Here is a 57671-nt window from a genome sequence, read left to right as displayed (position 1 = left end):
CCGCCTGCGCAACCAGATCGCGCCGGGCACCGAGGGCGGCTACACCCGCGACTTCACCCAGGACGGCGGCCCGGTGTCGTTCATCTACGACGCCTCCCGCAACTACATCGACCAGGGCATCCCGCTCGTCGTCCTGGCCGGCAAGGAGTACGGCTCCGGCTCGTCCCGCGACTGGGCCGCCAAGGGCACCGCGCTCCTCGGCGTCAAGGCCGTCGTCGCCGAGTCGTACGAGCGCATCCACCGCTCGAACCTCATCGGCATGGGCGTCCTGCCGCTCCAGTTCCCCGAGGGCCAGTCGGCCGAGTCCCTGGGCCTGACCGGCGAGGAGACCTTCTCCATCTCCGGCGTCACCGAGCTCAACGAGGGCACCACGCCCCGCACGGTCAAGGTGACCACCGACACGGGAGTCGAGTTCGACGCGGTCGTCCGCATCGACACCCCCGGTGAGGCGGACTACTACCGCAACGGCGGCATCATGCAGTACGTGCTGCGCAACCTGATCCGCAACTGAGGATCAGGCGCCCGGCGCAAGGGCCGCACCCCCGACGGGGGTGCGGCCCTTCCCGTGTCCGTCACGCCCACGGGGCCATCGGGTACCAGATGACCTCCCGCCGGGCCAGGATCCGCACGTCCCAGTACAGGATCATGAACACCCCCGCGGCGATGAACGCCGCCGCCATCACGGCGGACGCCCGGCGCGGGTCGGCCGCGAACCAGCGGCCCAGCCGGTCACCGGCCAGCAGGGCCATCAGGACGAACAGGACCGCCATGATCAGGACGTTCCCGACCGCCTGCAGGCTGAACGCCACCGCCCCGTAAAGGACGTTGTGGCTCTCCGCCGCGTCCCGGAACAACTGCCGGAACAGGGCGAATGGACGCCCGATGAGGAACGCCCCGATGAGCGCCCCCATCACGAACATCGGCGCGCTCGGGTACCGCGCCGACACCCGCGCCAGCGGATCGGGCACCAGGCCCATGGAAGCCAGCCCGAGACACACCATCACCAGGCCGATGATCCCGTACACCACCATCGCCTGGACCAGCCGCGGCGAAACGCCGGACGACGCCCCGCCCGCGCTCTCCTGGAACTGCGGCATCCCCGTCCCGACCAGCGCGACGATCACCCCGTAGAGCGCCGACACCAGCACCGCCCCCGCGGCCAGTGGTCCCAGCGGCTTGAGCACCTGCGCCAGCCGCCCGCGCCGGGTGCGGACGCTGCCCGCCAGCGGGGCGATCGCACTGAACGCCGCCACGTTGCACGCGGTGAACGTCCCCGCCACACCCGTGGCGAGCGCGAAGGCCACACCGGCCAGGGCGCCTTCGATCGGGGCGTCCCGCACTTCGTGCCCGAGCAGTCCACTGGCGACGTTGTCGCCGATCGTCCGGTCGACGAACTCCGCCGACCAGACCACCGTCAGCGCGAAACCGAACAGGGCGCTGACGAGAATGATCAGTGCCCGCCGCCTGGGGAAGTGGCCGTTGACGAAAAGCGACGTACCCACTGGTGCTGGGGAAGCGGACCGAGACCTCTCCGGAGCGTGCGTCATCAGGCTGCCCTTCACTAGGCATGTCCCCGCCAATTCCGCAACCTAGTGCCGCGTCCCCGCCACCGACATCCAGCGCGAAGAGCGAACGCCCGGACATGGATGGCGACCCGGCGCACGCCTGTCCGCACGCGCGCCGGGTCGGACATCCGCCTGCTCAGCGCAGCAACTCCACCTCCGCCAGCACCGACACCGCGCTCGGCACCAGGCGGTACCTCTCGTACGCACCGGGCCGCGCCACCGTGAACACCCGGGTCTGCCGGTCCCAGGCGAACGACTCACCCGACCGCCGGTCGAGGTCCGTCCACTCCGTACCGTCCCGCGAGCCCTGCAGCACCCAGCCCGCCGGGGCGGTGGCCCGCGCCGACGACGTCAGCGTGTACTGGACCGCCCGCGTGCCGCCCGCCGGAACCGGCAGCTCCACGGCCTCCACCGAGGCGGCCGTCGCCGACGTGTCGTCGAACAACTCGCCCGCGCCCGCCAGCACGTCCCGGGGCGGCGAGGGCACCCGGTCGTCCCGGGTGATGGAGACGGGCGCCGCGCCCGGCCCCGTACCCCATGCCGACGGCTCCGGCCCCATCTCGAACTCCAGCACACCGCCCCGCGCGACGAGCGCGTGCGGCACCGCCGTCGACGTCCAGCGCTTGCCGTTGACCTTCAGGCCCTGGACATAGATGTTCGTCGCGCTGTTCTCCGGGGCCTTGACCACCAGCGTCCGCCCGTTGTCCATCCGTACGGTCGCCCTGGTGAACAGCGGCGAGCCGATCGCGTACTCCCCACTGCCCATCACCAGCGGATAGAAGCCCAGCGCCGAGAACAGCCACCAGGCGGACTGCTCGCCGTTGTCCTCGTCACCGTGGTAGCCCTGCCCGATCTCGCTGCCCGTGTACAGCCGCGACAGCACCTCGCGCACCTTCTCCTGCGTCTTCCACGGCTGCGAGGCGGCGTTGTACATGTACGTGACGTGGTGGGCGACCTGGTTGGAGTGCCCGTACATGCCCATCCGTACGTCCCGCGCCTCCGTCATCTCGTGGATGACGCTGCCGTACGAGCCGACGAACTCCGGCGAGGCGGTCTCGGGCGTCGCGAAGTACGTGTCGAGCTTCTCCGCCAGACCGGAACGCCCGCCGTACAGATTGGCCAGGCCCCGGCTGTCCTGCGGCGCGGTGAAGGCATAACCCCAGCCGTTGGTCTCCGTGTAGTCGTAGCCCCAGACACGCGGGTCGTACGAGGCCGACGGCACCCGCCACTCGCCCTTCAGGTCCCGGCCCTGGAAGAAGCCGGCGTCCTTGTCGAAGAGCGTGACGTAGTTGCGGGCCCGGCCCAGGAAGTACGCCGCCTCCTCCTTGTAGCGGGCCTCGCCGGTCTTCCTGTGGAGCGCGTCGGCCATCCTCGACAGGCCGTAGTCGTTGAGGTAGCCCTCCAGGGACCACGACAGGCCCTCGTGCGTCGCGGTGGAGGCGTAGCCGAGGAACGGGGACGTCCCCATGCCCTTGCGGCCCACGCCAGACGAGGGCGGCACCACCGTCGCGTTCTTCAGCGCCGCCTCGTACGCCGCCTCCGCGTCGAAGTCGACGCCCTTGACGTACGCGTCGGCGAACGCGACGTCCGACGACGTACCGGTCATCAGGTCCGCGTAGCCGGGGGACGACCAGCGGGAGATCCAGCCGCCGTCCTTGTACTGCTGGACGAAGCCGTCCACCAGCTCGCCCGCCTTGCGGGGGGTGAGGAAGGAGTACGCGGGCCAGGTCGTCCGGTACGTGTCCCAGAATCCGTTGTTGACGTACACCCTGCCGTCGACGATCTTCGCGCCGGTGTGCGTCGGGGTGTCCGGCCCGGTCTGCGGCGAGAAGGGGCTGGCGTACCGGTCCCTGCCGTCGACCTTCTCGAAGCCCGAGTTGGGGTACAGGTACAGCCGGTAGAGGTTGGAGTAGAGGGTGACGAGCTGGTCGCGGGTCGCGCCCTCGACGGTCACCCGGCCGAGGATCCGGTCCCACGCCGCTTGTGCCCGTGCCCGTACCCGTTCGAAGCCCGTCCCCGGCGGGATCTCCGAGGCCAGGTTCCGCTTCGCCTGCTCCACGCCGATCAGCGACGTCGCCATGCGCAGCGTCACCGTCCGGTCCGCGCCGGCGTCGAAGCGCAGGTGCCCCTTGACGCCCGCCGACGCGGAGCCGGTGACCGGCGCGTCGAAGACGCCGTACACGAACATCCGGGTCGCGCCGGTCGACAGGCCGCTCTTGACGTCCGAGAAGCCGGTGAAGGACCGGGTCGCCGGGTCGAGCGTCAGCCCGCCCTCGTCGGTGACGTTGTCGAAGACCACCGAGGCGTCCGCGCCCGGGTAGGTGAACCGCATCATCGCCGCGTGGTCGGTCGGGGCAATCTCGGCCTTGATGCCGTTCTCGAAGGTCACGCCGTAGTAGTGCGGCCTGGCCGTCTCCTTCTCGTGGCGGAAGGGCAGGGCGCGGCGGACACGGTCGGTCTCCGGTCTCCCGGCGGCCGCCGACGGCAGCAGCTGGAAGGTCTGCCGGTCGCCCATCCATGGGCTCGGCTCATGGCTGGCGCTGAACGCCTGCACCGTGGGCAGGTTGTCGGCGTTGTTGCCGCGCGCGTACTCGTACAGCCAGCTCTTCGACGCGGCATTGGTCACCGGCGTCCAGAAGTTGAACCCATGGGGTACGGCGGTGGCGGGGAAGGTGTTGCCGCGTGAGAAGGAGCCGCTGGAGTTGGTGCCGCGTACGGTCGAGGCGTAGTCGGAGGGACGGGACCGGTGCTCGGCCGGCGCGGCGCGCTCGATGCCGATGTCGTCGATCCAGCCCTGGAACGTCGCGGGGCCCTTGGGGGAGTCGTACGCCACCAGGATCCGGTCGACGGTCTTGCCGGCCGCGACGGTCCCGACCCCGGCCGTCACCTGGTTCCACTGGTTGACGTAGAGCCGTTTGGCGGCGCCCTGGCCCTGCGGGGTGAGCGCCCCGCCGTGGCTGTCGACGGCGCCCAGCTGGCTCAGGTACGTGCCGTCGGTGAAGGCCAGGTCGACGGCGACGTTGGTGGCCGGGTAGGTCAGGTCCGTCTCCGGCAGGGAGGGGAAGATCCGGTACGACAGCTCGGTGTCGCGCCGCACGGCCGTGTCGACGTCGAAGACCTTGTTGTAGGAGTACGCCCGGCCGCCCGGCCGGTGCGTGCCCGCGTACCGCAGCGCCCGCACCCCGGTGAACCCGGCGTTCGCCTTGGCGGTGGGGGAGCCGCCGGGGCCGCGGTCGACGCGGCTGCGCATGTCGGGCGGGACGGGCGTGGAGGCGTCACCGTTCGAGAACTGGACGTCGGCGAGCTGGGTGATGCCGGTGGCGCCGTTGTTCTCGGTGATCTCCAGCCGGTAATGCGCGTACTCCGTTGAATTGTTGAAGTCGTACGTCCTGGTCTCGAAGCGCTTGGCGAACGTCTGTCCCTCTCGGGTGTCCAGAACCTTCCACTCCGTGCCGTCGGCCGAACCCTTGAGCGTCCAGTTCTTCGGGTCGCGCGGAGCGTGGTCGTTCGCGGAAGTCAGCGCGTATGTCACCACCTTGACGGGTTCGTCCAGATCGAATTCGACCCAGGCGGTGGGGGAGAAGGTGAGCCATTTGGTGCTCGGCTGGAGGTCGACCAGGTTCTCCTTGGTCTCGCCTGCGCCGCTGTTCTCGCCGCTGGCGCGCAGGGCGGTGACCTTGTCGGTGACGTTGCCCGGTATGCCAGCCGAGAAGGCGCCGTCGACGCCGGAGGCCCGCTTGCGGCCGTCGGCGCCCACGTCGACGGTGTCGCGCCAGTCCGGTGGGCGTTCGTCCGCCTCGAAGGACGTGTGGAACTCCTGGCCGGCCACGGCGGGTTGGCCGGGCAGGGTGAGGGCGGCGGCCGGCGGGGTGGCCGCCGCGATCAGTGAAGCGGCCGCCACGAGGGCGGCCGTACGGGGGTGTCGGTGACGGATTCTCGGTGCGGACGTGCTGGGCTGTCTGGGCTGCATCCCGCGTCCTGCCTCCTGCCGAAGCGCGTTGGACAACGTTGTCAGACGATCTGCGCACGAACAGTAGGGAGGTAAGTGATATGCGGTGTCAAGGGTGTTGGCGTGACGGGAAGATCGAATTCAGCCGTTCTGCCGAACCTTCGCGACACGAATGCGCACCCGGCGGTTCCGGGTTTCCCTGAGGTCTCAACTCGGGAAAGACTGCTGCCCAAAGTTGCTTTCGATCTTGCTCAGTTGACGAGAAGTGGACTATACCTGTCGGCGTCCAGCACTGCACGACCACCCAGCACCTGCACGACCCAGCAATTGACCGCGGTGGCGGGGCCCTTTCGCCTCTGGCGAGCAGGACGGGCGACCGGTACACCGCCTGAGTCCTGGAGAAGGCGAGGACTTGCGCATGGGATCCACCTCCGCCCGCAACGACGGTGACGGCCTCGGCCGTCGCGATCTGATCAAGCGGTCCGCCGCGCTCGGCCTGATCACCGTACCCACCATGGGCGTCCTGTCCGCCTGCGCCACCGGTGGTGGTGGCGGCAACGACAAGGAGACCAAGGCCCCCCGCGGCCCCAAGTCCGAGAAGAACCCGCTCGGCGTGGCCAAGGGCGCCCCGCTGGAGGCGTTCATCTTCAAGGGCGGACTCGGCGACCAGTACGCCAAGGACGCCGAGGCCGACTACAAGGCCACCTACGGCGCCGAGGTCAAGCACACCGGCACCCAGCAGGTCGGCCCCAAGCTCACCCCGCGCTTCGCGGGCGGCAACCCGCCGGACGTCATCGACAACTCCGGCGCCGACCACCTCGACATGAACAAGCTGTCCACCCAGGGCCAGCTCCAGGACCTCGCCCCGCTGCTCGACGCGCCGTCGCTCGACGACCCGGCGAAGAAGGTCCGCGACACGATCCACCCGAGCACCGTCGAGAAGGGCAAGCACGGCGACACCTTCGACGTGCTCTACTACGCCTTCACCATCTACGGCACCTGGTACTCGCAGAAGCTGCTCGCCGACAAGGGCTGGACGTACCCCAAGACCCTCTCCGAGATGGTCACCCTCTGCGGCGAGATCAAGAAGGCCGGCATCGCCCCCTGGACGTACGCGGGCAAATTCCCCTACTACGTACACTTCAACCTCTTCGCCCAGATCGCCAAGATCGGCGGCATGGAGAAGTGGATCGCGATCGACAACCTGGAGCCGGGCGCCTGGACCTCCAACGACGCGGTCAAGGAGGTCGTCGAGCACTACGAGGAGCTCGCGGCCAAGAGGTACTTCCTCGAAGGCAGCCAGGGCCTGACCCACATCCAGTCCCAGACCGCCTGGAACAAGGGCAAGGCCGTCTTCATCCCCAACGGCTCCTGGGTCGAGAACGAGGCCGCCCCCACCACGCCCGCCGACTTCGGCATGGCCGTCGGCGCCCTCTTCGACGGCACCGGCGACAAGATGCCGCACGGCACCCTGCGCGCCGAGCCGAGCGAGCCGTACATCGTCGCGGCCAAGGGCAAGAACCCGGCCGGCGGCATGGAACTGCTGCGCATCATGCTCTCCAAGAAGCACGCCCAGAACTTCGCGACGAAGGTGAAGTCCCTGACCTGTGTCATGGACGCCACCCAGGGCATGACTCTCTCGCCCGGCCTCGCCTCCGCCAGCAAGGTCTTCAAGGAGGCGGGGGACAACCTGATCAGTCTTCAGCTCCAGGAGTGGTACCCGGCGCTCACCGACGAGAAGATCGGCGGCCTGACCGGCCAGCTGCTCGCCGGCGAGCTGAAGGCCGCCGACTGGATCAAGAAGACGCAGGCCGAGTGCGACAAGGTGGCCAAGGACGACTCCGTCACCAAGTTCAAGCGCACCGTGTGACATGTCGGACCGCCTGACCTGACAGTTCGACAGACGAGGGGAAGGGCCGGGGAGCACCATGCAACACGGCAAATACCGATTCATCGTGGGCTTCCTGGCCCTGCCTCTGCTCATTTACGGCGTTTTCGTCATCTCGCCGTTCGTCCAGGCATTCCAGATCTCCATGACCGACTGGTCCGGTCTGGTGGGCACCGCGGAGTTCGTGGGCCTGGACAACTTCAGCAAGCTGTGGGAGAGCGACGAGTTCTGGAACGCGCTGCGCCACAACGTCTACATGCTGGCGCTCGTCCCCGTCGTCACGCTCGCGCTGGGCCTCTTCTTCGCCTTCATGCTGAATGTGGGCGGCCGGCGGCGGAAGAACGAAGTCGTCACCGGTGTCGCCGGCTCGAAGTTCTACAAGTTCGTCTTCTTCTTCCCGCAGGTCATCTCCATCACGATCATCGCGGTCATCTGGTTCAACATCTACAACCCCGACCCGGACGACGGCATGCTCAACTCCCTGCTGGGTGCGGTCGGCCTGGAGGGCCTGCAGAACTCCTGGCTGGGGGAGAAGAGCCTCGCGCTGTGGTGCATCAGCGCGGTCATGGTCTGGGGTCACGTCGGTTTCTACGTGGTGCTGTTCTCCGCCGCGATGGCCTCCATCCCCCGGGACATGTACGAGGCGGCCCTGCTCGACGGCGCCAACCGCTTCCACACCTTCTTCCGGATCACCCTCCCGCTGCTGTGGGACACGGTCCAGACCGGCTGGGTGTACATGGGCATCATCGCCCTGGACGCCTTCGCGCTGGTCCAGATCATGTCGGTGAACATGGGCGGCCCGGACGGCGCCACGGACGTCATGCCGCTGCGGCTGTACCTGACGGCCTTCCGGGACAGCCAGTTCGGCTACGCCTCCGCCATGGGCGTCGCGATGCTCATCGTCACCATGACGTTCGCAGTGCTCACGATGCGTTTCGCGCGCCGTGAGCGGATCGAGTACTAGGGGTACGGCGGATGACGACCGAAGAGATCGAAGAGGTCGAAGCGGTGACCAAGCAGGAGTCCCCGACGCCTGCCAAGGTCACCCGGCGGCTCGGCCCGACGACCGGCCGCACCTCCGAGGGCGGGGTGCTCAACGTCTTCTCCCACGGCATCCTCGTCGTGTGGGCGCTGATGGTGGGCGTGCCGCTGCTGTGGGTGGCATGGAGCGCCTTCAAGGACAGCAACGGCATCCTGACCGACCCGTGGGGCCTGCCGACGGTCCTGCGCTGGGAGAACTGGTCCAACGCGTGGAACGACGCGAACATGGGCCAGTACTTCACCAACACGGCGATCGTGGTCGGCGGGTCCGTGATCGGCACGATGGTGCTGGGGTCGATGGCCGCGTACGTCCTGGCCCGCTTCACCTTCCCCGGCAACAGGTTCATCTACTACCTGTTCGTCGCCGGCATGTCCTTCCCGGTCTTCATGCTGGTCATTCCGCTCTTCTTCGTCATGCGGGACTTCCCGGGCAGTTCGCTGCTGGCGACCTACCACGGGCTGATCCTGGTCTACATCGCGTACTCGCTGCCCTTCACCGTCTTCTTCATGACGGCGTTCTTCCGTACGCTGCCGACCTCGGTGGCCGAGGCGGCGATGATCGACGGTGCCTCGCACACGCGGACGTTCTTCCAGGTGATGCTGCCGATGGCCAAGCCCGGCCTGATCAGCATCGGGATCTTCAACTTCCTGGGGCAGTGGAACCAGTACCTGCTGCCGATGGTGCTCAATCAGCAGGAGGACAAATACGTCCTCACCCAGGGGCTGGCGATGATCGCCCTGCAGCAGGGTTATGAGAACGACTGGGGCGCCCTGATGGCCGGAATGATGATTGCCATGCTGCCGGTGCTGATCGTCTACTCGGTCTTCCAGCGTCAGGTGCAGTCCGGTCTCACGGCCGGTGCGCTGAAGTAGTTCACGTCACGAACCGAAACGGCTCGTCGGTGGAGTGATTGCTCCCGACGGGCCGTTTCCGTACGTCATGCAGGTAAATATCCGTTTCCTCCGCATCTCATTCGCTCATCAGAGGCCGACAACGCTCAAGGTCTTGACGGGGACCAACCCAAAAGGCTCAGCTTAGAGTTCACATGTTGGAGAAAACGGCAGGAGTGAGTGAGTCGATGGAGACTCCGGGGTCGCAGACATCTCTGCATCGGGCCAATCTCGAGCGGGTCGTGCGCGCGGTGCGTATGGCCGGTTCGCTCACCCAGGCGGAGATCGCCAGGAGCACCGGCCTCTCCGCCGCCACGGTCTCCAACATCGTCCGGGAACTCAAGGACGGCGGCACCGTCGAGGTGACCCCCACCTCCGCGGGCGGCCGCCGGGCCCGCAGCGTCTCGCTCAGCGGCGACGCCGGCATCGTCATCGGCGTCGACTTCGGCCACACCCACCTGCGGGTCGCCGTCGGCAACCTGGCCCACCAGGTGCTCGCCGAGGAGTCCGAGCCGCTCGATGTCGACGCCTCGTCCGAGGAGGGCTTCGGCCGGGCGGAAGCGCTGGTCAAGCGGCTGATCGCGGCCACCGGGATCGGCCAGGACAAGGTGGTCGGCGTCGGCCTCGGCGTACCCGGCCCCATCGACGTCTCCTCCGGGACCCTCGGTTCCACCTCGATCCTGCCGGGCTGGACCGGCATCAACCCCAGCGAGGAGCTCTCCGGCCGCCTCGGCGTGCCGGTGTACGTCGACAACGACGCCAACCTCGGCGCGCTCGGCGAGCTGGTCTGGGGCGGCGGGCGCGGCGTCAAGGACCTGGCGTACATCAAGGTCGCCAGCGGTGTCGGCGCCGGTCTGGTGATCGACGGGCAGATCTACCGGGGCCCCGGCGGCACCGCCGGGGAGATCGGCCACATCACGCTCGACGAGTCGGGTCCCGTCTGCCGCTGCGGCAACCGCGGCTGCCTGGAGACGTTCACCGCCGCCCGCTACGTCCTGCCGCTGCTCCAGCCCAGCCACGGGGCGGACCTGACCATGGAGCGGGTCGTGCAGCTGGCGCGCGAGGGCGACCCCGGCTGCCGCCGGGTGATCGGGGACGTCGGCCGCCACATCGGCAGCGGCGTGGCCAACCTGTGCAATCTCCTCAACCCCAGCCGCGTCGTCCTGGGCGGCGACCTCGCCGAGGCCGGGGAACTGGTCCTCGGGCCCATCCGGGAGTCGGTCTCCCGGTACGCCATCCCCAGCGCCGCCCGGCACCTGTCGGTCGCTCCGGGGGCCCTCGGCGGCCGCGCCGAGGTGCTCGGCGCGCTCGCCCTCGTACTGAGTGAAATGGGCGATTCGACCCTTCTTGAGAGCGCCCTGTCGCCGGTCGCTCCTGCGTTCACTTAGATAACGGATGGCACCGTTGTCATCTCGTTGTCAATTTACTCCTTGACGACGACGTTACGGCCGAGTTGACTTCCAGCCACCTCGGCCGCAACGTCGCGGCCTCGTCAGGGAGGCAACCCCACATGAACGCAATGACGCGACGCATCGTCATAGGCACGGCAGCGGTTTCCATGGCCGCTTCCCTCGCCGCTTGTGGCAAGGCGGGCGACGGCGGCGACACCGCCGGCGGCAGTGGAGGCGACAGCAAGACCATCGGTCTGCTGCTGCCGGAGAACAAGACGACCCGCTACGAGACCTTCGACCGCCCGATCATCGAGGCGAAGATCAAGGAACTGTGCGACGACTGCGAGGTCAAGTACAACAACGCCGCGCAGGACACCGAGACCCAGAAGAAGCAGTTCGACGCGCTCGTCACGCAGGGCGTCAAGGTGATCATCCTCGACTCGGTCGACTACAAGGCCACCAAGTCCTGGGTCCAGGGCGCGGAGAAGCAGGGCGTCAAGGTCGTCGCGTACGACCGTCTCGCCGAGGGCCCGATCTCCGCGTACGTGTCGTACGACAACGAGAAGATCGGCCGCCTGCAGGGCGAGGGCCTGGTCAAGGCGCTCGGCGCCAAGGCCAAGGACAGCAACGTCGTCATGATCAACGGCTCGCCGACCGACCCGAACGCCCCGCTGTTCAAGAAGGGCGCGCACAGCGTCCTGGACACCGGCGTCAAGAAGGTCGTCTACGAGCAGGACATCCCGGACTGGTCCCCGGACGAGGCCAACAAGAAGATGGGCGCCGCCATCGACTCCCTGGGCAAGGACGGCTTCCAGGGCGTCTACTCGGCCAACGACGGCATGGCCGGCGGCATCATCACGGCCCTGAAGAAGCAGGGCATCAAGGTCCCGGTCGGCGGCCAGGACGCCGAGCTCGCCGGTCTCCAGCGCATCCTGACGGGTGACCAGGCCTTCACGATCTACAAGCAGATCAAGCCGGAGGCCGAGACCACGGCGGAGATCGCGGTCCGCCTGCTCAAGGGCGAGAAGATCGACGACCTGACCCCGACGAAGGTCACCAGCCTCACCGGCGAGTTCAAGGACATCCCGGCCAAGCTGTACGACGCGCAGATCGTGACCAAGGAGAACATCGCCTCCACGATCATCGCGGACAAGGTCTACAAGGCCGCGGACATCTGCACGGCCGAGTACAAGGCGGCCTGCGCCGCGGCCGGCATCAAGTAGCCCGCCCCGCCCCGCCCCCTCCCGGACCGGTCCGGCGCCCGCGCTCCACGCCCCGCAAGCACGGCCGGGCGCCGGACTCCCCCGGGGCCCCCGGGGCCTCCCGCCCTGGCGGCCCCCGGTCACCGGCTACGGCCGGAGCCAGTGTCCCCGACAGTCGGCCAACCGGCCGCGGGCAGCGGCCTCAGCCTCGGCCACCCGGCCACGGCCACCCGGTCACGGCCACGGCCACCCGGCCACCGGCCCCGGCCTCCGGCCGGGCCGCGGCAGGTGTCGGTTCAGCCTTCCGTCCACCCCCCAAGCTCCACGTACCACCATCCCCGCCGGACAGGCGGCGAAGGAGATGATTCACGTGTCCGCTACGCCCGTGCTGGCGTTGCGCGGAGTCTCCAAGCGGTTCGGCGCCGTCCAGGCGCTGACCGACGTAGACCTGGAGATCCACGCCGGTGAGGTCGTCGCCCTGGTCGGCGACAACGGCGCCGGCAAGTCGACGCTCGTCAAGACCATCTCGGGGGTCCACCCCATCGATGAAGGCGCCATCGAATGGGAGGGCAACGCGGTCAGGATCAACCGGCCGAACGACGCCCAGGACCTCGGGGTCGCCACCGTCTACCAGGACCTGGCCCTCTGCGACAACCTCGACGTCGTCGCCAACCTCTTCCTCGGCAGCGAGCTGAAGAGCCTCTCCGTCCTCGACGAGATCGCGATGGAGAAGCGCGCCAAGGAGCTGCTGGACACCCTGTCCATCCGCATCCCCAGCGTCCGCATCCCCGTCGCCTCGCTCTCCGGCGGTCAGCGCCAGGTCGTGGCCATCGCCCGCGCCCTGATCGGCGACCCCAAGATCGTCATCCTGGACGAGCCGACCGCCGCCCTGGGCGTCGAGCAGACCGCCCAGGTCCTCGACCTGGTCGAGCGGCTGCGCGACCGCGGTCACGGCGTCATCCTCATCAGCCACAACATGGCCGATGTGCGCGCTGTCGCCGACAAGGTCGCCGTCCTCCGCCTGGGCCGCAACAACGGTGTCTTCGACGTCAAGGACACCACCCACGAAACGATCATCGCCGCGATCACCGGCGCCACGGACAACGCCGTGACCCGCCGGCAGGCGCGTACGGCCACGAAGGAGGACGCGAAGTGAGCGACCTCACCAAGACCCCCGAGAACGAGACCCAGGGCTCCGCCGCCCCGATCCCGGCCGTCGACCCCCGCCTTCTCGTACGCGAGGAGGGCCTCAAGGGCTACTGGACCGAGTTCACCCGCAAGGTGCGCGGCGGTGAGCTGGGCTCCCTCCCGGTCTTCATCGGCCTGATCGTCATCGCGATCGTCTTCCAGTCCCAGAACAGCAACTTCCTGTCCGCCAGCTCCGTCGCCAACATCGCCGTCTACACCTCCGGCCTCGGCATCATGGCGGTCGGCATCGTCTTCGTCCTGATCCTCGGTGAGATCGACCTGTCGGTCGGTTCCGTCGCGGGCGTCGGCGCCGCCGTCTGGGCCGTGCTCAATGTGAGCAACGGCATGAACGACTGGCTCGCCGTCGCGATCGCCGTCCTCTCCGGCCTCGCGCTCGGCCTGCTCCACGGCTTCTTCTTCGCCAAGATCGGCGTACCGGCGTTCGTCGTGACGCTCGCCGGCTTCCTCGGCTGGAGCGGCCTGCAGATCTGGCTCATGGGCCAGGAAGGCTCCATCAACGCCCCCACCGGCAGCGTCGTCGAGCACCTGACCGGCTACTACTTCGAGGACAAGGCCGCCGCCTACGGCCTCGCCCTGGTCGCCGTCCTCGCCTACGCCGCGTCGCTACTGCTGGACAGCAAGCGCCGCAAGGCGGCCGCCCTGCCGGCCCGCCCGGTCAGCGAGATCGGCTTGCGCGCCGGGGTCGTCGCGGTGCTCTGCTTCGTCGTCGCGTACGTCCTGAACGAGCCCGCCGGCGCCCGCGGCCTGCCGCTCGCCCTGGTGCTCTTCCTCGCCGTCCTGGTCGTCGCCGACTTCGTCGCCCGCCGCACCACCTTCGGCCGGCAGGTCTTCGCGGTCGGCGGCAACGCCGAGGCGGCCCGCCGCGCCGGTATCAACGTCGACCGCGTCCGGATCCTGGTCTTCGGCCTCTCCGGCCTGCTCGCCGCCTTCGGCGGCCTCTTCGTGGCCAGCCTCTCCGGCGGTGCCACCAAGAGCCTGGGTGGCGGCAACACCCTGATGCTCGTCATCGCGGCGGCCGTCATCGGCGGCACCAGCCTCTTCGGCGGCCGCGGCAAGGTCTGGTCCGCGCTGCTGGGCATGATCGTGATTCAGTCGATCCAGCAGGGCCTGAACATGCTGGGTATGGCCTCGGAGATCCAGTACATGATCACCGGCGCGGTGCTCCTCGCCGCCGTCGTGATCGACTCGGTCTCCCGCCGTACGCAGAAGACCGCTGGTCGCGCATAGTGTGACCCTCGCAATGCCCGGCGCCCTCAACCGGCGCCGGGCATTGCTGCGTCTGAGCCAATGGCTGACGCATTACGCACCGCCCGATGACCATCGTCCGGGGCGGAACATTAGACTCGACAAAATCGGCAGCTCGACCAGCTCAACACGCAAGGAGGCACGGGTGGCTCTGCTGACCCGTATCACGGGCCCGCGCGATCTCGACCGGCTCTCCCCGGAGCAGCTGGACCAGCTGGCCGCGGAGATCCGGTCCTTCCTGGTGGACGCCGTCTCCAAGACCGGCGGGCACCTCGGGCCGAACCTCGGCGTGGTCGAGCTGACCATCGCCCTGCACCGCGTCTTCGAGTCCCCGAAGGACAAGATCCTCTGGGACACCGGCCACCAGTCCTACGTCCACAAGCTGCTCACCGGCCGCCAGGACTTCTCCAAGCTGAAGATGAAGGGCGGCCTGTCCGGCTACCCTGCGCGCGCCGAGTCCGAGCACGACGTCATCGAGAACAGCCACGCCTCCACCGTCCTCGGCTGGGCCGACGGCCTCGCCAAGGCCAACGAGGTCCTGGAGAAGGACGACCACGTCGTCGCCGTCATCGGCGACGGAGCCCTCACCGGCGGTATGGCCTGGGAGGCGCTCAACAACATCGCCGAGGCCAAGGACCGCCCGCTCGTCATCGTCGTCAACGACAACGAGCGCTCCTACGCCCCGACGATCGGCGGCCTCGCCAACCACCTCGCCACCCTCCGTACCACCGACGGCTACGAGCGCTTCCTCGCCCGTACGAAGGAGATCCTCGACCGCACGCCGGTTGTCGGAAAGCCGCTGTACGAGACGCTGCACGGCGCCAAGAAGGGCCTGAAGGACTTCATCGCCCCGCAGGGCATGTTCGAGGACCTCGGCCTGAAGTACGTCGGCCCCATCGACGGCCACGACATCGAGGCCCTGGAGTCCGCCCTGACCCGCGCCAAGCGGTTCGGCGGCCCGGTCATCGTGCACTGCCTCACCGAGAAGGGCCGCGGCTACCAGCCCGCCCTCGCCGACGAGGCCGACCGCTTCCACGCCGTCGGCAAGATCCACCCGGACACCGGCCTGCCGATCTCCTCCTCCGGCGCCGACTGGACCGGCGTCTTCGCCGACGAGATGGTCAAGCTCGGCCACGAGCGCGAGGACATCGTCGCCATCACCGCCGCCATGCTGCAGCCGGTGGGCCTCGACAAGTTCGCCAAGGCCTTCCCCGACCGGGTGTACGACGTCGGCATCGCCGAGCAGCACGGCGCCGTCTCCGCGGCCGGCCTCGCCACCGGCGGGCTCCACCCGGTCTTCGCGGTGTACGCGACGTTCCTCAACCGCGCCTTCGACCAGGTCCTGATGGACGTCGCCCTGCACAACTGCGGAGTGACGTTCGTCCTCGACCGGGCCGGCATCACCGGCACCGACGGCGCCTCCCACAACGGCATGTGGGACATGTCGATCCTCCAGGTCGTCCCCGGCATCCGGATCGCCGCCCCGCGCGACGCCGACCAGGTCCGCGCCCAGCTGCGCGAGGCCGTCGAGGTCGACGACGCGCCGACCGTCGTGCGCTACTCCAAGGGCGCGGTCGGCCCGGCCGTCGAGGCCATGGGCCGTATCGGCGGCATGGACGTGCTGCGCGAGGCCGGCACGGACCGGCCCGACGTCCTGCTGGTCTCCGTCGGCGCGCTCGCGCCCATGTGCCTGGAGATCGCCGACCTGCTCGACAAGCAGGGCATCTCCACCACCGTCGTCGACCCGCGCTGGGTCAAGCCGGTCGACGAGGCCATGGCGCCGCTCGCCGACCGCCACCGCGTCGTCGTCACCGTCGAGGACAACGGCCGCGTCGGCGGCGTCGGCTGCGCGGTCGCCCAGGCGCTGCGCGACGCGGGCGTCGACGTACCGCTGCGCGACTTCGGTATCCCGCCGCGCTTCCTCGACCACGCCTCCCGCAAGGAGGTCATGGCCGAGATCGGGCTGACCGCCCCCGACATCGCCCGCCAGGTCACCGGCCTGGTCTCCAAGCTGGACGGCCGGTACGAGGACGAGGACGCGGAGATCGAAGCCGCCCGCGACTGACGTCCCCGCATCCCGCCATTGGACCGGTCGGAGTACCCCGAGGGGTTTCCGGCCGGTCCTTTCGTGTGAAAGGGCCCCTCAGGACGGGCGCAGTCCCGCACCCCTCTCGATCATGGGCGACAGAGGCCGATGGCTACGGAGGTACGCCGGTGAGTATGGGCCAGCAATCACGCGACACCGGGATGTTCCGGACAAAGAGCATCGAGCAGTCGATCCAGGACACCGAGGAGCCCGAGCACGCACTCAAGAAGTCGCTGTCCGCCTGGGACCTGACGGTCTTCGGCGTCGGCGTCATCATCGGCACGGGCATCTTCGTCCTCACCGGAAAGGTGGCCAAGGAGACCGCCGGCCCGGCCACGGCCCTCGCCTTCGTCACGGCGGGCATCGTCTGCGCGCTGGCCGCCCTCTGTTACGCGGAGTTCGCCTCGACCGTCCCGGTGGCCGGGTCGGCGTACACCTTCGCGTACGCCTCCCTCGGCGAGCTGCCGGCCTGGATCATCGGCTGGGACCTCGTCCTGGAGTTCGCCCTCGGCACCGCGGTGGTCGCCGTCGGCTGGTCCGGCTACGTACGCTCACTGATGGACAACGTGGACTGGCACCTGCCCGCCGGGCTGCAGGGGCCGGACGTGGCGGGCGGCACCTTCGACCTCCTGGCCTTCCTGCTGGTGCTGGTCCTGACGGTGATCCTGGTGCTCGGCATGAAGCTGTCCGCCAACATCACGGCCCTCGTCGTGGCCATCAAGGTCACCGTGGTCATGATCGTGATCATCGCCGGCCTGTTCTTCATCGTCGGCGACAACTACTCGCCGTTCATCCCCGACCCCGTCACCCCGCCGGCCTCCTCCGGCTGGGACGCGCCGCTGGTCCAGACGATCTTCGGTTACGAGCCGACGAACTTCGGCGTCATGGGCATTTTCACCGCCGCGTCCGTCGTCTTCTTCGCCTTCATCGGCTTCGACGTGGTGGCCACCGCCGCCGAGGAGACCAAGCTGCCGCAGCGGGACATGCCGCGCGGCATCCTCGGCTCGCTCTTCATCTGCACCATCCTCTACGTCGCCGTCTCGCTCGTCGTCACCGGTATGCAGCACTACAGCCAGCTGTCGGTGAGCGCCCCGCTGGCCGACGCCTTCAAGGCGACCGGGCACCCCTTCTACGCCGGTGTGATCAGCTTCGGCGCCGCCGTCGGCCTGACCACGGTGTGCCTGATCCTGCTCCTCGGCCAGACCCGGGTGTTCTTCGCGATGAGCCGCGACGGGCTGCTGCCGCGGTTCTTCTCCGTCACACACCCGAAGTTCCGCACCCCGTACCGCCCCACCATCCTCCTCGGCGTGCTGATCGCCATCATCGCCGGCTTCACCAGCATCAACGAGCTGGCGACCCTGGTGAACATCGGCACGCTCTTCGCGTTCGTCGTCGTCGCCCTCGGCGTGATCATCCTGCGCCGCACCCGCCCCGACCTGCACCGCGCGTTCCGCACCCCGTGGGTGCCGTTCATCCCGATCCTCTCGGTCGCCGCGTCGGTGTGGCTGATGCTCAACCTGCCGGGCGAGACGTGGTTCCGCTTCGCGGTCTGGATGGCCGCCGGTGTCGTCGTGTACTTCGTGTACGGACGCCCCCGGAGCCGCCTGGGCGGTCGCGTGCGCGCGGCGAGCACGAAGGCCCCGTAGCGCGGGCCGCAGCCCTACCAGACAGTCGGCCGCCCCGTTCGCCGTTTGGGCCGTTCGGGGCGGCCGCTCGTAGAATCGCCGGATGACTTCCCCCGGCGACGACCACGTGGACCACGAGACCGACCACGCCCTGCGGGTGCTGGGCAAGGTCTTCGGCTACGACTCCTTTCGCGGCGAGCAGCGGGAGATCATCGAGCACGTGGTGGGCGGCGGTGACGCCCTGGTCCTCATGCCGACCGGCGGCGGCAAGTCGCTGTGCTACCAGATCCCCGCGCTGGTCCGCCCGGGCGTCGGGGTCGTCGTCTCGCCGCTGATCGCCCTCATGCAGGACCAGGTCGACGCGCTGCGGGCGGCCGGGGTACGGGCCGGGTTCCTCAACTCCACGCAGGACCTGGACGAGCGGCGGCTGGTCGAGGCCGAGTTCGCCGCCGGTGAGCTGGACCTGCTGTACCTGGCGCCGGAGCGACTGCGGGTCGAGTCGACGCTCCAGCTGCTCCGGCGCGGCACGATCTCGCTGTTCGCCATCGACGAGGCGCACTGTGTCGCCCAGTGGGGCCACGACTTCCGCCCCGACTACCTCCAGCTGTCCACCCTCCACGAGCGGTGGCCGGACGTGCCGCGCATCGCCCTGACGGCGACCGCCACCCGGGCCACCCACGCCGAGATCGCCACCCGGCTGAACCTCACCGGCGCCCGGCACTTCGTGGCGAGCTTCGACCGCCCCAACATCCAGTACCGCATCGCCCCGAAGAACGAGCCCAAGCGGCAGCTGCTGGAGCTGATCCGCGGCGAGCACGCGGGCGACGCGGGCATCGTGTACTGCCTGTCCCGGGCGTCCGTCGAGAAGACGGCGGCGTTCCTGGTGGAGAACGGCATCGCCGCCGTCCCCTACCACGCGGGCCTCGACGCCCGCACCCGCGCCGAGAACCAGTCGCGGTTCCTCCGCGAGGACGGACTCGTCGTCGTCGCGACGATCGCCTTCGGCATGGGCATCGACAAGCCCGACGTACGCTTCGTCGCCCACCTCGACCTGCCGAAGTCGGTGGAGGGCTACTACCAGGAGACCGGCCGCGCCGGCCGGGACGGCCTGCCCTCCACGGCCTGGCTGGCGTACGGGCTCCAGGACGTCGTCCAGCAGCGCAAGATGATCGACGGCTCCGAGGGCGACGCCGAGCACCGCCGTCGGCTCGCCGCGCACCTCGACGCCATGCTCGCCCTGTGCGAGACGGTCGAGTGCCGCCGGGTGCGGCTGCTGGCGTACTTCGGCCAGGAGTCCACCGCCTGCGGCAACTGCGACACCTGCCTGTCGCCCCCGAAGTCCTGGGACGGCACGATCGCCGCGCAGAAGCTGCTGTCGACGGTCGTACGCCTCAAGCGGGAGCGGAACCAGAAGTTCGGCGCGGGCCAGATCATCGACATCCTGCTCGGCCGCAAGACGGCGAAGGTCATCCAGTTCGACCACGACGCCCTGAGCGTCTTCGGCATCGGCACCGAGCTGAACGAGTCCCAGTGGCGCGGCGTCGTACGCCAGCTCCTCGCCCAGGGTCTCCTCGCCGTCGAGGGCGACTACGGCACGCTCGTCCTGACCGACACCTCCGCCGACGTCCTCGGCGGCCGCCGCGAGGTCCTGCTGCGCAGCGAACCGGACCGCCCGGCCCGCGCGGCCAAGGCGCCCAAGCGGGCCCCGGTCGCCGACCTCCCCGAGGAGGCGCTGCCGGTCTTCGAACGGCTCCGCGCCTGGCGCGCGGCGACGGCGAAGGAGCAGGGAGTCCCCGCGTACGTCATCTTCCACGACGCCACCCTCCGCCAGATCGCCGCCGCCCCGCCCTCGACCCTCGCGGAGCTGGGCGGCGTCAGCGGCGTGGGCGAGAACAAACTCGCCAAATACGGCGAGCACCTCCTCGCCGCCCTCGCGGAACCCGAGTCCTGACCGGCCCGGCCCGGCCCCGCGGGTTCACCCGCATCCACTGTCCCTCGCCCCGGCGCCGGCCGCCCACCGGGCACGGCTCCCAGCCCCGTTGTGGCCAGTCGCCCCTCCGGGCGGTGCCTCCCGCTCCCCGTTGTGGGCAATCGTCCCGCAGGGCGGGACGGGTGGGCACAACGGGACCGGGGCGGTGCCCTTGTGGCGGTTCCTCTCGGGGCGGTGCCCGTTCCCGGTTCGCTCCGGTGCCGTGCGGGTCGGCGGCCTGCCGGGGGGTGGGGGGCGTGGCCCCTCCGGGCTCACCTCCTCGAGGCCGGCGGCCTTGGGTACGAGGCTTGGGAGCCGTTTCGAGGCCGCCAACCTCTGCGGGGGCGACCCTGCACGGCCCCACCCCGGCCGGTGGCCATCTGCGGGCGGTGGGAACGGAGGCACGGCTCCATCCCGGCCGGTGGCCGTCTGCGGACCGTGGAGTGGGGGGCGCGGCCCCATCCCGGCCGGTGGCCGTCTGCGGGTCGGTGGGGGGGCGGAAACGGCGGACGGGCCGCAGGGGACATCCCCCGCGGCCCGTCGCCGTGTGCGGTTACGCCGGGACGCTCGCCACGCCCTGCGGCAGGAAACGCTTGCCGTTCACGCGCTCCGAGACGCCCTCGCGGTCCAGGTACGGCGTGATGCCGCCCAGGTGGAAGGGCCAGCCGGCGCCCGTGATCAGGCAGAGGTCGATGTCCTGGGCCTCGGCGACGACGCCCTCGTCCAGCATCAGGCCGATCTCCTGCGCCACCGCGTCCAGGACGCGGTCCCGCACCTGCTGCTCGGTCAGGACGACATCGCCCTGCTTCAGCAGCGCCGCGACCTCGGGGTCGAGCTCGGGCTTGCCCGAGTCGTAGACGTAGAAGCCGCGCTTGCCGGCCTCGACGACGGCCTTGAGGTTCGGGGAGACCTTGAAGCGGTCCGGGAAGGCGCGGTTCAGGGTCTCCGAGACGTGAAGACCGATCGCCGGGCCGACCAGCTCCAGGAGCACCAGCGGCGACATCGGCAGACCGAGCGGCTCGATGGCCTTCTCCGCGGTCTCGACGGGGGTGCCCTCGTCGATGACGTTCTGGATCTCGCCCATGAAGCGGGTGAGGATGCGGTTCACGACGAACGCCGGGGCGTCCTTGGTGAGGACCGCGGTCTTCTTGAGCTTCTTCGCCACGCCGAAGGCGGTGGCGAGCGAGGCGTCGTCGGTCTTCTCGCCGCGGACGATCTCCAGGAGCGGGAGGATCGCGACCGGGTTGAAGAAGTGGAAGCCGACCACACGCTCCGGGTGCTGGAGCTTGGAGGCCATCTCCGACACCGACAGCGACGAGGTGTTGGTGGCGAGGATCGCGTGTGCCGGGGCGACCGCCTCGACCTCCGCGAACACCTTCTGCTTGACCGACATCTCCTCGAACACGGCCTCGATGATGAAGTCCGCGTCCGCGAAGCCCTCGGCCTTGTCGAGGACACCGCTCACCAGGCCCTTGAGGCGGTTGGCCTTGTCCTGGTTGACGCGGCCCTTGCCGAGCAGCTTGTCGATCTCGGCGTGGACGTACCCCACACCCTTGTCGACACGCTCCTGGTCGATGTCGGTCAGGACGACCGGCACCTCCAGGCGGCGCAGGAACAGCAGCGCCAGCTGCGAGGCCATCAGGCCCGCGCCGACGACGCCGACCTTGGTGACCGGGCGGGCCAGGCTCTTGTCCGGGGCACCGGCCGGGCGCTTGGCGCGCTTCTGGACCAGGTTGAAGGCGTAGATGCCGGCGCGCAGTTCGCCGCCCATGATGAGGTCGGCGAGCGCGGTGTCCTCGGCGTCGAAGCCCTTCTGCAGGTCGCCGTCCTTGGCCGCCTCGATGATGTCCAGGGCGCGGTACGCGGCCGGGGCCGCACCGTGCACCTTGGAGTCCGCGATGAACCGGCCACGCGCGACCGCCGCGTCCCAGCCCTCGCCGCGGTCGACGTCGGCACGCTCGACCACGATCTCGCCCTTGAGGACGGACGCGGTCCACAGCAGCGACTGCTCCAGGAAGTCCGCGCCCTCGAAGATCGCGTCGGCAATGCCGAGCTCGTAGACCTGCGCGCCCTTGAGCTGCTTGTTCTGGTTGAGCGAGTTCTCGATGATCACCGAGACCGCGCGGTCGGCACCGATCAGGTTCGGCAGGATCGTGCAACCGCCCCAGCCGGGCACCAGGCCGAGGAAGACCTCGGGCAGCGAGAACGCCGGCAGCGCGGCGGACACGGTGCGGTAGGTGCAGTGCAGACCGACCTCGACACCGCCGCCCATCGCCGCGCCGTTGTAGTACGCGAAGGTCGGCACGGCCAGCGCCGACAGGCGCTTGAAGACGTCGTGGCCGCCCTTGCCGATGGCCAGCGCGTCCTCGTGGCGCTTCAGCAGCTCGACGCCCTTGAGGTCGGCGCCGACGGCGAAGATGAAGGGCTTGCCGGTGATGCCGACACCGACGATGGTGCCCTCGGCCGCCTCCTTCTCGACCTGGTCGATGGCGGTGTTGAGGTTTGCCAGCGACTGCGGGCCGAAGGTGGTCGGCTTGGTGTGGTCGAAGCCGTTGTCCAGCGTGATCAGCGCGAACCGGCCCGCCCCGAACGGCAGGTCGAAGTGGCGTACGTGGGCGCTGGTGACGACCTCGTCCGGGAACAGCTCGGCCGCACCCTTCAACAGCTCAGCGGTGGTGCTCACTTGCCCTCCCAGTGGGGGTTTTCCCAGATGACCGTGGCGCCCATGCCGAAGCCGACGCACATCGTGGTGAGGCCGTAACGGACCTCCGGCTGCTCCTCGAACTGCCGCGCCAGCTGCGTCATCAGACGTACGCCGGAGGAGGCGAGCGGGTGGCCGAAGGCGATGGCGCCGCCGTACTGGTTGACGCGCGCGTCGTCGTCGGCGATGCCGTAGTGGTCGAGGAAGGCCAGGACCTGGACGGCGAAGGCCTCGTTGATCTCGAAGAGGTTGATGTCCTCGATCGACAGGCCGGCCTTGGCCAGGGCCTTCTCGGTCGCCGGGATCGGGCCGTAGCCCATGACCTCCGGCTCGACGCCGGCGAAGGCGTACGAGACGAGGCGCATCTTGACCGGCAGGCTGTTCTCGCGGGCGAAGTCCTCGGACGCGATGATCGAGGCGGTGGCGCCGTCGTTGAGACCGGCGGCGTTACCGGCGGTGACGCGGCCGTGCGTACGGAACGGCGTCTTCAGGCCGGCCAGGCTCTCCAGGGTGGTGCCCGGGCGCATCGGCTCGTCGGCGGTGACCAGGCCCCAGCCGGTCTCGCCGGCCTCCGCGTTGGTGCGGCGCACCGAGATCGGCACCAGGTCCTGCTGGATCTTGCCGTTGGCGTACGCCTTGGCGGCCTTCTCCTGGCTGCGCACCGCGTACTCGTCGGCGCGCTGCTTGGTGATGTGCGGGTAGCGGTCGTGCAGGTTCTCGGCGGTCATGCCCATGAACAGGGCGGACTCGTCGACCAGCTTCTCGCTGACGAACCGCGGGTTGGGGTCGACGCCCTCGCCCATCGGGTGGCGGCCCATGTGCTCGACACCACCGGCGATGACGGCGTCGTACGCGCCGAAGGCGATCGAGCCGGCGACCGACGTCACGGCGGTCAGGGCGCCCGCGCACATGCGGTCGATGGAGTAGCCGGGCACGGACTGCGGCAGACCCGCGAGGATGCCCGCCGTGCGGCCCAGGGTCAGGCCCTGGTCGCCGATCTGCGTGGTCGCGGCGATGGCGACCTCGTCGATCTTCGCCGGGTCCAGACCGGGGTTGCGGCGCAGCAGCTCCCGGATGGCCTTCACGACGAGATCGTCGGCGCGGGTCTCGTGGTAGATGCCCTTCGGGCCCGCCTTGCCGAACGGGGTGCGGACGCCGTCGACGAAGACGACGTCCCTGACGGTACGAGGCACGATGGCTCTCCTCCAGGTGCGGGATGGCACTGCACTGCTGCGGCACGCGGCTAAGCGCGCGCTTGATACGCCCCATGCTACTTACGGGTAACCATGCTGCACAGTCCCCCCGCCCGGAGCGGTGAACGTCACACCGCGTGGCTGCGAGAGAAGGGTGCCCCCTCCGCCGGAGGGGGCACCCTTCTTTGTCTCCGTCTACGCCTTCGCGCCGTCCAGGGCCGCCGCGAGCACCGGCGTGACCTGCTCGATCTGCCAGGGCCGCGCACCGTACCCGGCGAGCGCGCCCGCGACCGACTCGGCCGTGACCTCGGCAGGCGGCTCCCAGCACACCCGGCGCACCGTGTCGGGCGTGATCAGGTTCTCGGGCGGCAGGTTCAGCGACTCGGCGAGCGCCGACACGGCCGTACGGGCGGCCGAGAGGCGCGCCGCGGCCTCCGGGTCCTTGTCCGCCCAGGCGCGCGGCGGGGGCGGGCCCTGCACCGTCTGGCCGGGCTGCGGCAGTTCGGCGTCCGGCAGCGCCTTCGCCCGGTCCACCGCCGCCTGCCACTGCTCCAGCTGGCGGCGCCCCATGCGGTGCCCGAAGCCGGGCAGCGCGGTGAGCGCCTGCACATGGGCCGGCAGGGCGAGGGCGGCCTCGACGATCGCGGCGTCGCTGAGCACCTTGCCGGGCGACACGTCACGCCGCTGCGCGATCCGGTCGCGGGCCGTCCACAGCTCCCGTACGACCGCCATCTGGCGGCGCCGACGGACCTTGTGCATGCCGGACGTCCGGCGCCAGGGGTCCTTGCGGGGCGGGGGCGGCGGGGCGGAGGCGATCGCGTCGAACTCCTGGTACGCCCACTCCAGCTTGCCCTGCCGGTCCAGCTCCTTCTCCAGTGCGTCACGCAGGTCGACGAGCAGCTCGACGTCCAGCGCGGCGTACCGGAGCCAGGGCTCGGGCAGCGGGCGGGTGGACCAGTCCACCGCCGAGTGGCCCTTCTCCAGGGCGTAGCCCAGCACCGACTCGACCATCGCGCCGAGACCGACGCGCGGGAAGCCGGCGAGCCGGCCGGCCAGCTCGGTGTCGAACAGCCGGCTGGGAACCATGCCTATTTCGCGCAGGCACGGCAGGTCCTGGGTCGCGGCGTGCAGGATCCACTCGGCGCCGTCCAGAGCCTCGCCGAGCGCGGACAGGTCGGGGCAGCCGACCGGGTCGATCAGCGCGCTGCCCGCGCCCTCGCGGCGCAGCTGTACGAGGTAGGCCCGCTGGCCGTAGCGGTAGCCTGACGCGCGCTCGGCGTCGACGGCGACGGGGCCGGTGCCGCGCGCGAACGCGGCGATCACCTGGGCGAGGGCATGCTCGTCGGCCACCACGGGCGGGATGCCCTCGCGGGGCTCGAGCAAGGGGATCGGCGTCTCTTCGACTACGCCGTCTGCGACGCCGTCGTCCGGAGGGCCGCCCCCGGTGGTGCGCAGTGCTGTCTCTGCTGCGGTCTCTTGGGCGTCGGTCACCTGTCAAGGGTATCTGTGAACGGCAAGCGCCCGTCGACGGAACGTTCCGTCGACGGGCGCGGGGGTGAGGTGAACCGGTCAGTGGATGATTCCCGTACGAAGTGCCACGGCGACCATTCCGGCCCGGTCGCCGGTGCCGAGCTTGCGGGCGATACGGGCCAGGTGGCTCTTGACGGTCAGCGCGGACAGGCCCATCGATACGCCGATCGCCTTGTTCGACTGGCCCTCGGCGACCAGCCGCAGCACCTCGACCTCGCGGCCGGAGAGCTCCCGGTAACCGCCCGGGTGGCTCGGGGCACCCGGGGGGCGGCGGTGCAGCCGGGCGGCCGCGGCGCCGATGGGGGCGGCGCCGGGACGGGTCGGGTGGCCGATGTTCGTCCGCGTACCGGTGACGACGTAGCCCTTGACGCCGCCGGCGAGCGCGTTGCGTACGGCGCCGATGTCGTCGGCCGCCGAAAGGGCGAGCCCGTTGGGCCAGCCGGCGGCACGGGTCTCGGACAGCAGGGTGAGCCCGGAGCCATCGGGCAGATGGACGTCGGCAACGCAGATGTCGCGCGGGCTGCCGACGCGGGGACGAGCCTCCGCGATGGACGACGCCTCGATCACGTCACGCACTCCGAGGGCCCACAGGTGGCGGGTGACGGTGGAGCGGACGCGCGGGTCGGCCACGACGACCATGGCCGTCGGCTTGTTCGGGCGGTAGGCGACCAGGCTTGCGGGCTGCTCGAGGAGAACGGACACCAGGCCTCCTGGGAAGGTGCGGGACACAGCCGGCTCGGGGAAGAAGCCGGGGCGAACCGTGTTTGAAGGGTCACAGACCTCTTCGGCAGCCCGACCGTCCGCCTTTAGGGGAAGATCACGATTTAGTGAGTAACAATTGGGGCAATTCGGACGGGCGATCGATCATCCTACGAGCGCCCCATCCCACGCGGGGCGCCCGCCGCCACCGGCGGGCCGCGCCCCGGGCGCCGGTACGGCCCCACGGCAGGTCGCGCAGCCTACGCGCCCGGCGCCCCCGCCAGGGCACGCCCAGCCCGTACCGGCCACGCACCGGCCCGCAGTCGGACGGCGGCCGGGGTGGGGCCGTGCAGGGTCGTCCCCGCAGAGGTTGGCGGCGCAGGTTGGGCTCCCTTTCGCGTGCCCAAGGCCGCCGGCCTCGAGGAGACGAGCCCGGAGGGGCCACGCCCCCCACGCACCGGCAGGCACCGAGCCGCATGGCGCCACCGGCGGGGGCACCGCCCCGGGGGCAACCAGGAACGGGCACCGCCCCGGGTGGAGCCGCCGCAAGGGCACCGCCCCGCCCCGTTGTGCCCACCCGTCCCGCCTTGCGGGACGATTGCCCACAACGGGGGGAGGCACCGCCCTGCGGGACGATTGCCCACAACGGGGGACCCCCAGCGGACTGCCCACAACGGGGGGCTGCCAAGCGCCCACGAGGGGGGACCCCAAGCAGGACGACCGCCCACAGCGGGGCGACCCGGGAGCCTCGGGCGGTGGGTGAGGTTCCCGCAGGGTGGAACCGGGTGGCACGGAGGGCGGAGCCCTACGGATGTTGGGGGCCGCGGCGTTGGGGGAGGGAGACCACGGCCGCCGAGCCCTGGTCCAGCGGACCCGCGACCGAGGGCGGCAGGCCCGCGATCTGGCACAGCAGGTCGCACCAGGCCGCCAGGTGCGCCGCCGTGTCCGGCACCCCGCCCCGGCCCTCGCGCGGCGTCCAGGACGCCCGGATCTCGATCTGCGTCGCCGGGCGGCGCTCCGCGAGTCCACCGAAGTAGTGAGACCCCGCACGGGTGACGGTGCCCGAAGCCTCCTCGTACGACAGGCCCCGCGCCTCCAGCGCGCCCGTCAGCCACGACCAGGACACCTCCGGCAGCAGCGGGTCGGCCGCCATCTCGGGCTCCAGCTCCGCCCGCACCAGCGTCACCAGCCGGAAGGTGCCCTGCCACGCCTCGTGACCGGCCGGGTCGTGCAGCAGCACGAGGCGGCCGTCCGCCAGGTCCTCCTCGCCCTCGACGACCGCCGCCTCCAGGGCGTACGCGTACGGGGCGAGCCGCTGCGGCGGCCGGGACGGTTCGACCTCGATCTCCGGCCGCAGCCGCGCCCCGCGCAGCGCGTCGACCGCCAGCCGGAAGGCGGGCGGCACGGACGTACCCTCCCTGTCGTTCGTTCCTTCGGCGTCGTCGGAGTGATCGGAGAACTGTCCCTGAGCCGCAGCCATGCGGGGAAGAGTAGGCGGAAGGACGGCCTCGCGCAGGGAGGGACACCCTCACCACGCGAGCCGCTTGGCCGTACATGCGAAGATTCGGGGCGTGAGTGCCAACGACAGCCCTTCGGGCGCCCAGCAGACGAAGACCTACGACTCCGCGTTCCTGAAGGCGTGCAGGCGCGAGCCCGTGCCGCACACGCCCGTGTGGTTCATGCGGCAGGCGGGACGGTCGCTGCCCGAGTACCTGAAGGTCCGGGAAGGCATCCCCATGCTGGAGTCGTGCATGCGGCCCGAGCTGGTCACCGAGATCACCCTTCAGCCGGTACGGCGGCACAAGGTCGACGCCGCGATCTTCTTCAGCGACATCGTCGTCCCGCTGAAGGCCATCGGCATCGACCTCGACATCAAGCCGGGCGTCGGCCCCGTCGTCGCCGAACCGATTCGACGCCGCGCCGACCTCGACCGCCTGCGCGCCCTCACCCCCGACGACGTCCGGTACGTCACCGAGGCCATCGGCATGCTGACCGGCGAGCTCGGCGCCACCCCGCTGATCGGCTTCGCGGGCGCGCCCTTCACCCTCGCGAGCTACCTCGTCGAGGGCGGCCCGTCGCGCAACCACGAGCACACCAAGGCCCTCATGTACGGCGACCCCGAGCTGTGGGCCGACCTGCTGGACCGGCTCGCCGACATCACCGCCGCCTTCCTGAAGGTCCAGATCGAGGCCGGCGCCTCCGCGATCCAGCTCTTCGACTCCTGGGTCGGCGCCCTCGCCCCCGCCGACTACCGCCGGTCGGTCATGCCGGCCTCGGCGAAGGTGTTCCGGGCGGTCGAGGGGTACGGCGTACCGCGCATCCACTTCGGTGTCGGTACGGGCGAGCTGCTCGGCCTGATGGGCGAGGCGGGCGCCGACGTCGTGGGCGTCGACTGGCGCGTCCCGCTGGACGAGGCCGCCCGCCGGGTGGGCCCCGGCAAGGCGCTGCAGGGCAACCTCGACCCGGCCGTCCTCTTCTCCACCCCCGAGGCGGTCGAGACCAAGACCCGCGAGGTCCTGGACGCCGCCGCCGGGCTGGAGGGCCACATCTTCAACCTCGGCCACGGCGTCCTGCCGACCACCGACCCGGACGCCCTGACCCGGCTGGTCGAGTACGTCCACACGCAGACCGCCCGCTGACTCAGCCGGCTGCCCGCACCGCCGTTACCGCCTTGCGGGCAGCCACCTGGACCGGGTCCCAGACCGGGGAGAACGGCGGGGCGTAGCCCAGGTCCAGGGCGGTGATCTGCTCGACCGTCATCCCGGCCGTCAGGGCCACCGCCGCGATGTCCACCCGCTTCGCCGCGCCCTCGCGGCCCACGATCTGGCAGCCCAGCAGCCGGCCCGTGCGGCGCTCGGCGAGCATCTTGACCGTCATCGGCGCCGCGCCCGGGTAGTACCCGGCGCGGCTCGTCGACTCGACCGTCACCGTGACGAACCGGAGCCCCACGGCGAGAGCGTCCCGCTCGCGCAGGCCCGTGCGGGCGATCTCCAGCGAGCAGACCTTGCTGACCGCCGTACCGACCACACCCGGGAACGTGCCGTACCCGCCGCCCACGTTGGCGCCGATGACCTGGCCGTGCTTGTTGGCGTGCGTGCCCAGCGGCATGTGGCGCTCGCGGCCCGAGACCAGGTCCAGCACCTCGACGCAGTCGCCGCCCGCCCAGATGTTCTCCCGGCCGCGCACCCGCATCGACAGGTCGGTGAGCAGCCCGCCGTACGTGCCGAGCGGCAGCCCCGCCGCGCGCGCCAGGTCCGTCTCGGGTTCCACGCCCAGGCCCAGGACGACCACGTCCGCCGGATACTCGGCGTCCTCCGTCGCCACCGCCCGCACCCGGCCCCCAGCCCCCGTCAGGATCTTCGTGACCTCCGCGCCGCCGACCGTGGTGATGCCGAGGCCGTCCATCGCCTCGTGCACCAGCCGGCCCATGTCCGGGTCGAGCGTGGACATCGGCTGTTCGCCCCGGTTGAGGACGGTCACCTCGTAGCCGCGCTTCAGCAGCGCCTCGGCCATCTCCACGCCGATGTACCCGGCACCCACGACCACCGCGCGCCGTCCCGGCGTGCCGTTCAGGGCGGTCAGCGTGGACAGCAGCGCCTGCCCGTCGTCCAGGGTCTGCACCCCGTGGACGCCCGCCGCGTCGATGCCCGGCAGCGGCGGCCGCACCGGGCGGGCGCCGGTCGCGATCACCAGCTTGTCGTAGCCCGTCCACGCCTCGGCGCCCGACTCCGCGTCCCGGGTGCGCACCCGGCCGCCGTCCACGTCGAGTTCGGTCACCTCCGTCCGCAGCCGCAGGTCGATACCGCGCTCCCGGTGCGCCTGGGGCGTACGCGCGACGAGCCGCTCCGGCCCGTCGACGTCACCGCCGACCCAGTACGGAATCCCGCACGCCGAGTACGACGTGAAGTGCCCGCGCTCGAACGCGACGATCTCCAGCTCGTCCGGGCCCTTCAGCCGCCGGGCCTGCGACGCGGCGGACATGCCCGCCGCGTCCCCGCCGATGATCACCAGTCGTTCTCGTCCCAGCTGTCCCATGCGGGACACGCTACGACGAGGTGGTGTCCGACTCGGTGACGTCCGTGACGTCCGGGAAGGTCGTACGCCTCGCCATCCACGGCCGCACCAGCCACCGCCACACGGCGTACGCCACGAGGAACACCACCGCCCACGGCGCCACCGCGAGCAGCACGATCCCCACCCACTTCGCGGTCGTCACCAGCGCGTTCCAGCCGCCGCTCAGCGCGTCCCCGAAGCCCGGGCCGTCGTCGGCCGGCTCCTCGGCCGGCTTCTCCGGCTCGCTGAGGTTGAGCGTGATCGTCGCCATGGACGTACGGTCCTTCAGGGCCGCCTGCTGGGCCAGCAGCGACTCCAGGTCCGCCTGGCGGCCGCTGAGCTGCGCCTCCAGGGTCACCACGTCGCTCAGCTTCGTCGCCCGGTCCATCAGCTCCCGCACCCGCGCGACGCTCGCCCGCTGCGTGGCGATCCGGCTCTCCACGTCGACGACCTGGTCGGTGACGTCCTTGGCGTCCGCCTTGCGCGAGAGGAGTTTCCCGGTACCGGCCAGCTCCTTCAGCGCCGAGTCGTACGCGGACTGCGGCACGCGCAGCACGATCCGCGAGGTCACGTGGTCGTCGTCGACGCGCTCGGTCGTCTCGTTCTCGACATGGCCGCCCGCGTCCCCGACGACCGCGCGGGCCTTCGTCAGCGCCGCCGTGGCGTCCTCGACCTCGACGGAGAGCTCCGCGGTACGGATCACGTGCTGGGGCTGCTTCGGCGGCGCGGACGGATTCGCCTTGGCACCGCCGGCGGCCGGCTTGTCCGCCGCGTACCCCGAGTCCGCATCCGGGCTGCCGACGGCCTTCTGGGCCGCGCCGCTGCTCTCGCCCGACGCGCCGCACCCGGCGAGCGCGAGCGAGGCGGTGAGCAGAAGTACGGCCGCGAATCTGTGATGACGTGCGCGCATGGTTCCCCCGGTCCACATGGCGAATGGTGTGTCTGTTGGACGTGTGGGGGGAGGGGACCGGTTGCCGGTCGGCGGCTCACGAACCGGTCACGGTCAGGACTCGGAACGGTGTGTCAGAGGTGTTTGAGAGAGTAGGGGTCATGAACGCGGACACCGGGGACACACCCAAGAGCGGCCATGTCGTCGTCATCGGCGGCGGTATCGCGGGCCTCGCCGCCGCCCACCGGCTGATCACCGCCGGGCGGCGCGTGACCCTGCTGGAGGCCACCACCCGGCTCGGCGGCAAGCTCCACGCCGGGGAGATCGCCGGCGCCCCCGTCGACCTCGGCGCCGAGTCGATGCTCGCCCGCCGCCCCGAGGCGATCGGCCTCGCCCGCGCCGTCGGCCTCGGCGACCGGCTCCAGCCGCCCGCCACCACCAGCGCCGCCGTCTGGACTCGTGACGCGCTCCGGCCGATGCCCAAGGGGCACGTCATGGGCGTCCCCGGCGACGCGGCCGCCGTCGCGGGCCTCCTGACCGCCGAAGGCCTCGCCCGTATCGAGCACGAGCGGGACCTGCCCCTCGCCGACCCCGCCGCCCTCGGCGACGACATCGCCGTCGGCCGGTACGTCGCCGACCGCCTCGGCCGCGAGGTCGTCGACCGGCTCGTCGAACCGCTCCTCGGCGGGGTGTACGCGGGCGACGCGTACGCGATCTCGATGCGCGCCGCCGTGCCCAGGCTCTTCGAGGCCGCCCGCGCCCACGGCACGCTCACCGAGGCGGTGCGCTCCCTCCAGCAGGGCGCCCAGCAGCAGACCGGGCCCGCCTTCATGGGCATCGCGGGCGGCATCGGCACGCTCCCCGGCGCCGTCGCCGACGCCATCACCGCCCAGGGCGGCGAGGTCCTCACCGACACGCCCGTCCACGCCCTGACCCGAGCGGCCCGGGGAGGCTGGGACATCCGTACCGGCGACCGGGTCCTGCACGCCGACGCGGTGATCGTCGCGACCCCCGCCTGGTCCGCCTCCGAGCTGCTCGCCGCCGAGTCCTCGGCCGCCGCCACCGAGCTGGCCGCCGTCGAGTACGCGTCGATGGCCCTGGTCACCCTCGCCTTCCGGCGCGCCGACCTGGAAGGCGTGCTGCCCGCCGGCTCCGGGTTCCTCGTCCCGCCCGTCGACGGTCGCACCATCAAGGCCTCCACCTTCTCCTCCCAGAAATGGAGGTGGACCGACGAGGGATCCGGGGACCTCGTCGTACTGCGCACCTCCATCGGCCGGTACGGCGAGGAGGAACACCTGCACCGCGAGGACGCCGACCTCGTCTCCGTGTCCCTGAAGGACCTCGCCGACGCCACCGGGCTGGCCGCCCGGCCCGTCGCCACCGAGGTCACCCGGTGGACAGGAGGCCTGCCGCAGTACCCCGTCGGCCACCTCGCCCGGGTCGCCCGCATCCGCGACGCCGTCGCCAAGCTGCCCGCCCTGCGCGTCTGCGGAGCGGTGTACGACGGCGTCGGCATCCCCGCGACCATCGCGAGCGCGTGGCGCGCGGCGGACGAGATCCTCGCCACGCCGACCCTGGCGCACGGCACCCTGAGTGACGAGCGAGAATAGCCCTATGAGTGCGCCCGAAAAGATCCCGAACGCCGGTAAGAAGGCGAAGGACCTCAACGAGGTCATCCGCTACACCCTGTGGTCCGTCTTCAAGCTGCGCGACGTCCTGCCCGAGGACCGGACCGGCTACGCCGACGAGGTCCAGGAGCTGTTCGACCAGCTCGCCGCCAAGGACATCACCGTCCGTGGCACGTACGACGTGTCCGGTCTGCGCGCCGACGCCGACCTGATGATCTGGTGGCACGCCGAGACCTCGGACGCGCTCCAGGAGGCGTACAACCTCTTCCGCCGCACCAAGCTGGGCCGCGCGCTGGAGCCGGTGTGGTCCAACATGGCGCTGCACCGCCCCGCCGAGTTCAACCGGTCCCACATCCCGGCCTTCCTCGCCGACGAGACGCCGCGCGACTACGTGTCGGTGTACCCGTTCGTGCGCTCCTACGACTGGTACCTGCTGCCGGACGAGGACCGGCGGCGGATGCTCGCCGACCACGGCAAGATGGCCCGTGGCTTCCCGGACGTCCGCGCCAACACGGTCGCCTCGTTCTCGCTGGGCGACTACGAGTGGCTCCTCGCCTTCGAGGCGGACGAGCTGTACCGGATCGTGGACCTGATGCGTCACCTGCGCGGCTCCGAGGCGCGGATGCACGTCCGTGAAGAGGTCCCGTTCTACACCGGCCGGCGCAAGTCGGTCGCGGATCTGGTCGCGGGTCTCGCCTGAGGGCCCTGACCTGACCGACCTGGTGACGGGCGGGGGGAACCGCCCCCGCGCGTCACCCACCGACCCGGAAGATCAGACGGCGGGCCCGCGCGCCCGCCGCTCCAGCGACACCGGGTCCGGCTCCGGGTGCGGCGCGCGTGAACGCGCGCCGCACCGGCGTCTTTTCACCTGACCCTTCGCTGCCCCGGTACGAGCGCCGCGCGCAGCGCCGGGTCCTCCAGGGCGTGGACCCCGCCGATGGCGACGGCGGCGAGCGGGTCGCACGGGCCGACCCTCACCTTCGTCAGCAGGCTCTGCCCGGCGGGGGAGGCCCAGCGTGTGTACGGGTGGACCTCGATGCGCGCGATGACGAGGCAGCCGAGCGTGAGGACGAGCGGGAGCGCGAACCAGGCCATGCCACGCGCGTCCGGCGTGTGTCCGGCCGGCAGCAGCAGCGCGGTGGCCGCTGCGAGCGCCACGGTCAGGGCGGCCGAGCGGCGCACGGCCCGCAGCGCGGCGACGATGCCGGACCGGGCGGCGTCGGGCACGGCGAGCCCCGCCGCGACGAGCCGGTCGGCGAGCGCCCGTACCGCGTCGGCGGCCGACGCCGCGGCGCGTACCGCCGTTATCCGCGACTGCCCCTCGGGCCCGATCGCGCCGATCACGGAACGCTCCAGGTCGTCCGCCCCCTCCGGATCCGGGTCGACGACCGTCGCCCAGCCGGTGTGGGCGAGCCACAGCCGTCGCCGCCGGTGCATCGACACCAGGGTCAGGTCGGTGACCCGCTGCGGGCCGCCGGCCAGGAACGCGGCCTCGTACAGGTTCAGTTCGCGGTCCCGGTCCTGTGCGGCAGGGGGAACCGGCTGGGCGGCCTCGACGGCGGCCAGGCACAGCCGCGCACAGCTGATGGCCGCCGCGGCCCAGGTCACCAGCAGGAAGGGCACCCAGAACATGCCCGAGTTCTACGCGAAACGACGGGTGCGGCGCCACAGGGTTTTCACGATACGGACGTTTCCAGGGCGTTCAGGTCCGCCAGGAGGAGTCGTACGGCGTCGTCGGCGAGCGCCCGGACGAGGGTGTTGCGGGTGGTGGCCCGGATCCGGCGGCGACGGAGAAGAGGGTGCCGTGCTCCCGGCGCGGGACGGTGACGAACACCTCCTCGTACGTGCGCCCCTGCGCCTCCGTCAACCGGTCGAGCCAAATCCGTTGCTCGGCGGTGGGCTGGCTCGGCAGCGCCGGCCGGAGCCGGGCGGCGACGTCACGGACGCGGACGCCGAGGTAGGTGTGGTCGGTCACCAGGTGCCGCCCGGCGGCCTCGACGGCGCGGCTGGGCGCGCGGCCGGCGGCCTGCTGGGCGGCCGGGAGCGCCCAGAGGCCGGCCAGCCGGACGCGGACGACGAAGTCGCGGTCGGCGGCGGACAGCGGGCCGCACCGGGTGGGTGCGGAACCGGCGGCCAGGCGGGCGGGGGGCGTGCCGGCGCGGTCGGCGTAGGACCAGACGGGGAAGACGAGGGCGGCGATGGTCGCCGTCAGGGCGACGACGACCAGGCCGGTGCCGGTGCCTGAGTGGGGTCGCATGATGTGCCGCACGCTAGCGGGCGGCGCTCGAGGGGACGGTTGCCGGAGCATCCCTCAAGTCCCTTTGTCGGTTGGTACGTTGGTGGGTTGCGGGCGCGATCAGTCGCCGCCTCCGCCGCCGCCCCCTCCGCCGCCGCCTCCGCAGCTGGAGCCTCCGCTGCTGCCGCCGCCTCCGCCGCTTCCGCAGCTCGACCCGCCGCTGCAGGCCGAGCCTCCGCCGCCTCCACAGCCGCCCCCGCAGCTCGAACCGCCCGTGTCGGCGCTCGCGCACCACACGGTGACCGTCGTGCTCGCGAACAGGTCGTCCTGCTGCGTGCCCCCGCCACGGCCCCTCCGGCCGTACATCCGCGCCGCCGCGAGCAGTTGGCCCTGCAGCACCGGGTCGGGCAGCGCGCGCAGTCCGTGCAGCGCCACCAGGTCCCCCGGCTCGGTCAGGTGGGCGTGGGCCCTGCGGTACGCGGCGAGGGCCCGGCGGCCCGCCCCGGTGACCCGGCGGCTGCTGACGCCGCCGCAGACCATCCCGATGACCAGGCCCGCCAACACGGCGGGCAGCACCTTGATGACGAAGGGGAACGGCATGTCACCGAACTCGGCGGTGGCGTACTCGGCGATGGTCGCGGCGATGGAGCCGAAGATGAGCAGGAAGCAGGCAGCTCCCTGGATGGCGGCCCACCGGCGCCAGGTGCGCCCCGCGCCGCGCGGCACGATCAGCCCGCGGGCGGCGAGCCGGTCGCCGATCTCCTGCACGGCGGGGTTGCGCATGGCGGCGAGCCGCACGAGGTGCAGCGCGCCGCTGGGCGCGGCGGCGAGCTCGTGCAGCACCGCGCGCTCGACGGGGTCGTGGCCGACCGGGCGTACCACGTGCACGATGCCCGGCCCGCCGACGGCCACGCGGCCGTCCGCGGCGAGCGAGGCGAGGCCGGAGTCGACGACCCGGGCGGGCCCGCCGTTCAGGAACGCGGCCTCCACCCGGTGGTGGAGGGAGCCGCCGGAGCCGCGCCGGGAGGCGGCCACCCCGTTGATGAGCAGGGCCGACGAGACGGCGACGGCGACGTAGAGGAGGACCGCGAGGGTGTCCATCCGGCTCACCTCCCCGCCAGCGCGGCGCGGGCGGCGCGCACCAGCCGGGTGGCCCGGCCGGGCGGGCGTGCTCCGGCGCGGTCCTGCCACCACAGGGTGAGCCTCCGGCGGGCGGCGGGGTCCTCCGGCCGCCCGGCGATCAGCAGGTGCTCCGCGAAGTCGAGCGCGTCGCGCCGGTATCCGCCGCGCATGGGGCGGGCCGCGGCGTACGCGAGGAACGCGGCACGGTAACCGCCGCCGAGGATCTCCGGCAGCTCGGGCGCGACCTTGGCCACCACGCCGGCCCGCTTGCCGGCCAGCGCCCGGCTCTGCACGCGCAGCCGTGCGTGATCGAACCCCTCGGGCGCGGGCGTCCCGGCGACCAGCGCGGACAGCAGCGCGGCCTGCGTGATCCCCACCCGCTGCCGGGCACCCCCGGCCGCCCCTGGTGCCGCACCCCCCGGCCCCGCTGCGCCCGCCCGTACCGCCGCCTCCCGCACGCCCGGCCCGCCGGCGGCGGCAAGCTCCCGCCCCACCACGCTCTCCGCCCCGGCACCCGTGACCGCCCCGGCACCCGTGGCCGTCCCGGCACCCATGGCCGCTCCGGCACCCATGGCCGTCCCGGCGCCCGTGGCCGTCCCGGCGCCCGTGGCCGTCCCGGCGCCCGTGGCCGTCCCGGCGCCCGCCACGGGCACCGCGCTTGTCTCGCCCCCGGCGCCCGCCACCGTCACCGGTTCGCAGGCGTCGGCCACCACCAGGGCCCCGGAGCCCGCCCCCCGTACCGTCGCGCGGATCGAGGCCAGTTCGGCGGCCAGCTCTTCCGCCGGGGGGAAGTCGTCGTCGCGCTCCAGCAGGACGCCCGGCGGGCTGACCCGGGAGGCGAGGTCGGCCAGGATGTCGAGCACCGGGCGCGGGACCGGATGCGCGTGGCTGTCGTGCCAGACACCGTCCCGTTCGACGCCGCCCGCCACGTGGACGTACGCGATCGCCTCGACCGGCAGCTCCGCCAGCGCCTTCGCCGGGTCCTCGCCCCGGTTGACGTGGTTGGTGTGCAGGTTCGCCACGTCGATCAGGAGGCGGACGCCCGTGCGCCACACCAGCTCGGCCAGGAACTGCCCCTCTGTCAGCTCCTCGCCCGGCCAAGCGAACAGCGCCGCTATGTTCTCCAGCGCCAGCGGCACCGGCAGCGCGTCCTGCGCGATACGGACGTTCTCGCACAGCACGTCCAGCGCCTCCCACGTACGCGGCACCGGCAGCAGGTGGCCCGCCTCCAGCGCGGGCGACGCGGTGAGCGGCCCCCCGGCCCGTACGAACGCGATGTGCTCCGTGACCAGCGGCGCCCCCAGCGCCGTGGCCTTCGCCGCCAGTTCGGCGAGCCGCCCCTCGTCGGGCCGGTCCGCGCCGCCCAGCCCCAGCGACACGCCGTGCGGGACGACGGTGACGCCCCGCTCGCGCAGCCGCAGCAGGGAGTCGGGGAGGTGGCCGGCACAGATGTTCTCCGCGACCACCTCCACCCAGTCCACCCCGGGCAGCGCCTCCACCGCGTCCGCGATCTCCGGGCGCCAGCCGATCCCGATGCCCAGCTCGTGCTTCACCATGTCCGTCCCCCTCCTCCTGCGTCGGTCGGAGGGGTGATGGCCCCGCAAGAGGGCGGCCAATCCAGAAGAGGTGCTGTTCAGAGCTACATTTGAGGTTACGGACGGGTCGTGTTGATGGCCGTCGGCGGACCCGGCTGCGTCGAGGGCCGGGACGTGAACGACTGGTCCGTCCCCGTCGGCACCGCCGGCGACGGCGCCGGCGGCAGGTTGCCGTTGGGCGCCGGCGGACCGGACGGGCTCGCTGTCGCGTTGCCTGCCGCCTCGTCGGCGATCGCGTCGAAGTCGACCTTCCCGGTCGCCTCCAGCATCGTGATGTGGTCCAGCACCGTCTGGTTGGCGTCGCTCGCCAGCTGCCGTATCAGCGTGTTGCGCGTGGTGTGCCGCACCTGCGCGACCAGCGCGAAGACCTTGCCGTGCGCGTTGCGGAGCAGGTTCGCGAACTTCCGCTCGTACTCCTCACCGCTCGCCGCCGACAGCTCCCGCAGCCAGCCCTGCTGCTGCTCCGTCGGCTGGTTCGGCAGCTCCACGCCCAGCTTCGCCGCGACGTCACGCGCCCGCTGGTCCAGGTCGGTGTGGCCGACGACGAGGTGGTCGCCCGCGTCCTTGATGGCCTGGCTCGGAGCCCGCTCGATCGCCTGCTGCCCGGCCGGCAGCTCCCACAGCCCTGCCAGCCGCACCTTCACCAGGAAGTCCCGGTCCGTCGCCGACAGCGGTCCCCACTGCGTCGCCACGGTGGACGCGTTGAGGTTGGCCTGACCGGTTCCGGAGCGGTCGGCGTACGACCAGACCGGAAACGCGAGCGCGCCGACCGTGACAACGAGGGCCGCGATGATGAGTGCCGTGCCGTTGATGCGTCGCAACAACAAGGTGGTGCCTCCCGAACCTGATGGCATTACTGGGAGGTACGTATACACGCGCGGGAGCGTTCAGTCGCCCCGGGCCGGAAACCCGCCGGACCATCGAGCGGTGAACACCGGCCCGCGAGCGAGCGGGACACGGCACGGCCGTGGGCGTCGGTCCGGCGGTGGACTACCTGACGGCCCGTCGGGTGGACCGCGGCCGGCTTCCACGCCAGTCGCACCTGACCCGGCACTTCAAACGGCTCACCGGCATCACCTCCGGGCGGTACGCCCGTGGAGGCGAACGCGGTCGTCCCGCTCCGGAAATTCGGAGACCACCGTGCACGACCCCGGAGCGATCTCCGTGAAGCCCGCGTCACGTACCAACGGCAGCCCCGAGCCGGTCAGTTCGGCCCACCGGGCCGGGGCGGCGGTACGGACCGCGAGCGGGAACCCGGCTTCCCGCCAGGCCTTGCGGTCCGCGTCCGGCATCGCCCACCACAGCAGCTGGGCGCCGTGGCCCACCTGGGCCATCTCCTTGCCGGTCGACATGCGCAGGCCCGGGTTGAGCCACAGCAGCGCCCGACCGGGCGCGGGCGGCGGCGGTTCGGCGGTGTCGTCCAGTTCCGTGCCCGAGACCTGGAGCTTGGCCAGCTCCTTGGGCCAGCCGTCGAGGGGGACGGGCGGGAAGACCCGTACCTCCGCGGAGTCGCCCGTGACCGTGATGCCCGGCAGCCGGCAGGCCTTGCGCCACTCCGCGCCGCGCGCCCGGCGCACCACCTTGCGGATCCGCGCGTCCTGCCAGGCGCGCATCGCCTCGGCCCACTCGCCGTCGCCGAGCGACCGGTCGTCCGACAGCATCACGAGCACCGCGCGGGCGGCGGCCTCCAGCGCGTCGGTACGGGCCGGGGGCTCCGCCCGCTCCATCCGTACGACCAGGGGGAGGACGAACTGGGGTGCGTCGTTGCTGCTCATCAGGACAGTTTGCCAGCCGGTCACGGACCCGTTCTTGGCGGAACGGGTCGTTCCGGGACACGATGCCCGCATGAAAAGCGATCTTTTCGCGTCCGAGAACATGGCGCAGCAGGCGACAGTGCCCGGCATGACCCTGCAGAACGCGAAGTCGGTCAAGTACGCCGTCAACGGTGAGATGCACGCCCGGCAGGGATCGATGATCGCCTACCGCGGCAACCTCCAGTTCGAGCGCAAGGGGCAGGGCCTGGGCGGCATGCTCAAGCGCGCCGTCACCGGCGAGGGACTGCCGCTGATGGCCGTCCGCGGCCAGGGCGAGGCGTGGTTCGCGCACGAGGCCCAGAACTGCTTCATCGTCGACATCGAGCAGGGCGACGCGCTCACCGTCAACGGCCGCAACGTGCTGTGCTTCGACGCGACCCTCTCGTACGACATCAAGACCGTGAAGGGCGCCGGCATGACCGGTGGCGGCCTCTTCAACAGCGTCTTCGGCGGGTACGGCAAGCTCGCCGTGATCTGCGACGGCAACCCCGTCGTCATCCCGGTCACCACCCACCAGCCGGTGTACGTCGACACCGACGCCGTCGTCGGCTGGAGCGCCCAGCTGAACACCTCGCTGCACCGTTCGCAGTCCCTCGGCTCGATGATCCGCGGCGGCTCCGGCGAGGCCGTGCAGCTGATGCTCCAGGGCGAGGGCTTCGTGATCGTACGGCCCAGCGAGCTCACCCCGGAGAAGGCGAAGCAGAGCTGAGCCGTGGAGCGCCCGCCGTGCGGGAGTGAGTACGCTCGTATACATGGACGACGTGGACGAGAGGGACGATTCGTACGGCGAGACGCCGGCCGCGACGGAGGCCCGGGGCGGGCCGCCGTACGCCGCGTGTGTCCTGTGCCGGGAGCCGACCGAGTACCCGGAGTCGACGAAGGGCATCACGCTGTGCCCGGTCTGCGAGTGGCGGGAGGCGGAGCGCACCGCCTGCTCCGGCTAGCCGCGAGCTGACCGGGAGGACCGGGAGGCGCGCCAGGTGCGCCGGTCGTCGATGTCGGCGTGCCGGTCGCCGTGGACGTTGCGTACGACGCCGGGGTCCCGCAGGAAGTCGTGCGGGAAGCCGAGCGGTACCGCGCTCACCCGGTCGAGCCGCTCGACGGCCTCGGCGTCCAGCTCCACGCCGAGGCACGCGAGGTTGTCGGCGAGTTGGTCGGGGCGGCTGGCCCCGATGAGGGGGACGATGTTGCCGGGGCGGCCGCGCAGCCAGGCCAGCGCCACCTGGGCCGGACTCCAGCCGCCCTGCTCGGCGATCTCCAGGACGGTGGTGATCACCTCGGCCTCCCGGTCGTTCTCCCGTACGCCGTCGGACAGCCGGCCCGGCTCACCACGGCGGTACTTGCCGGTGAGCTTGCCGGAGGCCAGCGGGGCCCACGCCATGACGGTCTGGTCGAAGCCGCGGGCCTGGGGCAGCAACTCCCGCTCGGGCGTGCGCTCCAGCAGGTTGTAGCGCAGCTGCGAACCGGCGAAGCAGGTCCAGCCGCGCAGCTCCGCGAGGGTGTTCGCCTGGGCGATCTCCCAGGCGGGCCAGTCGGACACGCCGAGGTAGAGCACCTTTCCGGCGCGTACGAGATCGTCGAGGGCGCGCATGACCTCCTCCACCGGGGTGAACTCGTCCCGGGCGTGCACCCACAGCACGTCCAGGCGGTCGGTGCGCAGCCGGGTGAGGCTCTCCTCCACCGACTGCACCAGGTTCTTGCGGTGGTTGCCGCCGGAGTTCACATCGCCCTCGCGGGTGGCGCACGTGTACTTGGAGGCCAGGACGAACCGGTCCCGGCGGCCCTCCAGGAGCGTGCCGAGGACGGCCTCGGAGCCGCCGGCGGAGTAGATGTCGGCCGTGTCGACGAAGTTGCCGCCCGCGTCCGCGTACGCGTCGAGGATGCGGCCGCTCATGTCGTCGTCGCCGTCGTGACCCATGGTCATGGCGCCCAGGGCCAGCTCGCTCACGCGCAGACCGGTCCGGCCGAACAGTGTGTAACGCACGGTGTGTCCCCTCGTCAGGTCGTACAGGTGACCGTAGGGGCTGGAGTGCACTGCAACGCAAGTGCGTTTACGTGCCGCGCGCGGCGGCCATCAGCTCCGAGACCTTGACGAAGCGGTAGCCGCGCTCGCGCAGCTCCGGGACGATGCGGCGGATGGCCTGCTCGGTGACGGGGGCGGCGCTGCGGGTGCAGTGCAGCACCACCAGCGAGCCCGGCCGTACGCCCGCCAGGACCTGCTCGGCGACCGCGTCGGCGTCGGTGGCGAAGGCGTCGCCGCCGACCACGTCCCACTGCACGGCCGTCACCCGGGCCGAGGCCAGCGCGCGCAGCGCGTCGTCGTCGTAACAGCCGCCGGGGAAGCGGAAGTACGGCACGACGTTGCGCACCCCGGCGGTGCGGAACGCGTCGAAGGCCCGGCGTACGTCGGCCGCCATGGCGTGCCGGTCGAGGGCGGGCAGCCCGTAGCAGGGGGCCTTGAAGGCGTGGTGGCTGTAGGAGTGGTTGGCGATCTCGAAGCGAGGGTCGTTGCCGATGGCCCTCGCCTGGCCGGGGTACTGCTCCGCCCAGCGCCCGGTCATGAAGACGGTGGCGTCGACCTTCAGGCGCCGGAGCGTGTCGATCAGGGCCGGGTTGTCGAACCGCTCGCCGCGCGCGGCCCTGGGGCCCTGGTCGGCCGTCATGTCGGCGTCGAAGGTGAGCGCCACGGTCTTGTCACCCCCCGCTGCGGGGCCCCGTTCGAACACGGGCGTGAGCCCGCCGGGGCCGGGTGCCATGGTCGGCGGCATCCGGGCGGGCACCCGGGCCGGTGAGAGGCTCGCCACGGCGGGCGGCTGCGCGGGCGGCGCGGCGGGGCGGGTGTCGGTGGAGCTGCCGCAGCCGGAGAGGGCGGCACACAAGGCAGCCGCGGCCGACACATTCCGTACAAAAGTAGTCACAGGCGGAAAATATATGATCATCGCAATGGTGGACGTCCATGCCGCTTCCGTCCGGAGTAGTCCAGCGCGATGTCCGGCCCCGCCCGGGTGATCGTGAGGGGGAACCCCACCGCTCGAAGGGACGGACGGACCCATGATCGAGGACACCGCGACACGGCCCATCCTGGGTCCGCCGCCCGTGCGGCACTGGCCCGCGCTGGACATCACCGGGACGGAGTTCGACCCGGTGCTCGCGGAGCTGATGCGCGAAGGACCGGTCAGCCGCATCCAGCTGCCCCACGGCGAGGGCTGGGCGTGGCTGGTGACCCGGTACGACGACGTCCGGATGGTCACCAACGACCCGCGCTTCGCCCGCGCGCCGGTCGTCGACCGCGGGATCACCCGGCTCGCCCCCCACTTCAAGCCCAAGCGGGGCTCGCTGGCCTTCGCCGACCAGGGCGACCACAACCGGCTGCGCGGCGCGGTGGCGGCGGCGTTCACCGTGCGCGGGGTGGAACGGCTGCGCTCACGCGCCCAGGACATGCTCGGCGAGATGGTCGACGAACTGCTCGCCGACGGCCCCCCGGCGGACCTCACCGAGCGGGTCCTGGAACCGTTCCCCATCGCCGTGGTCAGCGAGGTCATGGGCGTACCCGCCGCCGACCGCGAACGGGTGCACGCCTGGACCCGGCAGATCGTCTCCTCGTCCGGCGGCGCCGAGGCCAGCGCGCGGGCCAAGGACGGCATGTACGGCTGGTTCGCGGAGACGATCCGGTCGCGGTACGGCAGCACGGAGGAGGACGTCATCTCCCTGCTGGGCGTGGCGGTGGGCCGGGGTGACATCAGCGAGGAGGAGGCGATCGGCCTGGCCGGACCCCTCCAGATCGGCGGGGAAGCCGTCACCGCCAACACCGGTCAGATGTTCTTCCTCCTGCTGACCCGCCCCACACTCCTCGAACGGCTCCGCACCGAGCCGGCCGTCCGGCCGCGGGCCATCGACGAGCTGCTGCGCTTCATCCCGCACCGCAGCGCCGTCGGCCTGGCCCGGATCGCCCAGGAGGACGTGGAGATCCGGGGGGTACGGATCAGCGCGGGAGAGCCCGTCTACGTCTCGTACCTCGCCGCCAACCGCGACCCGGAGGTGTTTCCCGACCCGGAGCGGATCGACTTCGACCGCACCCCCAACCCGCAGCTCGCCTTCGGGCACGGGCCGCACTACTGCGTGGGCGGGCTGCTCGCGCGGATGCAGACCGAGCTGCTGATCGACACCGTGATCGACCGCCTGCCGGGGCTGCGCCTCGCGGTCCCCGCCGAGGAGGTCCCCTGGCGGCGCAGCACGCTGATCCGCGGCCCGGAGGCCCTGCCCGTCACCTGGTGAGCGGTCTGCGAGGCAGGGGGCGGTGTCAGGCACGCACGCGTGACGCCGCCGCCCGTCACCTACCTCAGTGCCGCGGTTACCTCAGTGCCACGGCCCGGTCACCGCGAACGTCGTACCGGGCGTATAGCAGTTGACGTACATCGTCTCCCCGTCCGGGGAGAACGTGACGCCCGCGAACTCGCCCCACTCCGGCTCCTGGGGCGTACCGATGTTCTGCGCGCCGCGCGCCATCTCGTACACCTCGCCCCGCTTGGTGAGCCCGTACACGTGCTGCGCCCCGTTGCCGTCCTCGCACACCATCAGGCCGCCGCTGGGCGCCAGGCAGATGTTGTCGGGGGACTCGCCCGGCAACTGGACGTCGGTGCTCGGCCCGAACACGATGACCAGCGTGAGGCGGCCCCGGTGCGGCTCGTACTTCCACACCTGGCCGTAGTGGTCGGCGGCCGAGCCCTCGGCGGCGCGGGCGAAGCTGGAGACGAAGTAGACGGAGCGCCCGCCCCAGTAGCAGCCCTCCAGCTTCTGGGCGTGGGTGATGCCCTTGGGCCCGAAGTCCTGGAGCCGTATGGGCGTCTGCCGCGCCTGACTGTCGGGTACCGGGACCCACTCGACGCCCTCGAACGTCGCGCCCGTCTCCTGGACGGCCGACAGGTCCGGTACGCCGGGCACGCGCATGGCCTCCAGCGCGCCGCCCGCACGCAGCGAACCGGTGCCGCCGAGCGGTCTGTTGGGCAGGAAGCGGTAGAAGAGCCCGAACGGTTTCTGGAAGGCGTCCTCGGTCTCGTACACGATCCCGGTGCGCGGGTCGACGGCTATGGCCTCGTGCTGGAAGCGGCCCATCGCGGTGAGCGGTACGGCTCCGGTGCGCAGCGGGTCGGCGGGGTGGACCTCGAAGACGAAGCCGTGGTCCTTGGTGTAGCCGTTGGTGCCGGCCTTGTCCTCCGTCTCCTCGCAGGTGAGCCAGGTGCCCCAGGGAGTGAGCCCGCCCGAGCAGTTGACGGCGGTGCCGGCTATGGCGACGCGTTCGCCGATGACGTTGTTGTGGCCGTCCAGTTCGATCGCCGTACAGCCGCCCTTGGCGGCCGGGTCATAGGTCAGGCCCCGGACGGTGGGGACGCCGAGGCGGGCGGAGGCGCGGTTCTCGTGGTTGCGGACGAGGTGGACGCGGCCGCGGCGGCCGGCGAAGGCGCCCATGCCGTCGTGGTTGCCCGGTACCGTGCCCTCGCCGGAGCGGAGCGGGGTGCCCTCGCGGGAGAGGACCGTGTAGCGGAAACCTTTCGGCAGGTCCAGCAGGCCGGCCGGGTCGGGGACGAGGGGGCCGTAGCCGGCGTGGCCGCGGGCGGCTGCCGTACCGGCGAAGAGTTCGGAGAAGGCACCGGTGAAGGCGATCCCGGCGACGGACGCGCCGGTACGGGCCAGGACTTGACGTCGTGTTGCGGACAGCCGTTCGGACATGAGGCAACTCCTGCTGGGGGTCCGCCCAGGCCGAAGGCCGAGGGGGAGGACAGGTGTGACGTGACCCGCACGTGTGTATCACGGGGTGTGGTTACACGTGAACAGTGCGGGCCACGCCGCCTCGTGCGACCTGTGCGTCAGGCGAGCTTGGCGGTGAGGGTGATCTCGGTGCCCGTGAGTGCCTGGCTGACCGGGCAGCCCGCCTTGGCCTCCTCGGCGGCCTTGGAGAAGCCCGCCTCGTCCAGGCCCGGGACCTCGCCCTCCACGGTGATGTGGATGCCGGTGATGCCCTTGCCGGGCTGGAAGGTCACGTCGGCCTTGGTGTTCAGGCGCGTGGGCGGGTTCCCGGCCTTGGTGAGGGAGCCGGAGAGGAACATCGAGAAGCAGCTGGAGTGGGCGGCCGCGATCAGCTCCTCCGGGCTGGTCTTGCCGTTCGGCTCCTCGGCGCGGGCCGGCCAGGAGACCGGGTACTGGCCGATGCCGGAGGAGTCGAGGGACACGGTGCCCGAGCCCTCGGTGAGGTTGCCTTCCCAGACGGTGTGCGCGTGACGCGTGGTGGCCATGCCGAATTCCCTTCGGACGATGAACAACCCCAAATGGGTTATGCCACCCAAACCTACTGCGCCACCAGCCCCTTCGCGTCGCGCGCCAGCGCGGTGAGCCGCGAGATCGCCCGGAAGTACTTCTTCCTGTACCCGCCGTTCAGCATCTCGTCACTGAACAGCCTGTCGAACGGCAGCCCCGAGGCGAGCACCGGGATCTCCCGGTCGTACAGCCGGTCGGCCAGCACCACCAGGCGCAGCGCCGTCGACTGGTCCGGTACGGGCTGTACGTCGGTGAGGCACACGGCCCGCACGTCGTCCGTCAGCGCGCCGTACCGGCTGGGGTGGACCCGGGCCAGGTGCTCCAGCAGGTGCGGGAAGTCGTCGAGCGACGCGCCCGGCGTGGCGTACGCCGCCTTCGTCACCTGCTCGTCGGCGTACGGCGCCGGGGCCTCGGGCAGGCCGCGGTGGCGGTAGTCCTCGCCGTCGATGCGCAGCGGGCGGAAGTGGGCGGACAGGCCCTGGATCTCCCGGAGGAAGTCGGCCGCGGCGAACCGGCCCTCGCCGAGCTTGCCCGGCAGCGTGTTGGACGTGGCGGCCAGGGCCACGCCCGCGTCGACCAGCTTGCCGAGCAGCGTCGACACCAGGACGGTGTCGCCCGGGTCGTCCAGCTCGAATTCGTCGATGCACAGCAGCCGGTGCCCGCCGAGGGTGGCCACCGTCTGCTGGAAGCCCAGCGCGCCGACCAGGTTCGTCAGCTCCACGAACGTACCGAACGCCTTCAGGGACGGCTCGGCGGGTGTGGCGTGCCACAGGGAGGCCAGCAGGTGGGTCTTGCCGACGCCGTACCCGCCGTCCAGGTACACCCCGCGCGGCGCGGTGGGCGCGGCGGGCTTCTTCTGGAACCAGCGGCGTCGGCCCGCGCCGGTGGCGTGCGCGCCGCCCAGGCCGGCCGCGAAGGCGCTGAGCACCTCGACCGCCCGGGTCTGGCTCGGCTGGTTCGGGTCCGGGATGTACGTGTCGAAGCGCACCGCGTCGAAGCGCGGCGGCGGCACCATCTCGGCGACCAGACGGTCGGCCGGGACGTGCGGCTCGCGGGCGCACAGGGACAGCGGGGCCGCTTCGGTGATGGCACTGGTCGACACAGTTCCTCACTCTAATCGCCGTGCCAGACTGCACGGCATGCGACGCCTGCTTCCTGTGACCGACCAGACACGCACCACCGAGGACCGCGAGTGGTCCCTCGACGAGCTGGCGGAGGCCTACGCGTACCCCCAGGAGGGTCCCTGGCTGCGCGCCAACATGGTGTCGTCCCTGGACGGGGCGGCCCAGCACGAGGGCCGGTCCCAGCCCCTGTCGTCCGACACCGACATGCGGATCTTCGGCACCCTGCGCGCCCTGGCCGATGTGGTGATCGTCGGTGCCGAAACGGTACGGCGGGAGGGGTACCGCCCGGCACGCGCGCGTGAGGCCTTCGCGGCGCGGCGGGCGGCGGCCGGACAGAGCCCGGCGCCCGCGATCGCGGTGGTCAGTGCCTCGCTGGAGCTGGACTTCTCCGCCCCGCTGTTCACCGCGCCCCTCGTCCCGACGCTGCTGCTGACCGGCGCGGCGGCGCCGCCGGACCGCGTCCGGGCGGCCGAGGAGGCCGGCGCGGTGGTGATCGTCGCGGGCGACGGGCCCGGTGTGGAGCCGGAGCGGGCGCTCGCGGCGCTGGCCGGGCGCGGGCTGACGCGCCAGCTGACGGAGGGCGGGCCGCGCCTGCTGGGCCGGCTGGTGGCGGCCGGGGTGCTGGACGAGCTGTGCCTGACGGTGTCGCCGCTGCTGACCGCCGGGGACGCCCAGCGGATCACGGGCGGGCCGTCCCCGGCGGTTCCGGAGCGGTTCGCGCTCGCCTCCGTGCTGGAGGAGGAAGGATTCCTTTTCACCCGTTACACCCGGACCTGACCAATCGGCGGAATTATCCGTTCCGGTTAGCTTCCGGTGGGCAGACTTACTCTCGCAGTCCCCGTGCGGGCACGGGGAAGGATGGTTTCCGCAGAAGGGCTCCCAGGTGTTCACAAGCGTTCTGATGATCGAGAAGCCGCTGTCGTCCGTGGACGTGGAGTTCGTCACCACCCTCCACGGGGACGAGAGGATGTCCTTCATCGTTCTGATGCAGCCGCGCGGCGACCAGGTCGTGCTGCTGCGGGCCATCGACGACGTCGCCCTCGGCGAGCTGAGGGAGGCGGTCAAGGAGGGCGAGGAGCCCGAGGGCAAAGCGGCCAGGCTCACCGCCCAGCAAGGGCTGGAACACTCCTTGCTCGCCCTGCGCGACGCCGGCTGCGACGCCGTCGGACAGGTCGTCGAGGACCACCCGCTGGACAAGCTGAAGGCCGTCGTGGACGAGTCCGGCGCGGACGAGGTGATCGTGCTGACCAAGCCCCACTACGTGGAGGAGTTCTTCCACCGGGACTGGGCCTCCCGCGCCCGCCACAAGGTCGGCGTACCGGTGCTCAAGCTCTTCGCGCACAACGACGAGCCGGACACCGAATAGGCTGGGCCCGCTCACGTACGACGTCACACCCGGGGAGACACACGCATGGCACCCGCCAGCCCAGCCGCCGCCATTCCCGTTGCCATGGAACGGCCGCACTTCATCGGCATCGGCGGCGCCGGAATGTCGGGCATCGCCAAGATCCTCGCCCAGCGCGGGGCCGAGGTCGCCGGCAGTGACGCGCGCGAGTCCGAGACCGCCGCGTCCCTGCGGGCCCTCGGCGCGACCGTCCACATCGGCCACGCCGCGGAACACGTCGCCGAGGGAACGAGCTGTGTCGTCGTCTCCAGCGCCATCCGCGCCGACAACCCCGAGCTGGCCCGCGCCACCGAGCTGGGCATCCCCGTCGTCCACCGCTCCGACGCGCTGGCCGCCCTGATGACCGGGCTGCGCGCCATCGCCGTGGCCGGCACGCACGGCAAGACCACCACCACCTCGATGCTCGCCGTCGCCCTCACCGAGCTGGGCCTCGCCCCCTCGTACGCCATCGGCGGCGACCTCGCCGGGCCCGGCACCAACGCCCTGCACGGCGACGGCGAGATCTTCGTCGCCGAGGCGGACGAGAGCGACCGCAGCTTCCAGAAGTACGACCCCGAGGTCGCCATCGTCCTCAACGTCGAGCTGGACCACCACGCCAACTACGCCTCCATGGACGAGATCTACGAGTCCTTCGAGGCGTTCGTCGCCAAGATCCGCCCCGGCGGCACCCTGGTCGTCGGCGAGCACGCCGGCGCCCGCGAACTGGCCCGCCGGGTCGCCGGCCGCGACGACCTGACGATCATCCGCGTCGGCGAGTCGGCCGACTCCGACGCCCGGATCCTCGCCATCACGCCCCAGGGCATGACCAGCGAGGTCACCGTCGCCCTCGACGGCACCGAGCACACCTTCACCGTCTCCGTGCCCGGCCGCCACTACGCCCACAACGCCGCCGCCGCCCTCGCCGCGGCCGCCCGTACCGGCATCGACCCGGCCGCCCTGGCCCAGGCCCTGACCGCGTACACCGGCGTCGGCCGCCGCCTCCAGCTCAAGGGCGAGGCCGCGGGCGTCCAGGTCATCGACTCGTACGCGCACCACCCCACCGAGATGACCGCCGACCTGGAGGCCATGCGCGGCGCCGCCGGAGACTCCCGGCTCCTCGTCGTCTTCCAGCCGCACCTCTTCTCCCGCACCCAGGAGCTGGGCAAGGAGATGGGCCAGGCCCTCGCCCTCGCCGACGCCTCGGCCGTCCTCGACATCTACCCGGCCCGCGAGGACCCGATCCCCGGCGTCACCAGCGCCCTGATCATCGACGCGGCCCGCGCCGCCGGCGCCGACGTCACCGCCGTGTCCGACAAGGACACCGTCCCGGACGTCGTCGCGGGAATGGCCAAGCCCGGCGATCTCGTTCTCACGATGGGCGCGGGCGACGTCACGGACCTCGGTCCCAGGATCCTCGCCCGCCTGTCGAACTGAGGAGCAGCACATGGCGTACGAGGTCGAGAAGCCGGACGAGCAGTGGCGCGCGGAGCTGTCCCCCGAGGAGTACCACGTCCTCCGCGAGGCCGGCACGGAGCGACCCTTCACCGGTGAGTACACCGACACCAAGACGGAGGGCGTCTACTCCTGCCGCGCCTGCGGCGCCGAGCTGTTCACCTCCACCACCAAGTTCGCGTCCCACTGCGGCTGGCCGTCCTTCTACGACCCGAAGGATACCGACGCCGTCGAACTGATCCAGGACCGCTCCTACGGCATGGTGCGCACCGAGGTCCGCTGCGCCCGCTGCGGCTCGCACCTCGGGCATGTCTTCGAGGGCGAGGGCTACCCGACGCCGACGGACCAGCGCTACTGCATCAACTCGGTCTCGCTGCGGCTGATCCCGGACGAGGGCTGAGGACAGGCGCGGGCGGCCCGGCGAAGCTGCTGTCCGGCGGCCGGGCGGTCGGCACGGGCCATCGCGGAATATTCCGTTGCGGGGCTGTCCGGGGGTCTCTTAGCCTGTCCCAGTTCCGTCGGTGCCCACTCCGGGGCCCGGCGCTGTGTTTCGAGGTGATGACGTATCTCCCAGGCCAAGTAGCCGCTCGTTCTGAGGCGCTCTTTCCGGTTGTCCGCCATGGCGGGCTTCTGACGTATGCCTCGACGGCGGTGCTCCCGATGGGCCTGGGCTCGTCGCACCCTGCTTTCCCCTGTCGCGCTGTAGGCGTACGGGGGATGCCCCGGCCTGCCCCTGCCCTTTCCTCCGTACGCGAACAGGAATCCCCGCCGCTTACACCCTCACCTTCGCCCTCGCCCTGATCACGGGCGGTCGTCTCGGTGACCTCTTCGGACGCAAGCGGGTCTTCATCGCCGGTACCGTCCTCTTCACGCTGGCGTCGCTGCTGTGCGGGATCGCGAACGGCCCGGAGCTCCTGGTCGCCGCGCGGGCCCTTCAGGGCGCCGCGGCGGCGGCGATGGTGCCGCAGGTCATGGCCACCATCGCGGTCACCTTCGACGGGGAGTCACGCGCCAAGGCGTTCGGCCTGTACGGCATGATCATGTCGCTCGGCAGCGTCATCGGCCCCGTCCTGGGCGGTGTCCTGACCCAGGCCGACCTGTTCGGCCTGGGCTGGCGGCCGGTCTTCCTGATCAACCTGCCCATCGGGATCGCCGCCGTCGTCCTCGGCCTGCGCTTCCTTCCCGAGTCCCGCGACCGCGCCGCCCGGCGCCTGGACCCGCTCGGCATGTTCCTGTCCGCGCTCGGCCTGCTGCTCATCACGCTCCCGCTGACGATGGGCGGCGAACACGGCTGGACCACGTGGACGTTCGCGACGATGGCCGTCGGCCTGCTCGTCCTGACGGTGTTCCCGGTGCAGCAGAAGGCCAAGATGCGCAAGGACGGCTCGCCCCTGGTCGTGCTCTCCCTGTTCACCGGCCGCACCTTCACCGCGGGGCTCGCCACGCAGCTGGCCTTCGGCCTGCTGTCCGGCGTCTTCTTCCTGTCCTGGGTCCTGTTCATGCAGGCCGGCCTCGGCCTCACACCTGGCGAGGCCGCTGCCGGCTTCGTTGCCGCCTCCCTCGGCGAAATGGGCGGCGCCTGGCTGGCCATGAGCCTGGTCCGCCGCTACGGGCGGGCCGTCCCGCAGGCCGGAACCCTGCTCGCCGCCGCCGCTCCGACCGGCTACCACCACCTCGCCGCAACAGAGGGAACCGGCATGGGAACCGTACTGGCCGTGGCCCCGATGCTCGCCGTCGGCTTCGGCCTCGGCATGATCGGCGCCCCGCTCGCCGACCTCACCCTCGGCAAGGTCGCCCGCCACCACGCCGGATCGGCCTCCGGCCTCTTCAACACCGCCACCCAGCTGGGCATCGCGGTGGGCACCGCCCTGACCAGCGTGCTCCTCTTCACCCGTATCAGCGCCGGTACCCGCGGCCCGGCCGTGAGCACCGCCTTCGCCGACAGCCTCTGGTACGTCGTCGGCACACTCGTCGTCATGTGGGCGCTGATGCTCCTGCTTCCCCAACCGGCCTCGCCCCGCTGACGCGGTCCGGCCTTACAGGCCCTCGCAGATCCTTCGGGCCTCGCGGAGGTGGCTCTTCACTTCCTCATTGAAGCCGAAGACCTGGGCATGGAGGTCCTGCGACCGGCGTATCGCCTGCGCGAGCGGCTTGTACGTGGCGTCCCCCGCGGCCGCCGATGCGGAAAGCGCCCCGGCCGCGGCATAGCGGTTGATGGCGACGTCGCCATCCGGCCCCTTCGCGACGTACTTCGACTCGTCGAACCCGTCGAGCGCCTGGCACGCGGCGCGAGCGTCCCCTGCCGGCCCGGCTCCCGCGGCAGGCGAGTCACGCTCGTCGTTCAGTGCCCAGGCAGCCCCCACACCACCGCCTCCGAGCACGAGCCCGAACAGCAGTGCCGCGATGACGCTGCCGGTACGGCGATGAGGGGCCGGGGCGGAGGCTGGGGGAGTGCTCGGCGGGACAGGAGTGGCGCTGGGTGGCGGCTGTGGTCGCATGCGGACACGGTAGTGCGCGGGGTGGATCGCTCATGGGAGGGGCCCTGAGCCCGCTGGAGGCTATGCCACGCGAGCCCCGGGGCGTTTGAAGACCTGTTGGCCGTGCCAGAGGACGAACCGGGGGTCGATGGTGGGCCGTCCGGGCCTGGGCGGTGAAGTCGGCTGCCCATGGAGAGCGTCGATGGCCCGTCCCGAGCGGCTGCGGGCGACGTACAACTGGGAGACCTGGATGCGCAGATCGGGCAGGAGTCCCAGCACTCCGAGGTCGAAGAGGGTGTGGTGGAGGGAGCACAGGGCCAGTCCGTTGTCCACCTCGTCCGGGCCGTCCTGACTGTGCCAGCGCACGTGTGCGGCCTCCAGCCCCACGGGATTCCTGCCCAGTGCCCCGTCGAACCCGCAGAAGGCACAGGCGTACGCGTACGCCTGCAGTACTTCCTCCGCGAACCCGGCACGCCGTGCGCGCCGCTTCCGCCGTGCCGGCGCGTACGCCGCTTCGTCGAGGGCGGTCAGGTCCAGCCCGGCGGCGTCGCAGATGGGCGCCTCGAGCACCGCGGTGAAATGCTGCTCCAGCAGGAGGCGGGCCGCGTCCGCGAGCGTGACCGGGTCGGTGAGCAGCGTCTCCGCCTCGGGGCGAAGGCGCCCATGGGCGCCCCGGGCCCGCAGCCAGGAGCCCCGCTCGGGGGCGTCCGGGCCGATGCGGCTTCCGTCCATGTCTCGCAGGTCCCACAGCTCGCGCTCAAGGTGGACGAAGGGCATCGCGGCGCGCTCGCGGGCCCGGGTGCGGCTCGTCACGGCGGGCCCGAAGTCGTTGATCAGCCGGCTGACGGGCTCTTCCGCTTCCTCGTACGTCACCGCGGTGCTGCCCGAGGCGGCGAACCGCCCCAGGAGCCAGAGCACGAGCAGCGGCTTGTGCGGGGCACGCCGCCCGCCCGTCTGCGCCCGGCGCAGCGCGGACAGCGTGCTCATCAGTTCATCTCGTGTCACGGGACCTCCGACGTCTTACCGCGGCGGGACGCGCGCGGCGGCGGAGTACGGAACGGCTCCGGGGCCGCCGGCCGGCGCCGCGTACCTCCTCGGCCTCCTCAGTGGCGCCCGCCCGGTCGGCGTCGGCAGCCGGGGACCTCCAGCGGATCACCATGAGGACCAGCGCAATGACGGCGCTCAGGGACAGGGCGAGTCCGCCGAGGCTCGCGGCCACACCGTTCAGCCACCGCCACAGGCCCTTGGCCCAGGAGAGCGGGCCGTGGTCGCCGGGCGGCGCGGCCACGTCGACGTGCGACGTCACAGGCGGCTTCTCGACGAGCACCGTGTCGCTCTCCCCCATGTACGCGGTCACGGTGAGGGCGATGCCCACCTTCCCGGCACGCTGCGCGCTCACGTCCCACATCCAGGTGGCGCGGTCGTTCGCGGACAGGACGTTCTGGCGCTCGGACGACAGCGGCGCGCACCTCACCCCCGAGCCTGAGCAGTGCAGCTTCACCCCGATCTGCGCACCCGCGCTCACCGGGGACTGCGTTTCACCCGGCCTGGCGGCCCGGCCCCAACTGCCCAGGACGTCGACTCTGAACGGGCGCGGCTCCGCACCCGCCACAAGACCCAGCGACTTCACGTCCGTGTGGACGAGCCGGCCCGTGAAGAGTTGCCGGCGGGCCTGGTCGATCTCCTCGACGTAGGTCTCCTGGCTCCGAGGGCCGTCGCTGCTGCGGCTGAGAAACACCAGCCCGGAGGCGAGGGCGATCACGACCGCGAGGACCGTCCACGGGAAGCAACCGAGCACACTCGGGCCCCCCAGGGGACGGTACTGTCCCCAGCGGGATACGACCATGGTCCCTCGCCCCCGTCGAATGGTGCCGAACCTGCCGGTCCCAGTCTCCCGCAGATCCACCGTGGGGGCCCAACTGCTGTGCCCGACAGTGTTCTTCGGGTGCGGTGGCCGGTCACGGTCACGCGTCGCGCTGTGGGGCGCTGACTCCGGCCAGGTTCCGTACGTGGCGGAGGCCCGGGCGGCCGTCCAGTCGGAGGTCGCCGGTGGGGACGAAGCCCGTACGGGCCAGGACGGCGCGGGAACCGGCGTTGTCGAGTGTCGTGACGGCCCGTAGCGTCGTCAGGCCGTACTCCGTGGCGGCCAGGGCGCAGACCTCGTGAACGGCGGCCGTGGCCAGGCCGCGTCCGGTGGCCTGTTCGGCGATCCGGTATCCCAGCTCGGCCGAACCGTCCGCCACGTCGATCAGATTGACCCGCCCCAGCACCTCACCGCTGTCGCCCACCACGACATGGAAGAAGTGCAGCCCCGCCGCCTGCCCGGCCATCAACTCACGGTGCCGTGCGTCGAAGTGGGCGAAGTAGTCGTCGCCACGGTCCGGGACCGACACGGCGAAGTAGGCGCGGTTCTCCCGCTCGAACGCGAGCAGTGCCGGCGCATGGCCGAAGCGAAGACGCTGGAGGAGAGGCATCCGGCCATGCTACGCACGGCCCTCCCGGCGCCGGTCGGTTGAAGGGAACCGGCATCCCGCACCGGCGGCCGAGTCTCGTCGTCGGTCACGCCGGCTGCAACAGGTCCCACCGGTTGCCGTACACGTCCTCGAAGACCGCCACCGTCCCGTACGGCTCGTACCGAGGCTCCTCCAGGAAACGCACCCCGGCTGCCAGCATGCGCGCCCGGTCGCGGGCGAAGTCCTCGGTGTGGAGGAAGAACCCCACGTGCCCGCCGGTCTGGGCCCCGACGCTCGCTTCCTGCGCCGCGCCCGCCGCCCGGGCCAGCAGGAGCCCGGTTCCGGCGGCGGAGCCGCGGGGCCGGACCACGACCCACCGGGAACCGTCCCCGCGGTCGGTGTCCTCGACCAGTTCGAAGCCGAGAGCACCGGTGTAGAAGGTGATGGCCTCGTCGTAGTCACGGACGACGAGGGTGACCAGGGCGATGAATGACATGCGGACACGTTATACGTATGACAGGGGCCTGGCCACGGGCCGGCGGACTGCCACAATGCCCCCATGGACTCGCACGCGCTCGCCGAGCTCACCGCCCGCGCCCGCCGCCTCGCCGTCCCCGGCACCCGCCGCATCCTCGGCCTGGCCGGAGCGCCCGGTGCCGGCAAGTCCACCCTCGCGGCGCGGCTGGTCGACCGCCTCGGCGGGCTCGCCGCCCTCGTCCCCATGGACGGCTTCCACCTCGCCCAGGCCGAACTGCGCCGCCTCGGCCGCACCGAACGCAAGGGCGCCCCCGACACGTTCGACGCCGCCGGGTACGCCGCCCTGCTCACCCGCCTCCGCGCCGCCGAGCCGGGCGCCGTCGTCTACGCCCCCGCCTTCGACCGGGCCCTGGAGGAACCGGTCGCGGGCAGCATCCCGGTCGGCCCCGAGGTGCCGCTCGTCGTCACCGAGGGAAATTACCTCCTCCACGACGACGGCCCCTGGGCGGACGTCCGCCGGCTCCTCGACGAGGTCTGGTTCCTGGAACTGGACGACCGCCGCCGCGTCCACCGGCTCGTCGAGCGCCACGTCCGGTTCGGCAAGGACCGCCCGTACGCCGAGCGCTGGGTCAGGGAGTCCGACGAGGTCAACGCCCGGCTCGTCACCGCCGGCCGTGGCCGCGCCGACCTCGTCGTCCGCATGTCCTGACCGCGCTCGACCCCCGGCTCAGCCGGCCGGCACCGCGCTCGCGTGCCGCACCGCGGCCGACGCCAGCGCCCGCACGACCGGGTGCGCACGCGTCCCGTCCCCGGCCAGCTCGGGCTGGAACAGCGTGGCCAGGAAGAAGGGGTGCCCCGGCAGTTCCACGATCCGCACCTGTCCCTTGCCGTCCTCGCCCGTGAAGCGCATGCCGTGCGCGCGCAGCAGGCCCAGGTGCGCGCTGCTGGGCCCGTACGAGCACTCGTACCGCTCCACCAGCCGCTCGGCACCGATCACCGACTCGGCCAGCGAACCGGGCGTCACCCGCACCGCCCCCTCGTGCCCGGCCAGCGAACACGCGAGCCGCCCGATCACCAGGTCCTCGTCGGCGGCCCCCGGGTCGTTCTCGGCGTGCGCCGCGCGGGGCAGCCCGCAGACGCTGCGCGCGTACTCCAGCAGCGCGTGCTGGAAACCGCCGCACGTACCCAGGAACGGGATCCCCCGCTCCCGCGCGGTACGGATCGCGGCCAGCGCGCCCTCCTCACTGTGGTACGGGCTGCCGGGCAGCAGCCACACCGCGTCGAACCCCTCCACGGCGCCCGGCTGCCCGGCGTCGACGGTCGGGATCCAGTACCCGTCGAGGACGAGGCCCTCACGCTCGGCGAGCGCGTCGAGGAGCATCGGGACACGGGCGTGGGACTGCACGGTGGAGGAACGGTCGCCGACCAGGGCGATCCGGGCAACGTGATTCGTCATGCGGAACATGCTTGCCGCCGGGGCCCGTTCAGGTCCAACGATGATTTCTGCATCCCCGATCAGCAACGCTTATGCCGGGCCGGACACTGGTGACCATGGACCCGCACCTGCTCCGTACGTTCATGACGGTGGCCCGGCTCGCCTCCTTCTCCGAGGCCGCCCGCGCACTGGGCTACACCCAGTCGGCCGTCTCCCAGCACATCGCCGCCCTCGAGGGCGACCTCGGCGTTCCGCTGCTCGCCCGCCGCCCTGTCGCCCCCACCCGCGCGGGCGAGCGCCTCCTGGAGCACGCCCGGCCCCTGCTGCTCCGCCTCGACGCGGCCCGCGCCGACCTCACGCGCATGGCCGCCGAACCGGCCGGTGAGCTCACCCTTGCCGCCGCCCCGCTCGCCGTCCACCCCGGCACCCTCGCCGCGCTGCCCGCCACCCGCGTCACCCTCCGCGTCCTTCCCCGTGACGACATCCCCGCCGCCCTCGCGGCCGGGGCCGCCGACCTGGGCATCGTCGACGGCCTCGCCGCCCCCAACGACCCGCTGCGGCTCCCGGACGTCGCCCCGCTCACCGCCACGCGCGTCGCCGAGGCCCCGCTCGCCGTCCACCTCCCGGTCGGCCACCCCTTCGCCCACCGCCCCGGTCTGCGCCTCGGCGACCTCGTCGACGCCCGCTGGCTCGACGCCCCGGCCGTCGGCCTCCCGCTCGACCGGCTCCGCGCCGCCCAGGGCACCACCGGCTTCCGCCCCGCTCTGCGCTACGACGGCACCGACGTCCGCACCCTGACCGTCCTCGCGGCCGCCGGCCACGGCCTGACCCTGCTGCCGACGACCGTCCCGCCGGCCCCCGGCGCCACCGCCGTCCCGCTCACCGAACCGCGCCTCGTCCACCGCACCGAACTCCTCCGCAGCGGCGAACCGGCAGGCCCCGCCGCTGCGGTGGCCGCCGCTCTGACGGCGCCCGCCGCTCTGACGGCGCCCGCGCTCTGACGGCGCCCGCCCCGACCGCACACCTGCCCCCCACC

The 57671-nt window shown here is 71.7% G+C and carries 50 protein-coding genes (1 of these 50 running past the window's edge); 24 read left to right on the top strand and 26 right to left on the bottom strand.

Going from position 1 to position 57671, the window contains the following annotated elements; all coding sequences use genetic code 11:
• A protein-coding gene (locus BKD26_RS35115; RefSeq protein WP_084906684.1) for an aconitate hydratase crosses the window boundary here: on the top strand, window positions 1-511 show its 3' portion. 2288 nt of this gene lie to the left of the window's left edge; only the last 511 of its 2799 coding nucleotides appear in the window; its start codon lies beyond the left edge, outside the window; it ends in the stop codon at window positions 509-511.
• A gap of 61 nt (window positions 512-572) precedes the next feature.
• Here BKD26_RS35115 and BKD26_RS35110 read toward each other — a convergent pair whose 3' ends face one another.
• Complete coding sequence (locus tag BKD26_RS35110) at window positions 573-1502, bottom strand: hypothetical protein (RefSeq protein ID WP_107418106.1); 930 nt, start codon at window positions 1500-1502, stop codon at window positions 573-575.
• A 199-nt stretch (window positions 1503-1701) separates the two neighbouring features.
• The gene (locus BKD26_RS35105; protein WP_084906657.1) at window positions 1702-5535 is read right to left on the bottom strand and encodes a GH92 family glycosyl hydrolase; all 3834 of its coding nucleotides are present in this window, start codon (window positions 5533-5535) and stop codon (window positions 1702-1704) included.
• 397 nt (window positions 5536-5932) lie between these two features.
• Between BKD26_RS35105 and ngcE the strand changes: the two genes are divergently transcribed.
• The 10 genes from ngcE to recQ all read left to right on the top strand — a co-directional run bounded on the left by ngcE (window position 5933) and on the right by recQ (window position 20043).
• On the top strand, window positions 5933-7384 hold the full coding sequence (gene ngcE, locus BKD26_RS35100; RefSeq protein WP_084906655.1) for an N-acetylglucosamine/diacetylchitobiose ABC transporter substrate-binding protein: 1452 nt from the start codon (window positions 5933-5935) through the stop codon (window positions 7382-7384).
• Window positions 7385-7442: 58 nt separating this feature from the next.
• Window positions 7443-8366 carry a sugar ABC transporter permease gene (locus tag BKD26_RS35095; RefSeq protein WP_084906653.1) on the top strand — a complete coding sequence of 308 codons (924 nt, stop codon included), beginning with the start codon at window positions 7443-7445 and terminating at the stop codon, window positions 8364-8366.
• 11 nt (window positions 8367-8377) lie between these two features.
• Window positions 8378-9316, top strand: coding sequence for a carbohydrate ABC transporter permease (locus tag BKD26_RS35090; RefSeq protein WP_084906651.1), 939 nt, complete (start codon window positions 8378-8380; stop codon window positions 9314-9316).
• A 206-nt stretch (window positions 9317-9522) separates the two neighbouring features.
• On the top strand, window positions 9523-10722 hold the full coding sequence (locus BKD26_RS35085; protein ID WP_084906649.1) for an ROK family transcriptional regulator: 1200 nt from the start codon (window positions 9523-9525) through the stop codon (window positions 10720-10722).
• Window positions 10723-10853: 131 nt separating this feature from the next.
• Window positions 10854-11948 (top strand): substrate-binding domain-containing protein, encoded by a 1095-nt coding sequence (locus tag BKD26_RS35080; RefSeq protein WP_241519001.1) that lies wholly within the window; start codon window positions 10854-10856, stop codon window positions 11946-11948.
• Between the two features lie 340 nt (window positions 11949-12288).
• The gene (locus BKD26_RS35075) at window positions 12289-13083 is read left to right on the top strand and encodes an ATP-binding cassette domain-containing protein (RefSeq protein ID WP_084906645.1); all 795 of its coding nucleotides are present in this window, start codon (window positions 12289-12291) and stop codon (window positions 13081-13083) included.
• A complete protein-coding gene (locus BKD26_RS35070) occupies window positions 13080-14363 on the top strand; it encodes an ABC transporter permease (RefSeq protein WP_073755193.1) in 1284 nt (427 codons plus the stop codon). The genes BKD26_RS35075 and BKD26_RS35070 overlap by 4 nt, the downstream gene beginning before the upstream one ends.
• A 163-nt stretch (window positions 14364-14526) precedes the next feature.
• Window positions 14527-16446, top strand: a complete 1920-nt coding sequence (dxs, locus tag BKD26_RS35065; protein ID WP_084906642.1) for a 1-deoxy-D-xylulose-5-phosphate synthase — start codon at window positions 14527-14529, stop codon at window positions 16444-16446.
• Window positions 16447-16601: 155 nt separating this feature from the next.
• The gene (locus BKD26_RS35060; protein WP_084906640.1) at window positions 16602-18113 is read left to right on the top strand and encodes an amino acid permease; all 1512 of its coding nucleotides are present in this window, start codon (window positions 16602-16604) and stop codon (window positions 18111-18113) included.
• Window positions 18114-18195: 82 nt separating this feature from the next.
• On the top strand, window positions 18196-20043 hold the full coding sequence (gene recQ, locus BKD26_RS35055; protein WP_084906638.1) for a DNA helicase RecQ: 1848 nt from the start codon (window positions 18196-18198) through the stop codon (window positions 20041-20043).
• A gap of 571 nt (window positions 20044-20614) precedes the next feature.
• Here the strand turns inward: recQ and BKD26_RS35050 are convergent.
• The 5 genes from BKD26_RS35050 to BKD26_RS35030 form a co-directional block, all read right to left on the bottom strand.
• Window positions 20615-22744, bottom strand: a complete 2130-nt coding sequence (locus BKD26_RS35050; RefSeq protein WP_084906636.1) for a 3-hydroxyacyl-CoA dehydrogenase NAD-binding domain-containing protein — start codon at window positions 22742-22744, stop codon at window positions 20615-20617.
• Window positions 22741-23955: an acetyl-CoA C-acyltransferase gene (locus BKD26_RS35045; protein ID WP_084906634.1), complete on the bottom strand. Its 1215-nt coding sequence runs from the start codon at window positions 23953-23955 to the stop codon at window positions 22741-22743. The genes BKD26_RS35050 and BKD26_RS35045 overlap by 4 nt, the downstream gene beginning before the upstream one ends.
• A 195-nt stretch (window positions 23956-24150) precedes the next feature.
• Window positions 24151-25446, bottom strand: coding sequence for a ribonuclease D (locus BKD26_RS35040; protein WP_084906632.1), 1296 nt, complete (start codon window positions 25444-25446; stop codon window positions 24151-24153).
• Window positions 25447-25524: 78 nt separating this feature from the next.
• Window positions 25525-26187 (bottom strand): response regulator transcription factor, encoded by a 663-nt coding sequence (locus BKD26_RS35035; RefSeq protein WP_073755186.1) that lies wholly within the window; start codon window positions 26185-26187, stop codon window positions 25525-25527.
• Between the two features lie 802 nt (window positions 26188-26989).
• Window positions 26990-27664 carry a DUF3000 domain-containing protein gene (locus tag BKD26_RS35030; RefSeq protein WP_084906629.1) on the bottom strand — a complete coding sequence of 225 codons (675 nt, stop codon included), beginning with the start codon at window positions 27662-27664 and terminating at the stop codon, window positions 26990-26992.
• A 91-nt stretch (window positions 27665-27755) separates the two neighbouring features.
• Between BKD26_RS35030 and hemE the strand changes: the two genes are divergently transcribed.
• The gene (gene hemE, locus BKD26_RS35025) at window positions 27756-28823 is read left to right on the top strand and encodes a uroporphyrinogen decarboxylase (protein ID WP_084906627.1); all 1068 of its coding nucleotides are present in this window, start codon (window positions 27756-27758) and stop codon (window positions 28821-28823) included.
• A 1-nt stretch (window position 28824) separates the two neighbouring features.
• Here the strand turns inward: hemE and BKD26_RS35020 are convergent, their stop codons facing one another.
• Window positions 28825-30219, bottom strand: a complete 1395-nt coding sequence (locus BKD26_RS35020; RefSeq protein WP_084906681.1) for an FAD-dependent oxidoreductase — start codon at window positions 30217-30219, stop codon at window positions 28825-28827.
• 10 nt (window positions 30220-30229) lie between these two features.
• On the bottom strand, window positions 30230-31147 hold the full coding sequence (locus BKD26_RS35015; protein WP_084906625.1) for a DUF4349 domain-containing protein: 918 nt from the start codon (window positions 31145-31147) through the stop codon (window positions 30230-30232).
• 140 nt (window positions 31148-31287) lie between these two features.
• On the opposite strand from BKD26_RS35015, the gene hemG reads away from it, so the two are divergent.
• Together hemG and hemQ are read left to right on the top strand one after the other, a co-directional pair.
• Window positions 31288-32736, top strand: a complete 1449-nt coding sequence (gene hemG, locus BKD26_RS35010; RefSeq protein ID WP_084906623.1) for a protoporphyrinogen oxidase — start codon at window positions 31288-31290, stop codon at window positions 32734-32736.
• A gap of 4 nt (window positions 32737-32740) precedes the next feature.
• Window positions 32741-33454 (top strand): hydrogen peroxide-dependent heme synthase, encoded by a 714-nt coding sequence (gene hemQ / locus BKD26_RS35005; protein ID WP_073755181.1) that lies wholly within the window; start codon window positions 32741-32743, stop codon window positions 33452-33454.
• Between the two features lie 164 nt (window positions 33455-33618).
• Here hemQ and BKD26_RS35000 read toward each other — a convergent pair whose 3' ends face one another.
• The 6 genes from BKD26_RS35000 to BKD26_RS34975 form a co-directional block, all read right to left on the bottom strand.
• Complete coding sequence (locus tag BKD26_RS35000) at window positions 33619-34386, bottom strand: TIGR04222 domain-containing membrane protein (RefSeq protein WP_084906620.1); 768 nt, start codon at window positions 34384-34386, stop codon at window positions 33619-33621.
• Between the two features lie 70 nt (window positions 34387-34456).
• Window positions 34457-35011: a DUF4142 domain-containing protein gene (locus tag BKD26_RS34995; protein ID WP_241518997.1), complete on the bottom strand. Its 555-nt coding sequence runs from the start codon at window positions 35009-35011 to the stop codon at window positions 34457-34459.
• 99 nt (window positions 35012-35110) lie between these two features.
• Complete coding sequence (locus tag BKD26_RS34990) at window positions 35111-36091, bottom strand: TIGR04222 domain-containing membrane protein (RefSeq protein WP_179166824.1); 981 nt, start codon at window positions 36089-36091, stop codon at window positions 35111-35113.
• A 5-nt stretch (window positions 36092-36096) separates the two neighbouring features.
• A complete protein-coding gene (locus tag BKD26_RS34985) occupies window positions 36097-37668 on the bottom strand; it encodes a DUF692 domain-containing protein (RefSeq protein WP_084906616.1) in 1572 nt (523 codons plus the stop codon).
• Window positions 37669-37763: 95 nt separating this feature from the next.
• The gene (locus BKD26_RS34980; protein ID WP_179166825.1) at window positions 37764-38528 is read right to left on the bottom strand and encodes a DUF4142 domain-containing protein; all 765 of its coding nucleotides are present in this window, start codon (window positions 38526-38528) and stop codon (window positions 37764-37766) included.
• Window positions 38529-38780: 252 nt separating this feature from the next.
• Window positions 38781-39482 carry a peptidyl-tRNA hydrolase gene (locus BKD26_RS34975; protein WP_241518996.1) on the bottom strand — a complete coding sequence of 234 codons (702 nt, stop codon included), beginning with the start codon at window positions 39480-39482 and terminating at the stop codon, window positions 38781-38783.
• Window positions 39483-39552: 70 nt separating this feature from the next.
• On the opposite strand from BKD26_RS34975, the gene BKD26_RS34970 reads away from it, so the two are divergent.
• Both BKD26_RS34970 and BKD26_RS34965 read left to right on the top strand, forming a co-directional pair.
• On the top strand, window positions 39553-40230 hold the full coding sequence (locus BKD26_RS34970; RefSeq protein ID WP_084906611.1) for an AIM24 family protein: 678 nt from the start codon (window positions 39553-39555) through the stop codon (window positions 40228-40230).
• 43 nt (window positions 40231-40273) lie between these two features.
• The gene (locus BKD26_RS34965; RefSeq protein WP_084906609.1) at window positions 40274-40465 is read left to right on the top strand and encodes a hypothetical protein; all 192 of its coding nucleotides are present in this window, start codon (window positions 40274-40276) and stop codon (window positions 40463-40465) included.
• Here BKD26_RS34965 and BKD26_RS34960 read toward each other — a convergent pair.
• Together BKD26_RS34960 and BKD26_RS34955 are read right to left on the bottom strand one after the other, a co-directional pair.
• Entirely contained in the window at window positions 40462-41505 is a 1044-nt protein-coding gene (locus tag BKD26_RS34960; RefSeq protein WP_084906677.1) for an aldo/keto reductase, read from the bottom strand. The two genes, BKD26_RS34965 and BKD26_RS34960, sit on opposite strands and share 4 nt — an antisense overlap.
• Before the next feature lie 67 nt (window positions 41506-41572).
• Window positions 41573-42439 (bottom strand): polysaccharide deacetylase family protein, encoded by an 867-nt coding sequence (locus BKD26_RS34955; RefSeq protein ID WP_241518995.1) that lies wholly within the window; start codon window positions 42437-42439, stop codon window positions 41573-41575.
• A 133-nt stretch (window positions 42440-42572) separates the two neighbouring features.
• Here BKD26_RS34955 and BKD26_RS34950 point away from each other — a divergent pair, with 133 nt between their 5' ends.
• Window positions 42573-43796 (top strand): cytochrome P450, encoded by a 1224-nt coding sequence (locus BKD26_RS34950; RefSeq protein WP_084906605.1) that lies wholly within the window; start codon window positions 42573-42575, stop codon window positions 43794-43796.
• Window positions 43797-43877: 81 nt separating this feature from the next.
• Here the strand turns inward: BKD26_RS34950 and BKD26_RS34945 are convergent, their stop codons facing one another.
• The 3 genes from BKD26_RS34945 to zapE all read right to left on the bottom strand — a co-directional run bounded on the left by BKD26_RS34945 (window position 43878) and on the right by zapE (window position 46935).
• The gene (locus BKD26_RS34945; protein ID WP_084906603.1) at window positions 43878-45248 is read right to left on the bottom strand and encodes an alkaline phosphatase PhoX; all 1371 of its coding nucleotides are present in this window, start codon (window positions 45246-45248) and stop codon (window positions 43878-43880) included.
• Window positions 45249-45385: 137 nt separating this feature from the next.
• Complete coding sequence (locus tag BKD26_RS34940; RefSeq protein ID WP_084906601.1) at window positions 45386-45811, bottom strand: OsmC family protein; 426 nt, start codon at window positions 45809-45811, stop codon at window positions 45386-45388.
• Between the two features lie 53 nt (window positions 45812-45864).
• The gene (zapE, locus tag BKD26_RS34935) at window positions 45865-46935 is read right to left on the bottom strand and encodes a cell division protein ZapE (protein ID WP_084906599.1); all 1071 of its coding nucleotides are present in this window, start codon (window positions 46933-46935) and stop codon (window positions 45865-45867) included.
• A 37-nt stretch (window positions 46936-46972) separates the two neighbouring features.
• Between zapE and BKD26_RS34930 the strand changes: the two genes are divergently transcribed.
• From BKD26_RS34930 to BKD26_RS34910, 5 genes are all read left to right on the top strand, one after another.
• On the top strand, window positions 46973-47734 hold the full coding sequence (locus BKD26_RS34930) for a pyrimidine reductase family protein (protein WP_084906597.1): 762 nt from the start codon (window positions 46973-46975) through the stop codon (window positions 47732-47734).
• A 106-nt stretch (window positions 47735-47840) separates the two neighbouring features.
• On the top strand, window positions 47841-48323 hold the full coding sequence (locus tag BKD26_RS34925; protein WP_073755167.1) for an indole-3-glycerol phosphate synthase: 483 nt from the start codon (window positions 47841-47843) through the stop codon (window positions 48321-48323).
• Window positions 48324-48368: 45 nt separating this feature from the next.
• Entirely contained in the window at window positions 48369-49775 is a 1407-nt protein-coding gene (murC, locus tag BKD26_RS34920) for a UDP-N-acetylmuramate--L-alanine ligase (protein ID WP_084906595.1), read from the top strand.
• A 10-nt stretch (window positions 49776-49785) separates the two neighbouring features.
• Window positions 49786-50193 carry a peptide-methionine (R)-S-oxide reductase MsrB gene (gene msrB, locus BKD26_RS34915; RefSeq protein ID WP_084906593.1) on the top strand — a complete coding sequence of 136 codons (408 nt, stop codon included), beginning with the start codon at window positions 49786-49788 and terminating at the stop codon, window positions 50191-50193.
• Window positions 50194-50485: 292 nt separating this feature from the next.
• A complete protein-coding gene (locus BKD26_RS34910; RefSeq protein WP_084906591.1) occupies window positions 50486-51817 on the top strand; it encodes an MFS transporter in 1332 nt (443 codons plus the stop codon).
• A 12-nt stretch (window positions 51818-51829) separates the two neighbouring features.
• Here the strand turns inward: BKD26_RS34910 and BKD26_RS34905 are convergent, their stop codons facing one another.
• The 5 genes from BKD26_RS34905 to BKD26_RS34885 all read right to left on the bottom strand — a co-directional run bounded on the left by BKD26_RS34905 (window position 51830) and on the right by BKD26_RS34885 (window position 55219).
• Window positions 51830-52291: a hypothetical protein gene (locus BKD26_RS34905; RefSeq protein ID WP_241518994.1), complete on the bottom strand. Its 462-nt coding sequence runs from the start codon at window positions 52289-52291 to the stop codon at window positions 51830-51832.
• A gap of 60 nt (window positions 52292-52351) precedes the next feature.
• A complete protein-coding gene (locus BKD26_RS34900) occupies window positions 52352-53275 on the bottom strand; it encodes a phosphorothioated DNA-binding restriction endonuclease (RefSeq protein ID WP_347106115.1) in 924 nt (307 codons plus the stop codon).
• The gene (locus BKD26_RS34895) at window positions 53262-54068 is read right to left on the bottom strand and encodes a hypothetical protein (protein WP_084906587.1); all 807 of its coding nucleotides are present in this window, start codon (window positions 54066-54068) and stop codon (window positions 53262-53264) included. Before BKD26_RS34895 ends, BKD26_RS34900 begins: the two co-directional genes overlap by 14 nt.
• Window positions 54069-54234: 166 nt before the next feature.
• Complete coding sequence (locus BKD26_RS34890; RefSeq protein WP_084906585.1) at window positions 54235-54744, bottom strand: GNAT family N-acetyltransferase; 510 nt, start codon at window positions 54742-54744, stop codon at window positions 54235-54237.
• An 85-nt stretch (window positions 54745-54829) separates the two neighbouring features.
• Window positions 54830-55219 carry a VOC family protein gene (locus BKD26_RS34885; protein ID WP_084906583.1) on the bottom strand — a complete coding sequence of 130 codons (390 nt, stop codon included), beginning with the start codon at window positions 55217-55219 and terminating at the stop codon, window positions 54830-54832.
• Window positions 55220-55282: 63 nt separating this feature from the next.
• Between BKD26_RS34885 and BKD26_RS34880 the strand changes: the two genes are divergently transcribed.
• The gene (locus tag BKD26_RS34880) at window positions 55283-55909 is read left to right on the top strand and encodes a nucleoside/nucleotide kinase family protein (RefSeq protein WP_084906581.1); all 627 of its coding nucleotides are present in this window, start codon (window positions 55283-55285) and stop codon (window positions 55907-55909) included.
• Between the two features lie 18 nt (window positions 55910-55927).
• Here BKD26_RS34880 and BKD26_RS34875 read toward each other — a convergent pair whose 3' ends face one another.
• On the bottom strand, window positions 55928-56656 hold the full coding sequence (locus BKD26_RS34875) for a hypothetical protein (protein ID WP_084906673.1): 729 nt from the start codon (window positions 56654-56656) through the stop codon (window positions 55928-55930).
• A 95-nt stretch (window positions 56657-56751) separates the two neighbouring features.
• On the opposite strand from BKD26_RS34875, the gene BKD26_RS34870 reads away from it, so the two are divergent.
• Window positions 56752-57636, top strand: a complete 885-nt coding sequence (locus BKD26_RS34870) for a LysR family transcriptional regulator (protein WP_084906671.1) — start codon at window positions 56752-56754, stop codon at window positions 57634-57636.
• Window positions 57637-57671: the final 35 nt, after the last annotated feature.

Origin of the sequence: Streptomyces sp. CB03238 (genome assembly GCF_002099185.1) — a bacterium.
Taxonomy (GTDB): Bacteria; Actinomycetota; Actinomycetes; order Streptomycetales; family Streptomycetaceae; genus Streptomyces.
This window is presented reverse-complemented; position numbering and strand designations above follow the sequence as displayed.

Excerpts from the sequence above, each read along its gene's own strand:
- BKD26_RS35105 (WP_084906657.1), bottom strand. The coding sequence starts at position 5,535 with ATGCAGCCCAGACAGCCCAGCACGTCCGCACCGAGAATCCGTCACCGA.
- ngcE (WP_084906655.1), top strand. The coding sequence starts at position 5,933 with ATGGGATCCACCTCCGCCCGCAACGACGGTGACGGCCTCGGCCGTCGC.
- BKD26_RS35095 (WP_084906653.1), top strand. The coding sequence starts at position 7,443 with ATGCAACACGGCAAATACCGATTCATCGTGGGCTTCCTGGCCCTGCCT.
- BKD26_RS35090 (WP_084906651.1), top strand. The coding sequence starts at position 8,378 with ATGACGACCGAAGAGATCGAAGAGGTCGAAGCGGTGACCAAGCAGGAG.
- BKD26_RS35085 (WP_084906649.1), top strand. The coding sequence starts at position 9,523 with ATGGAGACTCCGGGGTCGCAGACATCTCTGCATCGGGCCAATCTCGAG.
- BKD26_RS35080 (WP_241519001.1), top strand. The coding sequence starts at position 10,854 with ATGACGCGACGCATCGTCATAGGCACGGCAGCGGTTTCCATGGCCGCT.
- BKD26_RS35075 (WP_084906645.1), top strand. The coding sequence starts at position 12,289 with ATGATTCACGTGTCCGCTACGCCCGTGCTGGCGTTGCGCGGAGTCTCC.
- BKD26_RS35060 (WP_084906640.1), top strand. The coding sequence starts at position 16,602 with ATGGGCCAGCAATCACGCGACACCGGGATGTTCCGGACAAAGAGCATC.
- recQ (WP_084906638.1), top strand. The coding sequence starts at position 18,196 with ATGACTTCCCCCGGCGACGACCACGTGGACCACGAGACCGACCACGCC.
- BKD26_RS35030 (WP_084906629.1), bottom strand. The coding sequence starts at position 27,664 with ATGGCTGCGGCTCAGGGACAGTTCTCCGATCACTCCGACGACGCCGAA.
- BKD26_RS35020 (WP_084906681.1), bottom strand. The coding sequence starts at position 30,219 with ATGGGACAGCTGGGACGAGAACGACTGGTGATCATCGGCGGGGACGCG.
- BKD26_RS35015 (WP_084906625.1), bottom strand. The coding sequence starts at position 31,147 with ATGCGCGCACGTCATCACAGATTCGCGGCCGTACTTCTGCTCACCGCC.
- hemG (WP_084906623.1), top strand. The coding sequence starts at position 31,288 with ATGAACGCGGACACCGGGGACACACCCAAGAGCGGCCATGTCGTCGTC.
- hemQ (WP_073755181.1), top strand. The coding sequence starts at position 32,741 with ATGAGTGCGCCCGAAAAGATCCCGAACGCCGGTAAGAAGGCGAAGGAC.
- BKD26_RS35000 (WP_084906620.1), bottom strand. The coding sequence starts at position 34,386 with ATGTTCTGGGTGCCCTTCCTGCTGGTGACCTGGGCCGCGGCGGCCATC.
- BKD26_RS34995 (WP_241518997.1), bottom strand. The coding sequence starts at position 35,011 with ATGCGACCCCACTCAGGCACCGGCACCGGCCTGGTCGTCGTCGCCCTG.
- BKD26_RS34990 (WP_179166824.1), bottom strand. The coding sequence starts at position 36,091 with ATGGACACCCTCGCGGTCCTCCTCTACGTCGCCGTCGCCGTCTCGTCG.
- BKD26_RS34985 (WP_084906616.1), bottom strand. The coding sequence starts at position 37,668 with ATGGTGAAGCACGAGCTGGGCATCGGGATCGGCTGGCGCCCGGAGATC.
- BKD26_RS34975 (WP_241518996.1), bottom strand. The coding sequence starts at position 39,482 with ATGAGCAGCAACGACGCACCCCAGTTCGTCCTCCCCCTGGTCGTACGG.
- BKD26_RS34970 (WP_084906611.1), top strand. The coding sequence starts at position 39,553 with ATGAAAAGCGATCTTTTCGCGTCCGAGAACATGGCGCAGCAGGCGACA.
- BKD26_RS34965 (WP_084906609.1), top strand. The coding sequence starts at position 40,274 with ATGGACGACGTGGACGAGAGGGACGATTCGTACGGCGAGACGCCGGCC.
- BKD26_RS34950 (WP_084906605.1), top strand. The coding sequence starts at position 42,573 with ATGATCGAGGACACCGCGACACGGCCCATCCTGGGTCCGCCGCCCGTG.
- BKD26_RS34945 (WP_084906603.1), bottom strand. The coding sequence starts at position 45,248 with ATGTCCGAACGGCTGTCCGCAACACGACGTCAAGTCCTGGCCCGTACC.
- BKD26_RS34940 (WP_084906601.1), bottom strand. The coding sequence starts at position 45,811 with ATGGCCACCACGCGTCACGCGCACACCGTCTGGGAAGGCAACCTCACC.
- BKD26_RS34930 (WP_084906597.1), top strand. The coding sequence starts at position 46,973 with ATGCGACGCCTGCTTCCTGTGACCGACCAGACACGCACCACCGAGGAC.
- murC (WP_084906595.1), top strand. The coding sequence starts at position 48,369 with ATGGCACCCGCCAGCCCAGCCGCCGCCATTCCCGTTGCCATGGAACGG.
- msrB (WP_084906593.1), top strand. The coding sequence starts at position 49,786 with ATGGCGTACGAGGTCGAGAAGCCGGACGAGCAGTGGCGCGCGGAGCTG.
- BKD26_RS34905 (WP_241518994.1), bottom strand. The coding sequence starts at position 52,291 with ATGCGACCACAGCCGCCACCCAGCGCCACTCCTGTCCCGCCGAGCACT.
- BKD26_RS34890 (WP_084906585.1), bottom strand. The coding sequence starts at position 54,744 with ATGCCTCTCCTCCAGCGTCTTCGCTTCGGCCATGCGCCGGCACTGCTC.
- BKD26_RS34885 (WP_084906583.1), bottom strand. The coding sequence starts at position 55,219 with ATGTCATTCATCGCCCTGGTCACCCTCGTCGTCCGTGACTACGACGAG.
- BKD26_RS34880 (WP_084906581.1), top strand. The coding sequence starts at position 55,283 with ATGGACTCGCACGCGCTCGCCGAGCTCACCGCCCGCGCCCGCCGCCTC.
- BKD26_RS34875 (WP_084906673.1), bottom strand. The coding sequence starts at position 56,656 with ATGACGAATCACGTTGCCCGGATCGCCCTGGTCGGCGACCGTTCCTCC.
- BKD26_RS34870 (WP_084906671.1), top strand. The coding sequence starts at position 56,752 with ATGGACCCGCACCTGCTCCGTACGTTCATGACGGTGGCCCGGCTCGCC.